Origin of the sequence: Halorubrum sp. AS12 (assembly GCF_051122765.1) — an archaeon.
GTDB lineage: Archaea > Halobacteriota > Halobacteria > Halobacteriales > Haloferacaceae > Halorubrum > Halorubrum trapanicum.
The window spans coordinates 171873-229543 of sequence record NZ_CP185386.1 but is presented as its reverse complement, the minus strand read 5'-3'; the positions used below and the strand labels follow the sequence as shown (position 1 = coordinate 229543).

50 protein-coding genes and 10 pseudogenes (2 of these 60 cut by a window edge) are annotated in these 57671 nt (G+C 55.5%); 36 read left to right on the top strand and 24 right to left on the bottom strand.

The genetic code is table 11. The features are described 5' to 3' along the window. The 4 genes from nirK to ACODNG_RS16015 all read left to right on the top strand — a co-directional run. Positions 1–929 carry the 3' portion of a copper-containing nitrite reductase gene (gene nirK, locus ACODNG_RS16030; protein ID WP_186313446.1) on the top strand. 142 nt of this gene lie to the left of the window's left edge, so 929 of the gene's 1071 nt are visible here — the last part of the coding sequence; the start codon falls outside the window, past its left edge; it ends in the stop codon at positions 927–929. 210 nt (positions 930–1139) lie between these two features. Beyond that, on the top strand, positions 1140–2978 hold the full coding sequence (locus ACODNG_RS16025) for a multicopper oxidase family protein (RefSeq protein WP_144927944.1): 1839 nt from the start codon (positions 1140–1142) through the stop codon (positions 2976–2978). Between the two features lie 186 nt (positions 2979–3164). Continuing rightward, on the top strand, positions 3165–3545 hold the full coding sequence (locus ACODNG_RS16020) for a cupin (protein ID WP_095638125.1): 381 nt from the start codon (positions 3165–3167) through the stop codon (positions 3543–3545). Next, the gene (locus ACODNG_RS16015) at positions 3542–3817 is read left to right on the top strand and encodes a cupin domain-containing protein (protein WP_434523134.1); all 276 of its coding nucleotides are present in this window, start codon (positions 3542–3544) and stop codon (positions 3815–3817) included. The genes ACODNG_RS16020 and ACODNG_RS16015 overlap by 4 nt, the downstream gene beginning before the upstream one ends. A gap of 334 nt (positions 3818–4151) precedes the next feature. Here ACODNG_RS16015 and ACODNG_RS16010 read toward each other — a convergent pair whose 3' ends face one another. Further along, entirely contained in the window at positions 4152–4304 is a 153-nt protein-coding gene (locus ACODNG_RS16010; RefSeq protein ID WP_186313447.1) for a hypothetical protein, read from the bottom strand. A 604-nt stretch (positions 4305–4908) separates the two neighbouring features. Here ACODNG_RS16010 and ACODNG_RS16005 point away from each other — a divergent pair. Both ACODNG_RS16005 and ACODNG_RS16000 read left to right on the top strand, forming a co-directional pair. Continuing rightward, entirely contained in the window at positions 4909–5049 is a 141-nt protein-coding gene (locus ACODNG_RS16005; RefSeq protein ID WP_144049586.1) for a DUF2080 family transposase-associated protein, read from the top strand. A 9-nt stretch (positions 5050–5058) separates the two neighbouring features. Next, complete coding sequence (locus tag ACODNG_RS16000; RefSeq protein ID WP_144927947.1) at positions 5059–6288, top strand: RNA-guided endonuclease InsQ/TnpB family protein; 1230 nt, start codon at positions 5059–5061, stop codon at positions 6286–6288. Positions 6289–6358: 70 nt separating this feature from the next. Here ACODNG_RS16000 and ACODNG_RS15995 read toward each other — a convergent pair whose 3' ends face one another. Together ACODNG_RS15995 and ACODNG_RS15990 are read right to left on the bottom strand one after the other, a co-directional pair. Then, positions 6359–6835: a hypothetical protein gene (locus ACODNG_RS15995; RefSeq protein WP_434523133.1), complete on the bottom strand. Its 477-nt coding sequence runs from the start codon at positions 6833–6835 to the stop codon at positions 6359–6361. Further along, on the bottom strand, positions 6835–7575 hold the full coding sequence (locus tag ACODNG_RS15990; protein WP_434523132.1) for a hypothetical protein: 741 nt from the start codon (positions 7573–7575) through the stop codon (positions 6835–6837). Before ACODNG_RS15990 ends, ACODNG_RS15995 begins: the two co-directional genes overlap by 1 nt. Positions 7576–8119: 544 nt before the next feature. Here ACODNG_RS15990 and ACODNG_RS15985 point away from each other — a divergent pair. Together ACODNG_RS15985 and ACODNG_RS15980 are read left to right on the top strand one after the other, a co-directional pair. Continuing rightward, a pseudogene (locus tag ACODNG_RS15985) lies at positions 8120–8792 on the top strand (helix-turn-helix domain-containing protein). A gap of 95 nt (positions 8793–8887) precedes the next feature. After that, positions 8888–9274 (top strand): CGCGG family putative rSAM-modified RiPP protein, encoded by a 387-nt coding sequence (locus ACODNG_RS15980; RefSeq protein WP_233139242.1) that lies wholly within the window; start codon positions 8888–8890, stop codon positions 9272–9274. 45 nt (positions 9275–9319) lie between these two features. Here the strand turns inward: ACODNG_RS15980 and ACODNG_RS15975 are convergent, their stop codons facing one another. Beyond that, positions 9320–9685, bottom strand: a complete 366-nt coding sequence (locus tag ACODNG_RS15975) for a group I truncated hemoglobin (RefSeq protein WP_186313448.1) — start codon at positions 9683–9685, stop codon at positions 9320–9322. A 165-nt stretch (positions 9686–9850) separates the two neighbouring features. Here ACODNG_RS15975 and ACODNG_RS15970 point away from each other — a divergent pair, with 165 nt between their 5' ends. Further along, positions 9851–11035, top strand: coding sequence for a tellurite resistance/C4-dicarboxylate transporter family protein (locus tag ACODNG_RS15970; protein WP_434523131.1), 1185 nt, complete (start codon positions 9851–9853; stop codon positions 11033–11035). Here the strand turns inward: ACODNG_RS15970 and ACODNG_RS15965 are convergent. From ACODNG_RS15965 to ACODNG_RS15955, 3 genes are all read right to left on the bottom strand, one after another. Continuing rightward, positions 10992–11336: a plastocyanin/azurin family copper-binding protein gene (locus ACODNG_RS15965; RefSeq protein WP_233139251.1), complete on the bottom strand. Its 345-nt coding sequence runs from the start codon at positions 11334–11336 to the stop codon at positions 10992–10994. The genes ACODNG_RS15970 and ACODNG_RS15965 overlap by 44 nt on opposite strands. Positions 11337–11442: 106 nt before the next feature. After that, positions 11443–11724 carry a helix-turn-helix transcriptional regulator gene (locus ACODNG_RS15960; protein ID WP_095638116.1) on the bottom strand — a complete coding sequence of 94 codons (282 nt, stop codon included), beginning with the start codon at positions 11722–11724 and terminating at the stop codon, positions 11443–11445. 155 nt (positions 11725–11879) lie between these two features. Then, positions 11880–12113, bottom strand: coding sequence for a hypothetical protein (locus ACODNG_RS15955; protein ID WP_095638115.1), 234 nt, complete (start codon positions 12111–12113; stop codon positions 11880–11882). Between the two features lie 209 nt (positions 12114–12322). Between ACODNG_RS15955 and ACODNG_RS15950 the strand changes: the two genes are divergently transcribed. Both ACODNG_RS15950 and ACODNG_RS15945 read left to right on the top strand, forming a co-directional pair. After that, positions 12323–13045 carry a glucose 1-dehydrogenase gene (locus tag ACODNG_RS15950; RefSeq protein ID WP_241686139.1) on the top strand — a complete coding sequence of 241 codons (723 nt, stop codon included), beginning with the start codon at positions 12323–12325 and terminating at the stop codon, positions 13043–13045. Between the two features lie 458 nt (positions 13046–13503). Next, positions 13504–14672, top strand: a pseudogene (locus ACODNG_RS15945) (MFS transporter). 39 nt (positions 14673–14711) lie between these two features. On the opposite strand, the pseudogene ACODNG_RS15940 reads toward ACODNG_RS15945, so the two are convergent. After that, positions 14712–15451 (bottom strand): annotated as a pseudogene (locus ACODNG_RS15940) (uroporphyrinogen-III synthase). A gap of 209 nt (positions 15452–15660) precedes the next feature. Here ACODNG_RS15940 and ACODNG_RS15935 point away from each other — a divergent pair. Next, positions 15661–16518, top strand: a complete 858-nt coding sequence (locus tag ACODNG_RS15935) for a deoxyhypusine synthase (protein WP_434523130.1) — start codon at positions 15661–15663, stop codon at positions 16516–16518. 739 nt (positions 16519–17257) lie between these two features. Here ACODNG_RS15935 and gdhB read toward each other — a convergent pair. The 3 genes and pseudogenes from gdhB to ACODNG_RS15920 all read right to left on the bottom strand — a co-directional run bounded on the left by gdhB (position 17258) and on the right by ACODNG_RS15920 (position 21699). Next, positions 17258–18560 (bottom strand): annotated as a pseudogene (gene gdhB, locus ACODNG_RS15930) (glutamate dehydrogenase GdhB). Positions 18561–18562: 2 nt separating this feature from the next. Continuing rightward, positions 18563–18706 carry a rubrerythrin-like domain-containing protein gene (locus ACODNG_RS15925; protein ID WP_137691468.1) on the bottom strand — a complete coding sequence of 48 codons (144 nt, stop codon included), beginning with the start codon at positions 18704–18706 and terminating at the stop codon, positions 18563–18565. 109 nt (positions 18707–18815) lie between these two features. After that, positions 18816–21699: pseudogene (locus tag ACODNG_RS15920) on the bottom strand (bacterio-opsin activator domain-containing protein). Positions 21700–21958: 259 nt separating this feature from the next. On the opposite strand from ACODNG_RS15920, the gene ACODNG_RS15915 reads away from it, so the two are divergent. Then, the gene (locus tag ACODNG_RS15915) at positions 21959–23194 is read left to right on the top strand and encodes an MFS transporter (RefSeq protein WP_095638109.1); all 1236 of its coding nucleotides are present in this window, start codon (positions 21959–21961) and stop codon (positions 23192–23194) included. Positions 23195–24079: 885 nt separating this feature from the next. Here ACODNG_RS15915 and ACODNG_RS15910 read toward each other — a convergent pair. Together ACODNG_RS15910 and ACODNG_RS15905 are read right to left on the bottom strand one after the other, a co-directional pair. Beyond that, complete coding sequence (locus ACODNG_RS15910; RefSeq protein ID WP_144927964.1) at positions 24080–24397, bottom strand: hypothetical protein; 318 nt, start codon at positions 24395–24397, stop codon at positions 24080–24082. 476 nt (positions 24398–24873) lie between these two features. Continuing rightward, positions 24874–25866 (bottom strand): hypothetical protein, encoded by a 993-nt coding sequence (locus tag ACODNG_RS15905; protein WP_434523129.1) that lies wholly within the window; start codon positions 25864–25866, stop codon positions 24874–24876. 154 nt (positions 25867–26020) lie between these two features. On the opposite strand from ACODNG_RS15905, the pseudogene ACODNG_RS15900 reads away from it, so the two are divergent. Then, positions 26021–27697: pseudogene (locus tag ACODNG_RS15900) on the top strand (transposase). A 470-nt stretch (positions 27698–28167) separates the two neighbouring features. On the opposite strand, the gene ACODNG_RS15895 reads toward ACODNG_RS15900, so the two are convergent. After that, positions 28168–29865, bottom strand: a complete 1698-nt coding sequence (locus ACODNG_RS15895; protein ID WP_434523128.1) for a transposase — start codon at positions 29863–29865, stop codon at positions 28168–28170. 330 nt (positions 29866–30195) lie between these two features. Here ACODNG_RS15895 and ACODNG_RS15890 point away from each other — a divergent pair, with 330 nt between their 5' ends. Beyond that, positions 30196–30675, top strand: a complete 480-nt coding sequence (locus ACODNG_RS15890) for a winged helix-turn-helix transcriptional regulator (RefSeq protein WP_434523127.1) — start codon at positions 30196–30198, stop codon at positions 30673–30675. 1270 nt (positions 30676–31945) lie between these two features. Here the strand turns inward: ACODNG_RS15890 and ACODNG_RS15885 are convergent. Then, the gene (locus ACODNG_RS15885) at positions 31946–33676 is read right to left on the bottom strand and encodes a transposase (RefSeq protein ID WP_434523126.1); all 1731 of its coding nucleotides are present in this window, start codon (positions 33674–33676) and stop codon (positions 31946–31948) included. Between the two features lie 297 nt (positions 33677–33973). Between ACODNG_RS15885 and ACODNG_RS15880 the strand changes: the two genes are divergently transcribed. The 4 genes and pseudogenes from ACODNG_RS15880 (at position 33974) to ACODNG_RS15865 (ending at position 35700) form a co-directional block, all read left to right on the top strand. After that, positions 33974–34510 carry a hypothetical protein gene (locus ACODNG_RS15880; RefSeq protein WP_434523125.1) on the top strand — a complete coding sequence of 179 codons (537 nt, stop codon included), beginning with the start codon at positions 33974–33976 and terminating at the stop codon, positions 34508–34510. Between the two features lie 156 nt (positions 34511–34666). Further along, positions 34667–34756: pseudogene (locus ACODNG_RS15875) on the top strand (hypothetical protein); the annotation flags it as partial. A gap of 25 nt (positions 34757–34781) precedes the next feature. Continuing rightward, positions 34782–35150 (top strand): hypothetical protein, encoded by a 369-nt coding sequence (locus tag ACODNG_RS15870; RefSeq protein WP_128906615.1) that lies wholly within the window; start codon positions 34782–34784, stop codon positions 35148–35150. A 226-nt stretch (positions 35151–35376) separates the two neighbouring features. Then, positions 35377–35700: a hypothetical protein gene (locus ACODNG_RS15865; RefSeq protein ID WP_241686281.1), complete on the top strand. Its 324-nt coding sequence runs from the start codon at positions 35377–35379 to the stop codon at positions 35698–35700. Between the two features lie 20 nt (positions 35701–35720). Here the strand turns inward: ACODNG_RS15865 and ACODNG_RS15860 are convergent, their stop codons facing one another. Continuing rightward, on the bottom strand, positions 35721–36176 hold the full coding sequence (locus ACODNG_RS15860) for a hypothetical protein (RefSeq protein WP_434523124.1): 456 nt from the start codon (positions 36174–36176) through the stop codon (positions 35721–35723). A gap of 266 nt (positions 36177–36442) precedes the next feature. Between ACODNG_RS15860 and ACODNG_RS15855 the strand changes: the two genes are divergently transcribed. The 3 genes from ACODNG_RS15855 (at position 36443) to ACODNG_RS15845 (ending at position 38667) form a co-directional block, all read left to right on the top strand. Then, positions 36443–37552 carry an ArsR/SmtB family transcription factor gene (locus ACODNG_RS15855; protein WP_128906612.1) on the top strand — a complete coding sequence of 370 codons (1110 nt, stop codon included), beginning with the start codon at positions 36443–36445 and terminating at the stop codon, positions 37550–37552. A 188-nt stretch (positions 37553–37740) separates the two neighbouring features. After that, positions 37741–38310, top strand: coding sequence for a hypothetical protein (locus ACODNG_RS15850; RefSeq protein WP_434523123.1), 570 nt, complete (start codon positions 37741–37743; stop codon positions 38308–38310). A gap of 216 nt (positions 38311–38526) precedes the next feature. Beyond that, complete coding sequence (locus tag ACODNG_RS15845; protein WP_164932829.1) at positions 38527–38667, top strand: hypothetical protein; 141 nt, start codon at positions 38527–38529, stop codon at positions 38665–38667. A 166-nt stretch (positions 38668–38833) separates the two neighbouring features. Here ACODNG_RS15845 and ACODNG_RS15840 read toward each other — a convergent pair whose 3' ends face one another. Continuing rightward, positions 38834–39271: a hypothetical protein gene (locus tag ACODNG_RS15840; protein ID WP_128906610.1), complete on the bottom strand. Its 438-nt coding sequence runs from the start codon at positions 39269–39271 to the stop codon at positions 38834–38836. Between the two features lie 140 nt (positions 39272–39411). Here ACODNG_RS15840 and ACODNG_RS15835 point away from each other — a divergent pair, with 140 nt between their 5' ends. The 5 genes from ACODNG_RS15835 to ACODNG_RS15815 all read left to right on the top strand — a co-directional run bounded on the left by ACODNG_RS15835 (position 39412) and on the right by ACODNG_RS15815 (position 41758). Beyond that, positions 39412–39819, top strand: coding sequence for a hypothetical protein (locus tag ACODNG_RS15835; protein ID WP_128906609.1), 408 nt, complete (start codon positions 39412–39414; stop codon positions 39817–39819). 176 nt (positions 39820–39995) lie between these two features. Then, the gene (locus ACODNG_RS15830; protein WP_128906608.1) at positions 39996–40337 is read left to right on the top strand and encodes a hypothetical protein; all 342 of its coding nucleotides are present in this window, start codon (positions 39996–39998) and stop codon (positions 40335–40337) included. A 9-nt stretch (positions 40338–40346) separates the two neighbouring features. Then, positions 40347–40757, top strand: coding sequence for a hypothetical protein (locus ACODNG_RS15825; protein WP_128906607.1), 411 nt, complete (start codon positions 40347–40349; stop codon positions 40755–40757). A 106-nt stretch (positions 40758–40863) separates the two neighbouring features. Further along, the gene (locus ACODNG_RS15820) at positions 40864–41067 is read left to right on the top strand and encodes a hypothetical protein (protein ID WP_128906606.1); all 204 of its coding nucleotides are present in this window, start codon (positions 40864–40866) and stop codon (positions 41065–41067) included. 208 nt (positions 41068–41275) lie between these two features. Further along, positions 41276–41758, top strand: a complete 483-nt coding sequence (locus tag ACODNG_RS15815) for a hypothetical protein (protein WP_434523122.1) — start codon at positions 41276–41278, stop codon at positions 41756–41758. 89 nt (positions 41759–41847) lie between these two features. Here ACODNG_RS15815 and ACODNG_RS15810 read toward each other — a convergent pair whose 3' ends face one another. Then, on the bottom strand, positions 41848–42825 hold the full coding sequence (locus ACODNG_RS15810) for a hypothetical protein (RefSeq protein ID WP_434523121.1): 978 nt from the start codon (positions 42823–42825) through the stop codon (positions 41848–41850). A gap of 487 nt (positions 42826–43312) precedes the next feature. On the opposite strand from ACODNG_RS15810, the gene ACODNG_RS15805 reads away from it, so the two are divergent. Beyond that, positions 43313–43687 carry a hypothetical protein gene (locus ACODNG_RS15805; protein WP_128906603.1) on the top strand — a complete coding sequence of 125 codons (375 nt, stop codon included), beginning with the start codon at positions 43313–43315 and terminating at the stop codon, positions 43685–43687. 82 nt (positions 43688–43769) lie between these two features. On the opposite strand, the gene ACODNG_RS15800 is transcribed toward ACODNG_RS15805, so the two are convergent. Then, positions 43770–44099, bottom strand: coding sequence for a hypothetical protein (locus tag ACODNG_RS15800; RefSeq protein ID WP_128906602.1), 330 nt, complete (start codon positions 44097–44099; stop codon positions 43770–43772). 297 nt (positions 44100–44396) lie between these two features. On the opposite strand from ACODNG_RS15800, the gene ACODNG_RS15795 reads away from it, so the two are divergent. From ACODNG_RS15795 to ACODNG_RS15775, 5 genes and pseudogenes are all read left to right on the top strand, one after another. Beyond that, complete coding sequence (locus ACODNG_RS15795) at positions 44397–44873, top strand: hypothetical protein (RefSeq protein ID WP_434523120.1); 477 nt, start codon at positions 44397–44399, stop codon at positions 44871–44873. A gap of 137 nt (positions 44874–45010) precedes the next feature. Beyond that, entirely contained in the window at positions 45011–45505 is a 495-nt protein-coding gene (locus tag ACODNG_RS15790; protein ID WP_434523119.1) for a hypothetical protein, read from the top strand. A gap of 1420 nt (positions 45506–46925) precedes the next feature. Next, positions 46926–47033: pseudogene (locus tag ACODNG_RS15785) on the top strand (IS5/IS1182 family transposase); the annotation flags it as partial. A gap of 51 nt (positions 47034–47084) precedes the next feature. Further along, positions 47085–47570, top strand: a complete 486-nt coding sequence (locus ACODNG_RS15780; RefSeq protein ID WP_241686280.1) for a hypothetical protein — start codon at positions 47085–47087, stop codon at positions 47568–47570. A gap of 1070 nt (positions 47571–48640) precedes the next feature. Then, positions 48641–49105, top strand: coding sequence for a hypothetical protein (locus ACODNG_RS15775; RefSeq protein WP_434523290.1), 465 nt, complete (start codon positions 48641–48643; stop codon positions 49103–49105). A gap of 47 nt (positions 49106–49152) precedes the next feature. Here the strand turns inward: ACODNG_RS15775 and ACODNG_RS15770 are convergent, their stop codons facing one another. The 4 genes from ACODNG_RS15770 to ACODNG_RS15755 all read right to left on the bottom strand — a co-directional run bounded on the left by ACODNG_RS15770 (position 49153) and on the right by ACODNG_RS15755 (position 53072). After that, the gene (locus ACODNG_RS15770; protein WP_434523289.1) at positions 49153–49974 is read right to left on the bottom strand and encodes an IS5 family transposase; all 822 of its coding nucleotides are present in this window, start codon (positions 49972–49974) and stop codon (positions 49153–49155) included. A gap of 276 nt (positions 49975–50250) precedes the next feature. Next, entirely contained in the window at positions 50251–50904 is a 654-nt protein-coding gene (locus ACODNG_RS15765) for a hypothetical protein (protein ID WP_006186940.1), read from the bottom strand. 28 nt (positions 50905–50932) lie between these two features. Continuing rightward, positions 50933–52852: a heavy metal translocating P-type ATPase gene (locus ACODNG_RS15760; RefSeq protein WP_006186939.1), complete on the bottom strand. Its 1920-nt coding sequence runs from the start codon at positions 52850–52852 to the stop codon at positions 50933–50935. Positions 52853–52856: 4 nt separating this feature from the next. Continuing rightward, positions 52857–53072, bottom strand: coding sequence for a heavy-metal-associated domain-containing protein (locus ACODNG_RS15755; protein ID WP_004048661.1), 216 nt, complete (start codon positions 53070–53072; stop codon positions 52857–52859). A 201-nt stretch (positions 53073–53273) separates the two neighbouring features. Here ACODNG_RS15755 and ACODNG_RS15750 point away from each other — a divergent pair, with 201 nt between their 5' ends. After that, complete coding sequence (locus tag ACODNG_RS15750) at positions 53274–53798, top strand: ArsR/SmtB family transcription factor (RefSeq protein WP_434523288.1); 525 nt, start codon at positions 53274–53276, stop codon at positions 53796–53798. A 29-nt stretch (positions 53799–53827) separates the two neighbouring features. Here the strand turns inward: ACODNG_RS15750 and ACODNG_RS15745 are convergent. Further along, positions 53828–55296 (bottom strand): annotated as a pseudogene (locus tag ACODNG_RS15745) (amidohydrolase family protein). A 328-nt stretch (positions 55297–55624) separates the two neighbouring features. On the opposite strand from ACODNG_RS15745, the pseudogene ACODNG_RS15740 reads away from it, so the two are divergent. Both ACODNG_RS15740 and ACODNG_RS15735 read left to right on the top strand, forming a co-directional pair. After that, a pseudogene (locus ACODNG_RS15740) lies at positions 55625–57012 on the top strand (permease). A 125-nt stretch (positions 57013–57137) separates the two neighbouring features. Next, positions 57138–57671: the 5' portion of a helix-turn-helix transcriptional regulator gene (locus ACODNG_RS15735; protein WP_004048657.1), read on the top strand. The gene runs 48 nt beyond the window's last position; 534 of the gene's 582 nt are visible here — the first part of the coding sequence; its start codon is at positions 57138–57140; the stop codon falls past the right edge of the window.

Genomic DNA, 57671 nt, shown 5'->3' with positions numbered 1-57671 from the left:
ACCGGATCGCGGCCGATCCGACCGACGTCCCGGCGCCTGTGAACTGGGACGAGCCGCGCGAACACGACGTCACTCTTCGAACAAAGGAGCTTGTCGCGGAGGTTGAGCCCGGAGTCACGTTCAAGTACATGACCTTCGAGGGACAGGTTCCCGGGCCGATGATCCGCGTCCGGCGGGGCGACACCGTCAACCTCCGGTTCGAGGTCCCGGCCGACGACAACAGCGACATCCACAACGTCGACTTCCACGCCGTGTACGGCCCTGGTGGCGGGGCCGTCGACACGACGCTGGTGCCCGGTGACGACGCGGCGGAACTGAGCTTCCGCGCCGAGTTCCCCGGCCTGTTCACCTACCACTGCGCGGTGCCGGCGATGGACCACCACGTCAGCTCCGGGATGTTCGGCGCGATCCTCGTCGAGCCAGAGGCGGGACTGCCCGCGGTGGACCGCGAGCTCTACCTCGGTCAGCACGAGCTGTACACCAAAGGCGACCTCGGCGAGAAGGGCCACCACGCCTTCGATCACGGTGCGATGCTCGCCGAAGATCCGACGTACGTCGTGTTCAACGGCGAACACCACGGCTTCACCGAGGATCGGCTCGGACCGATCGGCGCCGAGGTGGGCGAGACCGTTCGCGTGTTCTTTGTGAACGGCGGCCCGAACCAGTCCAGCTCGTGGCACCCGATCGGCAACGTCTGGTCGCGGCTGTACCGCGACGGCGACCTCGTCTCCCCGCCAGCGCGATACGTCGAGACCACGCCGGTCGCGCCCGGCACGGCGACCGTCGGAGAGATGGAACTCGCGGTCCCGGGCCCGATCAAGATCGTCGACCACGCGCTCTCACGGGCCGGACGCCGCGGCGCACTCGCGGTCGTCGACGTCGAGGGGGAGCCGAATCCGGACGTGTACGATCCCGGATCCGACGAGTAGGTTCGGATAATTCGTTGGGTTTTGTTTCCAAGAAGCTTGTCCGATGTCTTGATTCAGGACGGTCGAATGAAGAGGATATTCGTGGGCTCAGTTGTCAACAGAGGAGTTTCGGCTCTGACATCCCGTCTTTGTCGGCGAACATGTTCGGACTAATTCCCATTAAACAGGGTTTGTCCGGTCCCCTATTTACATGAACTGGCTAGCGCGTACATGGTTGGTGACGAGACTGGACGATCCCAGAGTGATGTTGCACGGCGGCGATTTCTCGCGGCCGTGGGTATCACCGGTACCGCGGCGTTCGCGGGCTGTTCCGCGAAAAGTATCGGCGCTCCGGTAGCTGCGGGCGACTCAGAAGACGCCGAAGGAGTGTCCGACGGGACCCATTCCTCACCGGATCTCGAACGGTGGGTCGACGAAATACCTCGTCCGGGTGTTATCGAACCGAGCGGAACGAAAGATGGCCAGCCTCATTACGAGGTGGAGATGGCCGAGATCGAACAGAAGCTCCACCGCGACCTTCCGCCGACGACCCTGTGGGGCTACGGCGGGCAGTTTCCCGGCCCGACGATCGAAGCCGAACAGGGCGAACCGATTTACGTTCGGTGGCAGAATCACCTCCCGGACGAACACCTGCTCCCGGAGGATCCGACGATCCACGGCGATATTATCCCGTACGACGAGCCGGGTGCCCGCGTCGTCCCGCACCTCCACGGTGGCAATGTCGAACACGAGAGCGACGGGAAACCGCAGGCGTGGTTCACCCGCAACTTCGAGCGGACGGGCCCCGACTTCGAGAAGAAGGACTACTACTACGCGAACGACCAGCCGCCCGCAACACTGTGGTACCACGATCATTCGCTCGGCATCACGCGACTGAATGTCTACGCCGGCCTCGCGGGGTTCTATCTGATCCGGAACGACCACGAACGAGAGCTCGATCTTCCGACGGGCGACAACGAAATCCCACTCGTGTTGCAGGACCGGAGTTTCAACGAGGACGGCTCGTTATACTACCCGACGGACGTCCCAGCGACAGAAGAGGATGAAAACGATTCACATCCCGACCCAAGCATCGTTCCGCAGTTCTACGGTGACACGTCGACGGTCAACGGGAAGGCGTGGCCCCGACTGTCCGTCGATCCCGAACAGTATCGGTTCCGCCTGCTCAACGGGGCCAACAGCCGATACTACAACCTCAAGCTGCTCGAATACGACGATGAATCGGGCGACACGGGTGAGGCGGGGCCGCCGTTCGTCCAGATCGGGAACGACGGCGGGCTCCTCTCGAAACCGGTCGAGACCGCTGACCGTCTCGAACTCGGATCGAGTCAGCGCGCGGATGTCGTCGTCGACTTCAGCGAGTACGCGGGCGAGACCCTGCTCCTGCATAATAACGCCCCGGCGAAGTATCGCGGGACGAGCGGAATCGGGCCGGAGGACTCCGAACCCCTCCCGGAGGTCATGCTTATCGACGTGGCAGCCGCGGAGAGCGAGCAGGAGCCAACGCAACTCCCAGACGAACTGACGCAGGTCCCCGAGATTCCGATCGAATCCGTCGACACCGAACGCTTCCTCACGCTCGCCCGACAAACGGACGAGTACGATCGGCCCCTCTACGCACTCGGGACTCGCAACGAAAAGATCGGGTACGAACTCACGGACCCGGTCACCGAGACCCCGACGCTTGGGGACACCGAGATCTGGAGTCTCGCCAACTTCACGGGGATGTCCCACCCGATACACCTCCACCTCGTTCACTTCCAGGTGTTGGGACGGCAGTCGGCTGCTGATTACGATCCCGCCGAAGACGACATCGATCTGGACGCGCTCGATGCCCCCGAGTCGTACGAACTCGGGTGGAACGACGTGGTCACCGTCGACCCAGGTAATGTGGTACACGTGATCGCACACTTCGGGGAGTTCAAGGGGCTGTTCTCCGATCAGACAGGCGATTACATGTGGCATTGTCACATGATCGAACACGAGGACCACGACATGATGCGACCGTTCAAGGTTCGATCGCCCGATGACGAGGGTGGAAGCGAGTAGTCGTCGACGGGGGGCGTTCTGACGGGAACATGTTCGTCCCAACCCGATTACCGCTCCGTGCCGCAGGTTGAGTTGCATGAATTTAGGCCAACCTAAAAACCATCGAGCGGGCAAATCGTCCATCGCCGGCGCCCGAGCGGCGGTCCGGACAAACGACCGCGGCGCCTGCCGAACGGGTGATCCGGTATGACGGCCGTTGACTTCGACGCGGAACGGACGTACGACGACGAGAAGTTCTCGACAGTCGAAGTATTTCGGAGCGAACAGATGAAAGTCGTCTGCGGCTATTTCGAACCGGGACAGTTTATCCCGGTTCACGCTCCATCAAGTGACGTGGTGATCGATGTCCGTTCCGGCACCGGGCTCATCCGCGACGGGGATGCGGAACACCGCGTCGAACCAGGAGATGTCGTGACCGTCGGAGCGGACACCGACCGCGGTGTCAAGGCCGACGACGACTCGCGGCTCGAAGCGCTGCTCGTCACCGCTCCACCGCCGACCGACGCCGAACACGAACCGGTCCGCCGAGGACTCCGAACCGACGAATTCGATCCGACCGATACATGACGACGATACACACCCTCAACGAACTGGACGGACAGCCCCACGCCAACGTCTTCCCCGACGCTGAACCGAAGACGATCAGACTCACTCTCGACGCGGGCGGCGAAGTCGCTCCTCACTCGCATCCCGACCGCAAAATCGTGTTCCATCTCATCGAGGGGGCGATCGAGTTGGAACTCGACGGCGAGACACATGAGCTGTCGGCAGGCGACGTGGCTTGCTTCGACGGGGACCAGAGATTGCTCCCCATGCCGTCGAGGATAGCACTGCACTAATCGTCTTGGCGTCTCGGTCAGACGAGTAGCCAGAGGAGAGTGGTACTGCCTCTGTACACGGAAGACTACCTCTGGTGAAACCTCGGTCTTCAGACGCACTATGGTAAGGAACTACCGGTCGCTGAAGACTGCAACCTTGGTCTCAGAGGGAAAATGCGTCGCGTCTGCCTCTAGATCGCCAAGGCAGAACGCTTGCTCCAGTATCTCAACTACATCTGATCCGTGATGCTATGGAACTTTCCCCGAGCAGAGACACCTAACTTCCGCTGAAATCTCCACTTTTCGAACTTATACTAGAGGCGCGACGAAGAACACTTTATTCCGCTGTCTGCGACTACTCCGGTGCTACAACATCTTCACACACTGGACACTCGGCCCACACGCCCTTGGTGCCGTCGTCCTTCTCATATTCAACAAGAATCCACGCCTCCGAGATGTCCTCACCACATTCCGGGCAATGACCGAGAGATGATTCGTCAGCGGTCATGGAAAGGGATGGAAGAGGCGTGTGACAGTATTCCTTCCAAACAATTGTCAATCGGCCTTGAACGTAAGCCTTTGGCGGCTACTCGGGTCGAACGCACCGAATTTCTAGGGAATACAGATCACCAGTAGGATTAACTCACAACCACCAGAACTCTGGATCCCATGAGTGTCCGCACAGTACTTACACGGCTACTACTCGGTGACAAGACTGAGGTAGTCGTGGAGAGCCGCCAGTGCGGTGAGAATCTTTCATCGGGGGCAGATGAGTGTCCCACATGTGGGTCGGATGAAATAGAGCGCCTCCAGATTTGAGTAGACTACCGCGGTTGGGATACATCGGTTAATGTCGTCAATCAGGAGAATTTGCGTGGCTGCGAGACTCTTCTCGAAACCGTTTCCACCAGTGACGTGAATGGACAAACGTGACGTACCTCCGTTTGATCCTAGTTTACCTGAATTGAGCCGCTAAGGCCCCTTCCTCAACGAGCGACCGGAGGGAGCGAGTAGGGAGGGGATACAGCGCCGCACGATTCTCAGACACGTTCGACGCTCGGACCACAGGGCCACCGCCACATTTATGTTGAAATTAAGTGTAAACACAGGCGATGGATAAACACGAAATCGAAGGCCACGAAGTCATCGACGGGACGGCCAAAGCCACCGGCAACGGCGCTCACGTCCTTGTCCCGAAACGATGGCGTGGCGCGGACGTGAAAGTCGTCAGAACTACCGACCCCGACGAGTAGCACCACCCGATGAACTACAACTACAGGTATCGACTTCGACCGTCCGACGCCCTCGAAGAACAGTTAGCGTGGACTGTCGATACCTGTAGACAGGTCTACAACCACTTCCTCCACCGCCTGAATCGGAACGACGACACCTCGTCGTACTCTGAACAGAAACTCCTGCCGAGTCTCAAGAAGTGGTGGAGCGACCTAAAAACCGTTCACTCGAAGGTGCTACAGAAGGTCGTTCAGCGGTTGTACGACAACCTCTCGACACTCCAGGGCCGGAAAGAGAACGGCTACCGCGTTGGGACGCTCAAGTGGAAAGTACCGGGTGAGTACCGCAGTTTCACCTACAGTCAATCCGGCTTCAAGCTCAAGAACACGAGCGGTCGGACCCGACTGTGGCTCTCGAAGCTCGGAGAAATCCCCATCACCTTCCACCGCGACCTCCCCGACGACGCCGAAATCAAGACCGTCACCGTCAAACGCGAACCGACCGGTAAGTGGTACGCCATCCTCGGTGTCGAAACCCCAAACAACCCACCGGAGAAGCCGGAGAATCCCGAGAAGTGCGTTGGCATCGACGTGGGGATTCTCAAGTACGCCCACGACACGGACGGAACCGCCGTCGAATCTCTCGACCTGTCCGCCGAGCGGGAGCGGTTGGAACGCGCCCAACGCAACCTCTCGCGGAAACAGCACCGGTCTGCGAATTGGGAGAAACAGCGCCGAGTTGTGGCCGAACGCTACGCCGAGTTGAAGAACAAGCGCCGCGACTTTCTTCACAAACTCTCGAACTACTATGCCCGCGAATACGACCTCGTGGCCGTAGAGGATTTGGACGCAAAGGGGTTGGTCGAGCTACCGGGCAACTCTCGGAACCGCGCAGGTGCAGCGTGGGGGACGTTCCTGCGGATGCTGGAGTACAAGTGTAAACGCGAAGGGACACACTTCGTCGCTGTGAACCCGAGAGGGACGACGAAAGAGTGCGCGTCCTGCGGCGTTTCAACCGAGAAGCCGTTGTGGATCCGGGAACACTCGTGCCCGGCGTGTGGGTTTGAAGCGGATAGGGACGCGAACGCGGCGTGGAACATTCTTTCTCGCGGTATCAGGAAGCGGTTAGGAGCGGGACGCTCCGAATCAACGCCTGTGGAGACTGCGCTCCCTGTGGATACCTCGGTATCTGCAAAGTGCGTCGTTGAAACAGGAAGCCCCACCCTCAAGGAGCGAACGGCGTCAGCCGTGAGCGAGTAGGGTGGGGTAGTTCACTAGAAGTACCCCGTTTAGATAAGACGATTTGATACGGCCGAGTTGACCGAGAAGATCATGTCGATCGTGCCCTGAACACACTCGCGATGAGGTACGCGTACCCGAACGCACCAAAGAGCGTGAGCCAACGGCCGAGAGTGATCGCTTGTGTCGAAAGAGACGCCGTCGAGGAATTGAAGACGGCGATCACAGCGGCACCGAGGATCTCAATCCCGAGTCCGCAAGCGAGCGCAGCGATCGCTACGCTCGCGGAACGGTTCGACGACCCGGGAAACGCGCCCAGCCGCGGCGGATAGAACTGAAACGATGTTCCGACGATCATCAGGCCGAGAAAGCCGAGCAGGTTGACTCGGAGGTGGGTCTCGATCAACGCCGGAGACGTTCCGCCGACTGCGAAGAGACCGCCGAAAAGGACGCCGATGACGCCGAACGTCGCGCTTGGGAGAAGGGCGTACAATCCGATTCGGCGTTTGTCGGACTGGAACCACATTCCGAAGACGACGAGCGCGAAGCCGACCATCGCGATCACCATCAGAGCGGCACCGAGTGGGAGCAATCGTTCGTCGACGAACCCGCCGGCGATGATCCCGGGGCAGTCGCGGCAACGGGTAGGACAAGGGCGGCCGACGATCGGGTCGGATGTGCGCCGAGGAACCGCGGAAGCAGTCGAAAGCCGAGCGTGACCACGAGCAACGTCGCAGCCCCGGCGGCCAAGAGATGCGTTGCGGCAGCCTGGACGCCGATCAGCGGCGGGAGTTCGCTGGCCTGTCCGGCGACGTTCTCGTAGCTACCGGCGAGGAGATACAGGAGAACGATCGGGACGAAGCGATTCGCGAATCGGTCGAGCGGCCGTCGGTCGGCGTTGTGATCCCCGGTTCCAGTCGTCCCGCGTCGGAGTGGTCCGGCGATCGTCAGTACGATTGATCCGACGAACACGGCGACGCCGACCGCCCAGAGCACACCGCCGAGAACGCCGAGGTCGACACGGAAGCGACGAACGAGAAGCGGGTCGAGCGCGAAACACGCAGTCCCCATAACGATGAAGGGAAACTGGACCATCGGGGCGTGTTCGAAGACGAGATCAGCGTCGAAGTACGCCGGCACGAGGGCGTAGGATTTGCCGAAGATGACGTGGAACACGAACCCGAACACGCCCAACGCCACCGTCGTGCGTCGCGGGAGGCCAGCAACAGTGGCAACCTGCCAACAACAGAGTGCGATCACCCCGATGAGAACGTATCGACGCGACCAGCGTGAGATTTCAGCGGCCATGGTTCACTTCTGCTATTCTCGAGGTACTTGATCTGTTCTGTCAATTGCCCGTTACTCGTCGGCAACCGATTTTGTCCGAACGTAGTATGGCCCATCCCAATTTCGGACCCACTCCGGAGCAGCAGGGTGCGATTGTAACTGATTCGCCTCGTACGATTCGTCCGGGAACACAGTTCCCTCCTCGTCAGTTCCGTCCTCCCAGGGTATTTCGAACGTTACTGGTTCCCGATTTTTGGCGGGAGTCAGTTGTTTGTCTGCCCCATCGTCTAGGTGGTACGGTCCGTCGACCCATTCTTGTGGATTGAATGTGACTGCTATATCTGATTTTGTATTTGTCATGGTAATCGATATTCCGGTGTGTTCTCATATTCTCGCAGAAAGACCGAAAAGGGATAGGATGACTCTCACTCCGTGGGATACGAAGCGGCACTCATCTCCAAATCCACGTGAGAGTCTCCGTTCGCCTCCGATCTGACGAACCGATATCCACTGAGATCGGGGTACGAAGACGAATCCATTTCCCCGGTGACAGCGAATGGTGAATATGGCACAGGCTCGACTCAACGTTGATCTCCCAGACGGACCGTGGGTCGGTGAGGTCTCTCGGGACTTCCCGGAAGCACGGATTCAGGTACTCAGTGCGACCCCCGGAGACGGTGCGGGGTTCGCGCTCGTGAAGATCACCGCTGACGATATTGATGAAATTCTGGACGCGATAACGGTCCACGACACGATCGAGGAAGTCTCGGTAATGGCGTTGAGTGACGGGGTTGCCACCGTCCAAGTCGAGGCACATGCAACCGCTGTTGATGGCGGCTGCACGGCAGGCCGGCATCCCGATCGAGATGCCCGTTGAGATCGAGAACGGAGTGGCCCGAATCGACGTCACCGGCGCCCACGAGCGCATCGCCGACTTCGGGAAGATGCTTCGAGGCGTCGGTGCGGAGTTCGATGTCGAGTACGTTCAACAGCGGCTGAACCCGGCTGAATCGCTCACCGAGCGGCAGCGAGAGCTGTTGTTCGAGGCGGTCGAACGCGGTTACTACGACGTGCCACGCACCTGTACGTTGACAGAGGTCGCCGAACACGTCGGGATCGCGAAATCCACGTGCAGCGAGACACTCCAACGCGTGGAACGAACGATCGTCCGGGAGTTCGTCGACGATCTCCCTCGAAATCCGCTCGAATTCGATCCCGGCACAGACACCGATACGTAGAGCGTCGGTCTCAACGATTCGTGACGAATGGGAGGTCGTCGGGATTGCACCCGTGACCCCCGACCTGGCTCTCCGCAAAGCGGAACGTAGCGAACATGTTCGCACAGACATGGAGGCGTGTCCGTCTCATACATATTCTCATGTCCACACGGAACCAGCAATCAGACCGCGAACGTACCACGGCTGCCTCCGAAACCAACGAGTTGGCACCCTCATTTCTCGATGAGGAGCATGATGCGTCGTGGTCCGCAAACCTCGAACAGGAACGGTACGCTGACGATCGAGAGACGCTAATCGAGCACGCCCTTGCGGCGATCAATCAGACGGAACCTGACTACCACGTCAACCTCGTCACGCATCCGAACCACGGCACTCCCGAGGAGTACCTTGAGGCGCCGATCCACGACCACTACCCGGACGCAGAGACCAGCGTCGTCGATCAGTGCGGTTGTGGCGGCTACGTGTATCGCGTCCAGCAGTGAGTTGTGAAAAAAGCTCCTCAGAAAGACCTCTCGACTTACATGCGTTTACTGGGCCACGACATCCGGCTTGAGCGCACCGACTTCATCGAGGATCGCGTCGACGTCGTCCTCGGTGACACCGTTCTCTCTGAGCGCTTCGGCGAGGTATGTCGCAACGCGACCGAAGGCTTCCCCGGTGATTCCCATTCCCTCGTGAGCAGCCTGCATATCGGCGCCGTCGTATGATACCGGGCCGCCTGCTACGGCACTTATGAATTGTACTTGGTGAGCGTACAGCGCATCACGGTCGATATCTTCGAAATACGGCTGAAGAAGTGAATCTGAGAAGACACGATCATAAAAATCGGCCACGACAGATTCGACAGCTTCATTTCCGCCGATCCTTGCGTAGATTGTTTGCGTTTTCGCCACTACTGTCACTTAATATCTCAAGAATAAGACTGCTCCGAAAGAACATGTTCGGTGAATGTCTTCCGGGATGTGGTTAGGTGTGATCTCGTAACGGTACCCATTTACCATCCGCCCGGCCAAAATCCGACAATACGGTGGGATCGACCCCCACTTTGAGCGACTGAAATGACCAATTCATCCGGAATCGACGACCGGTCTACCTCTGTTAACAGGGAGACACTCGCTGCCTCTCTCGGTAGCGCTCTCAAGATACTCGACCCGGCATACTTCGGATTCGTCATGTCGACTGGGATCGTCTCAATTTCCTTCTTCGAGCTGGGTATCACAATTATCGCGCGGCCGCTAGCGGTGTTCAACGTCGCCTGTTACGCGTTGTTGCTTGCGCTGTTCGCAGTTCGAGCTGCGGCCTTTCCCAAACGCACGCTCGCCGATCTACGGAACCGAGACCGACACTGGGGCACGCTGACCTTCATTGTTGCCACGAATACCATCGGGGTTCAGTTTCTGCTGTTCTTCGATATTGTCGCGGTGGCGGCCGCGATGTGGGGCGTGACCGTCGTCGCCACGCCACTGCTGCTGTACTACCTGTTTGTAACCGAGATCATCGGCACGGGAAAGGCGGGTGTGAGCGAGCGGATCGACGGCGCCTTCTTGCTCGTGATCGTCTGGATGCAGTCGCTCGCAGTCCTCGGCGGGTTGCTTGCTGAACCGCTGGCAGGGTACGGAAACGTAGTCGTCCTGTTGAGCATGAGCTACTTCGGCTCTGGGTATGTCCTCTACTTCGTCGTCGTTACTGTCGTCAGCTATCGACTCCTCGATGGCCCCATCCGCCCGGACGATTGGACCGGCCCGTATTGGATCACGATGGGCGCGGCGGCGATCACGACGCTCGCGGGGACGACGCTCGGCCCGGGGCTGGTGGCGTTTCAAGGCTGGGAACCGTATCCACCAGTGATAGTCGGCGTAACGTTCCTCGCGTGGGCGATCGCCTCTTGGTGGATCCCCCTGCTGCTCGCGATTGACGTCTGGAAGTTCCTCACCGATGGGGTCGACGGCCGACCGCCAATTTGGGTGATTGTGGCCCCGTGGTTGCGGCTCGGATTCGGTAGGGGGGTTCACACGTACTCGCCGACTGCGTGGGGGCGGGTGTTCCCGATGGGGATGTACACGGCGTGTACGCTGAATCTCGCCGGGATTGGAACCTTCGGACTGCTTTCCGTCGTGCCTGTGTACTGGAGTTGGTTTGCGCTGGTGGTGTGGGCGCTGACGCTTGTCGGAATGGCACGGGCACTCGGACGGGTGTTTTTCAGCATCGATCCGACGGAGGAACCGGCTCGGGAGTCCGTGTGACGGACGCTATCTCGGGTAGAAGAGAGCGGTCACCCGATGGTCTCGTAGCGTTTTCGCCGGCTGGAAATAGTAAGGCTAAGACCTCGTCATCAGGGCGGAGAGAAGATAACTCTACGTGAATGGCACCCTTCATGCCGACCACCTCATGCGGTGTACAGACGTACGTATAGGTGCCAGACCATTCGTCTTTAGTTAAGCTTGAGAGTGATACAATTCTCAAAAGTATGCTTGTCAGTATTAGAGGCGGGAGAAGATACAGATGAGACACCAGTACTGGCGAGATCGAGCGATAAGTAACCATCACAAACGCCCTTCTATTGCCGTAGCTGGTGTGGCTAGGCCGTATTTGGGCGAAAACCACGGCTACCGAGTATTACTGATAGTATTAACTAAAGACGGATGGGGTGTCAGTTTGCGTGATCGATGTACTGGTTTTCCCACTCTACTCGGGCCTCGATCTCTCGAGTTCCTCGACGAGTGGTGGTATACTCGTTAGTTCGTCGATCACGCTGACTTTTTTCGACCAGCCCCTTCTCGACAAGTGTGTCGAGATTTGGATACAGCCGCCCGTGATGGATCTCTTTTTCGTAGTAGTCTTCGAGTTCGTCTTTGATTGCGAGCCCGTGTGGGTCCTCAAGCCCGGCAATAACATACAGGAGATCGCGCTGAAAGCCAGTGAGATCGTACATCGTTCGCGTCTCGAGTTATATTCATGAAATACTATCGATTTCTGGTATATCGGAAGTAACGAACCATCTGGGGAAGATCTGTTGTGTTTGGTACAGGCGTGAACTAGCGATAAGAGAGAGAGAAGAGTCTGATAGACAACAGACGTACCAACTCGTCACGAGCGTGGTGGAATCCGAATTTCGTCACCAACCTCATACAGATACCCCTTCAGGAGTAGCTGTTTGATTATATCGCGTCCGTCGGCAGGCTTGATTCCGTGATCTTCGAGGTATGTGATAGCTATCTCACGCGTAAGCGGGTTGGTATCGCCCAGTTCTTCGAGATATGCCTCAAGATGATTGAGGACATTTTCTTCAGCTGGTGCGATGGGCCGCCGCGAATTCGCCATTGCCAGTACCTATGAAACGCAGATAGTAGGACATTGGGATCATCGCCAGACCCCCACCTCCACACCGGTTTTCCAGTGTTCTCACTAGATTTCACGACTCTGTAATTTCGGTACACGGTGGCGGATTTCACGGGTATCGGACGCTCCGGCGAAGGTTATAAACGGTGTCTTTCAGCAGCATTTCGCGGAACTTTAGTGACGGTGTCGCGTTGGTAGCGGGTGCGGGGTCGGGGATCGGCAGAGCGACTGCGGAGCGATTCGCCGACGAGGGAGCCGATGTCGTTGTCGTGGATATCGACGACGAGGCTGGCGGAGAGACAGTCAGCCGCATCGAAAACGACGGCGGGAACGCAACGTTCGTCCGCACTGATGTCAGCGACTCCACTGAGGTCAAGGCGATGATTGAGCGTGCGCTTGAAGAGTATGGCCGCCTCGATTTCGCAGTGAACAACGTCGCCACCGGAGCCGATCCCGCGCCAGTAACCGACATCTCCGAGCAGGATTGGGACCGCGTCACCAGCATCTCCCAGAAAGGCGTGTGGCTCGGGCTGAAACATGAGATACCGGCTCTTCTGGACTCCGGTGGCGGGGCTATCGTCAACACTGCCTCACACGCCGGGATACGGGGCAGTCCCGGTCGGACGCCCTACAGCGCGAGCAAACACGGCGTTGTCGGGCTCACGCGGTCGGTCACGCTCGAATTCGCCGCAGACGGTATCAGAGTTAATGCAGTCTGTCCGACAATCGTTAACACACGTGCCCTCCAGTCGATGTCTCCCGAGGAGCAGGATGAAGTCACCGCCGGCGTGCCGATGGGTCGACCGGCCGATCCCGCCGAAGTGGCGAGCGTGATCGTGTGGCTCTGCTCGGACGACGCTTCGTTCGTCACTGGGCACGCGCTTCCCGTCGATGGTGGCCAGACGCAGCGGTGAGTGACGGATCCAGCCGGTCACGAGAGTCGGTACTGTCCGTCGTGCAACTGTTTGAACTCGTCGAGGAGATCCGGCGGAGGGCTAACTGAGGGGTAGTTTTCGTCGGTTGTTGTTCTAAACCAGCAGGGTGGTCGTCGAACCACACCTACGAGCATGCCTCCGGGGAAACATCTACGAAATCACGCTGCGAGCGCCGCAACGTACGTCTCCTCAAGGAGCTCAGTCATGGTGATAATTTCTTCCCGGACGTCCGATGCCCAGTGTAGTCACACTCCGTGGTGAATTGCTTGGATGTCAAACCACGTGGCTTTCACCTACACCGTTTGTAATAATCTGCGTCTTTGGGCTTGTGAACATAATTGGCTCACCGTGAACGTCCTCCGGTTCTGATTCAGGGCGACCACTCCCCCATAGCGGATGACTTACGGGGAGCGCTCACCGAAAGAGTAATAGAGCGAATGGAATGGATACGGAAACTCCGGAACTCGCCAGCAACAGCCGTGATTTTCGCGAGTACGCTCGTCGCTGTCATGGGTGTCTCACTCATCAGCCCTGTACTCCCAGCGGTCCAGGAGGCATGGAACATTTCGGAGGCACAGGCCAGCCTCTTGCTGTCGGCGTTCACGCTCCCCGGGATCTTTCTCACTCTCCCGATTGGACTGCTAACTGACCGCATCGGTCGAAAACCGATTCTAATCCCGGCGCTTGTTGTCTTCGGACTCAGTGGGGGCGGTATCATCTTCATTTCCGACTTCACCCTGATCTTGGTCCTGCGAGCCATCCAAGGGGCGGCGAGTAGTGCGATTGCGATGCTCACGGTCACGCTCCTCGGCGACCTCTATTCCGGTGAACAACGACGAGTGCTAATTGGGACCAACGCGGCGATTCTCGCGGTGGGTGCTGCTGGCTATCCGTTACTCGGCGGTGCGCTGGCGACAGTCGCTTGGTCGGCTCCCTTCGCGTGTTTTCTCCTCGCGCTGCTCGTCGCTGTACCCGGCATAACCTTGCTCGAGGAGCCACAGCGCGACGAGAACAATACGAATTCGAGTATCCGTGCATTCCTCACCGGACCCACATCGATGACCCCCTTCGTCGTGCTCTATCTCGCTATCTTCGGTATTTTCGTCATCCTCTACGGCGCGCAACTCACCGCCGTTCCATTCCTGCTCGCCAACGAATATCACCTCTCATCAGCGAGTATCGGCCTTCTCGTGGGATTACCCGCGGTTACGATGGGAGCGACAGCAATGCAAGGTGATCGCGTGCTTCGGTCGCTCACGAGCTTCCAATCGATCGCGCTCGGATTCGTGAGTTACGGGATCGGACTCGTCGGCGTCGCCGTCGCAGACTCTATATACGTAGTTGCTGGTGCACTCCTTCTATTCGGACTTGGTCAAGGACTTGCAGAGCCGATTACGGATACGGCACTCAACGAACGAGCACCGGACGAATTCCGCGGGAGCATTATGAGTATTCGGACAAGTGTTCTCAGACTCGGCACGACGGTCGGTCCGCCGCTTAGTGTCGGGGCTCGGCAGCACTGTTCGGCTATCGTCAAACCCTGTTAGTGTCTGGTGCCGCTGCCTTCTTGATCGGAGTAACGTGGTTTACGGTGAGACGTCAGTGAACACTCAAAGTCAGCTAACAGATTGGAGACGGAATGTGTTCATTGGTGGGTATCCAGAATTCGACGTACGGTGACCTCGGCAAGCTGTGTGAACCCCACTGTATCCGGCATAACATCAACAGCGATCCCATGCTTGTCGACAGCACGTTTTGTTGTGCTCCTATCGCTCCAACAATCGTCTCCTCTAGCTCGCGTTGGAGTGCAGCGACAGCGTCACGTTCAGTCGCAATTTGAACGAAGTGCTCTATCGTCTTTGGCGAGGTGAACAGTATACCGTCCAGCTTACCGTCTACCGCAAGTGAAACCGACTGTCCCGCAGTCTCCGGTCGTTTCAGGCGATATAAGGCTGTTTCGCTGACAATTCCACCAGCTGCTTCCAGTCCTTCAACAAGTACTTCGCTGCCGTGTGCAACTCCGAGCAAGTTCAACGGTTTGGCCCTCGACTTCAGTAGATAACTCGTCGACGAGTCCTGTGGATGTGAACGTCGATGGAACGATATCGACTGAATAGCCCCGATTCGCATAATGCGGTTGCAGTCTGATCTCCGACAGCACAAACAGTGGTGCCTCGTTGTTTCCATCCCGCTGTCGCAGCTAGATCGACACCGGTCTCGCTTGTGAAGATACAGTAGTCCGCATGTTGGGGGAACCTGACCGGTCGGTGTGATTGCCAGCATTGGGTCTGGAATCGGGGATACATCGAGTGACTGGAGATACTCGACCGCCTCAACGATACGGCTGTCGTCGGGTCGGAGAACAGCCACCGTCGGCTGGGACATATTGAACAGTTAGCTGATGCTGGACTTGTGTGTATCGAGAATCGGCGACCCGTCTCGAACGATTCAAACCGGCATCCTGCTAATTGCCGGTATGGACGAGGAGTCTCACGACCACGTTGTTCCGGGAAGTGCTGAAGAGTTGACCACGCCAGACGTGCAGGGCTACGACTTCCGTGGCGAATTCGATTTTCAGGAGATGCTGGAAGCGTATGCAACGACGGGCTTTCAGGCGACGCAACTCGCAGAGGCCATCGACATCGCCGAGCAAATGCGAAGACGCCGATGCCACGATCTATCTCACATGCACGTCGAATATCATTTCGTCGGGATTGCGTGAAGTCGTCGCCTACCTCGTTCGTGAAGGGTACGTCGACGTGCTTATCACGACCGCGGGATCGCTGGCGGAGGATGTTATCAAAACGGCGAAGCCGTTCAAAATGGGAGAGTGGGATGCGGATGAAGCAGTTCTCCGGGAACAGGGAATCAACCGTCTTGGGAATCTGTTCGTCCCTTCCAACCGTTACGTTTGGTTGGAGGAGTACCTATACGACTTCTTCGAGGAGTTCTTCGCTGAGGAAAAGGTTCGGACGCCGACATCGTTTGCCCGAGAGTTAGGGGAGACACTCGACGATCAGGATTCGGTTCTGAAACAAGCAGCGGACAATGATGTTCCCGTCTACTGTCCGGCACTGACGGATTCCGAGGTTGGGAATTTTCTCTACTATTACCGACAGGGGTACGATTCGGAGGTCGGAATCGAGATTCTCGACGATTACGACTCGCTCATTGAGGACGGAATGCTCGCCGATACGACGGGTCTGATCGCAGTTGGAGGTGGCGTGCCGAAACACCACGCGATTATGACGAACTTGTTCCGCGGTGGGGCCGATTACGTCGTCTATATCTCGACCGGTATGGAAGGGGATGGGTCACTCTCTGGCGCACCCCCGAACGAGGCAGTATCGTGGGGGAAGATCAAAGATGATGACCGGACAAATTATACGCAGGTCGAAGCAGAGGCGACGCTCGTCTTCCCACTGCTCGTGGCGGGTGCTTTCAGCGAGTAGAGATGATACACCCGAACATGAACCACGCAGCCGGCTTGTTGCGTGATCAGTCACGAGACGGATGGGACTTACCAGTATCCTGTACAGTGAACCGACCGGCCATCGGTAGCAAGCCCCTGTGTCTGGATCCACTTGAGCAGTTCTTGAGAACAATATAATAAGGTGGTGGTGCGCCTGTAGGCCGAGCGTCTAACGTGTTTGATACTTGTGCGGCGCTGAATCCTTCCCTACTCGCTCGCTCCACTTGCTCGTTGAGGAAGGGGCCTTAGCGCCTCAATTCAAGTAACCAATTTCTTCCGTATTTCAAACTATTTATTGTTTTTATAGAAGATTACTTACTATCTCAGTGAAATATGCTTGGACGGCTCCGAATGTGACTCGCATGGTAGCGGCCCCAAATCCAAGAGCGATGAAACTCACCACGACAACGAGATCAGCCTTCGAATCGTTGGGACTAAGCAAGAGCGTGAGCGCCACAAGCGTCCCCGACATCGTACTGATGAAGAGCCCTGTTAGAAATGACAAACTCGTGAAAAATGGATCAGTGAAACCCATAACGGAGTACGTTGGTTCATAGATTCCGACGTAAGATAAACTGAAGCCGATGACGACGTATCCGATAAAGCAGATAGTGATGAGGATAGTCCCGGGGCTAACGAGTTGATACAGTCCAAACAGTCCCCGTTCAAACGGGGTAGTTGGCTGTCGGATCCGTCTGAGTGGGCGATAGTCCATCTCCCTACGGCCAGAGCCCCCGTACCTCGTGGGATTCAGCGATCCGTGAGAGCGCAACAATATAGGCTGCATCACGCCACGTGACATCGCGGTGCTCGTATTCGTCTGTGACTGCCTGCCAAGCGGCTTTGCATCTCCGTTTCGAGTTCGTCGTTCACCCGTTCGAGCGACCACGATCGGCGATTGATATCCTGGAGCCACTCGAAGTAGCTCACCGTGACTCCGCCAGCATTAGCGAGAATATCGGGGATAACTGCAATGTCTCGCTCTGCGAGAATCGCACTCGCCGTCGAAGTGGTGGGACCGTTTGCGCCTTCAACGACGAGGTCAGCGGCGATCGCACTCGCATTTGCTTCGGTGATCACGTTTCCGAGAGCGGCAGGGATGAGTACGTCAACATCGAGTGTGAGCAACTCATCGTTTGAGATCACGTCGTCTGCGTATTTCGTGACGGCTTCAGGCTCCTCGTCGTGTGACGGGACGGTCGCCGTCTCGATCCCGTCTGGGTCGTACATTGCGCCGTTCACGTCACTGATTGCGACGACCATTGCTCCCCACTCATCAAGCAGCCGGGCGGCGTTCGCACCGACACTCCCGTAGCCCTGGATTGCGACCGTTGTTCCCTCGAGATCGCTCCCATAATATTCGCAGGCCTGCTTGGTGATGATCGCGACACTCCGTCCAGGCGCTTCCTCACGACCTTCACTCCCCCCGATGACTGGTGGCTTCCCGGTGACGACTCCCGGTATCGTTTCACCTTCCTGCATCGAGTACGCGTCCATCAGCCACGCCATCGTCTGTGGATCAGTACCCATATCCGGCGCGGGAATATCGCGATTCGGTCCGATAACATCGCGAATTTCCTGGGCAAACCGACGAGTGAGTCGCTCTTTTTCTCCCGAACTCAACTCTTTCGGGTTGACTGCGACGCCACCCTTGGCACCCCCGAACGGGAGATCCATAACAGCGCACTTCCAGGTCATCCACATGCCGAGTCCGACACACTCGTCTCTACTCACCTCGGGGTGATACCGGAGCCCTCCTTTAAACGGGCCTCTGACACTGTCGTGTTGAGCTCGGTAGCCGGTGAACACATCGACCGTACCGTCATCGCGTTCGACTGGGACTGTTACTTCGTGGACTTTCTTCGGATATCTGAGCCGTTCGACGATACTGGGGTCGATATCCAAGTGACTGGCAGCATGATCCAACTGACGGCGGGCGGTCTCGAGTGCCGACTCAGGCTCGATTGGTTCTGCCGCCTCGTCGTCCGATCCGTTGTGGGTGCTCTCAGATTTTGATGCCATAATTATTCAAGTGACATTCGCCGGTTTCGCATCGGGCCGCCACAGTCGGGACATTGGCCTGGGCTGTCTTCTGCGATGATGATGCTGCCACACTCGAAGCACTCGTACGGGGTTTTTTCGTCTGATTCAGGGTCGACATCTATCATAGTGGGTTCACGAGTGCCAGCCGGTAATATAGGGCACTCTATGTACGTGTAATAAGTGTATAAGGGAATATTCAGCTGTTAACCACCAAACACCCTCTGAAATTTGGAGTTAGTTATTGAACTCTTCGATTCCCGAAATTGAGATATTGTGCTCCTCGAAGAGCGTTTCGAACAGTTTGCGCTGGACAGTCCGAGAGTGTTTATAAAATGCTGGAGGGGAGATTCCGAGTGTCTCCGCAACATCTTCGCCTGTGTTCTCGCGTGGTGACTCGAAGAACCCGCTGTAGTATGCCGTCTGGATCACCTCGAGTTGCCGTGAGGTCAGTTTCTCGAGGAACTTCGAGTACAAGTCGCGTTCCATGGACTGATCCAGCGTCTGCTTCGAACGGAGTTCGACGGTGGAGAACGTCTCTCGGACGAGTTGGGTGATGGTCCGGACATCGATACTGTCCGGAATATCGATGACGAGGCTTGTGGATGTCGGGTCGGCGGTTGCCTCGTGGAAGACAGCACCATGATCGGCCAGCTCGAGAGCGAGAAACGGTTGGGTAAGCCGCAACCGGAGCACACTCCCCTCACCATCCGTACTAATCTGTTGTACGTCGTCAATCCCGACCAACTGCGAGGCGGCGTCTACAACGTCAGTTACTGCTCCGTCGTCGACAGTCACAAACACGTAACTTCCCTCTGTGGATTGTTGGACTCCACCTCGATACGAGAGTGTACACGCTGCGTCTCGAGCGAGCCGTGAAAGGATAAACGCAGGATCATCGATGCCGAATTCGACCCGCGTCACCGATGTCGTGAGCAGCTGGATTCTTTCGTTCAATAGCACTGAGCGCAGACGCGATAGTTTCGCCGAGTTCAGCGAGGACAGCCTTCGTCGTGTCGTCGAACGCGTCCTGGGTCGGTGCGTAGACAGTCAACACGCCGTGCGTAAGGTCGTTGTACACGAGAGGGATGCTCAATACAGAGAGGTAGTCACGAGCCAGTGCGGCCTTCCGCCACGGCTCGTCGCGGAGACCAGCGGCGACGTTCGTCACTATCGTCACGTCGCCAGTGGCCGCGGTTTGCCCGGCTGGCTCCCCAGCTGATGCGTCGATAGCGAATGCTTGGCTATCCAGATATCCCTGTTCGCTGCCTGCCCAAGCCCGTGGTTCGACGGAGTCAGTTATCCGGTCAATCGTCCCGATCCAGGCGAATTGGAATCGGTTCTCGCCGGTCAACAGCTCACAGACAGTATGGTCGATTTCCTCCCGTGTTTCCGCTTGCACGAGAGCTTGATCCATCTCCCGGATCGTCTCGTTGATCCGATTCAGCTCGGTCAGCTGTTCGTTTTGTTCCTGTAGTGTGCGATCTTGCTTTCGAAGTCGGGACTCGCGTGTGACGCGGTCAAGGGCTGCCTCGGCGGTTGCAGCGAGAAGATCAGCCAGTTCCCGGGTTACGTCGTCGAAGACGCCGACTCGGTCCGAGCCAGCGACGAACACGCCGTGGTTACCGAGTGGAATGTAGGCTGTACTGCGGAGGTCAGTCACCCGGTTTTCGAGCCGGTCTGCCTCATGAACATCGTCAAAAAACAGCGCTTCGTCCTCGACGAAACTGTAACCCGGAAGTGTTTCGCCGTCGGCGTGTACGGTGGGGAGCGGACCGTTGAGTTCTTTCATCGTCGCCGAGTGCGCTGTGGGTCGAAGCTCGTTGGCATCAGCATCAAAGAGATAGAACGCACTTGCATCCAGATCGAGGACGACAGGTGTGTCGTCGACGACATGCTGGGCGATTTCCTGATGCGTTTCGGCGTACAGAAAATCACGGGCGGTCTCTTGGAGGGTCGCAAGCGCCTCCTCGCGTTGCTTACGTTTCGTGATATCCCGACAGCTGAAGAGAAGCGTCCCGTCTTGAATCGAGACCTCGCGAACGTTGATCAGAAGCGTGTGCTCACGACCCGCTTTGTCCGTCGCGGTCGTCTCGATGTTCTTAAGCACGCCGTCTTCTGTGAGCTCCTCACAGTCGAAGAGGTCCGTACCGAGGAGGTTGTCGATCGTCCCTTGCTCGTGAATCTCGTCGGCCGTGTAGCCGAAGATGAAGTGGACGTTGGGACAAACATAGGTGTACTCGCCGGCCTCGTTCGTGATGAGGACGGTATCGGTCATGTTGTTGAGCGTGACGCGGTGGAGCTCCTCTGATTGTCGGAGGTCGCGTTCGAGATCGACGCGCTCGGTGATGTCTACGCCCTCAACGACGATTGAAACGAGATCTCCACGCTCGTTCTCGACTGGACGCACGGAGAGATCGATGACGCGTGGATCCTCGACGTGTGGCGGCTGTGTGACGACCGCGTTGCCGAATCTCCCATCGAACGCGTTCTCCACGATTTGTTGTACGTCCGTGCTCTTCGTACCGGTCTTTGCCCACCACGGAAGCGTCCAGAACGGTTCACCGACGATCGTTTCAACATCCACATCGCTCATTTCCCGTGCTGTCTTGTTCACACGCGCAAGTGAGCCAGCAGGATCGAGCACCCACGTCGCGGTCCGCGAATCGTTGAATATGGCGTCGAACTGTCTGGCCCGGTCCCATCGCGTGGCTGTCCGCCGTGCGGATCGGACGGCACGCTCGGTTCGTTCGATGAGTTCGTCGGTCATCTCTTCTACCGGCTCCGTGAGCACGATGTAATCCGTGACACCAGCCTTGATAGCGTCGCTGGCAATAGCTTCGCTCCCAGCGGCGGTACAAAGTACGACCGGGAGCGTCGTGGTTTCGGTGCGGATCTCCTTGAGGAGTTCCAGCCCTGTTGCCCCTTCGAGCGTGTCTCCGGTGATGAGACAGTCAATGGTCCGATTTCGGACTATATCACTCGCTTCCGCCTTGGTTCCAACTGTATGTACAGTCGCGTCAGTCCGTGTCTCAAGCGTAACAGCGAATTGCGTGAGCCAGTTATTTGTTCCGACGAGTAGTACCGTCGACGAATTGAGGACTAATTGAGAAGCGACCATTATTCGATCAGTTGAATACAGGGAACGCTTCCCTCGAGCCCGGTTCGAATTCGTCCCCAATTCTGCTGCTGGCCTAGGCCAGAATGAATGTACATTGGTGGTTAACCATCTAACAGTAAGAGAATAAAAGGATTTACCATCTAACCCTTAAAGGTATGCGGAGAGATACATAACATGGATACACTATCGTCAGAATTCGTTACAGGCACCTGTCGATACCCGATTTCCGTGGTTCACCGTCCGTCCACATTCTCGAGTAATGACTACCCAACCGACCCCCCAGCATCAAGAACCCACTAATAGCGATCCACACCAGAAACATCAGTCAACGTGGGGTATCGTCGCCGGCGCGAGCCTCATCTCGACAGGGTTGGCAGCCTACGAGATTGTGCCCGCGAGCGTCTCCCCGCTTATTCGTGACTCGCTGGGTATCGGGCCAACAATCGCAGGCTTCCTCGTTGGAGTCATGTTCGGTACTGCAGTGATCGCAAGCCTTCCAGTTGGTGCGGTGCTTGACCGGACAGACTCTAGAAACGTGATGGCACTCGCCGTTCTCACACTACTTGTCGCCGGAACGTGGGGATGGATTGCTGGACGGCAAGGGAACTACCGATCAGTGATTGCGTCGCGAGCGCTTGGGGGGGTCGCCTACGTCGTCGTGTGGAACGCTGGCATCGATATCGTGAGTCGAGCAGCGACTAGCGGGAATCGAGCAACCGCTGTCGGCATTTTCACCGCAAGTGGCCCGATCGGATTCGCGCTCGGTCAAGGAACCGGGCCACTCATTGCGCATCGATTCGGGTGGCCTACAATCTTTATTGCGTTCACGGGGCTCACAGTCATGGGTCTCATCGTATTCTGGCCAGCAAGTCGAGGGATCGGGACGAGTCAGGGAGATGCCCCCTCGGTTCAGGAGTTTGGTGCAGTTCTTCGGAACCGGGAGGTCTGGTCTGTCGGATTGCTCGGGTTTCTCGGCTATTCGCTGTACTTGTTCGTGAATAGCTGGGGCGCGTCGTATCTCACGACCGAGCTTGGCCTGTCACTCGCTGTGAGTGGACTCCTGGTGGCAGTGTTCCCCGCAATCGGGGTCGTCTCTAGAATCAGTAGTGGCCTCCTGTCTGACCGCGTCTTCGGTGGTCGCCGCCAACCCATCGTTTTCGGGTCCTTCGCAGCTGCTGCTCCGCTCGTATTGGTGTTCACTCAGTTTCGGTCACTTCCATTACTCGTTGCGCTCCTGCTGCTCACCGGGTTCGCGGTTCAGCTTACGCTGGGGCTGTCTTTCACGTATGTCCGGGAAGTCGTCGATTCAAGAGTCGCTGCGACAGCCGTCGCGTTCCAGACGAGTGTCGGGTTAGCGGGGGCGTTCCTTGCCCCGATTGTAGGCGGCGTTGTTGTCGACCGAGCGGGGTTCGATACGGCATTTCTACTCGCTGGAGTCGTCGCTATCTGTGGAATCGTGGTTGCATGGCGAGCTCCAGAGCCAGGTTACTCGTAGAAAGGGTTCAGCAACTGTCTTTCACGCTGTCAAGTCGTGGTACTCGGCGCTGAACAGCTGTTGGTGCTCTTCAACTGGAAAGGATTCTGCGACAGTTCGGCTCTCGGTGATGAACGTCGGTACGTCGGTGGCGCCGTTTTGACGTGTAGGTTGAAACCCTCTGAAGTTGATAGTTTTTCATCCTCAATCGCTCAGTACAGGGGACTCATGAATCGCTCAGTACAGACGTAGCGACGAGCGATTGCGGAAGTGAGTATCGCAGATCGGTAGTAGCGATTCGGTATTTAAATAGTCGCTAGCGGCGCCGACGGTCGATTATAAATGGCAGGCGGTGCGGTGGCGCGCCTGCGAGCGGCCGGAGCGAAGCGGAGGCCGCGAGCCAGCCCGCGAGGGACGCCGCGAACGCCCGCAAGGGCGTGAGCGGCGAGGCTGGGGAGGCGTGAGGTGCTGTGCGGTGCTGTGCGGTGCTGTGCGGTGCTGTGCGGGGCGGGACTCAAAGGGGCAGTCGCGAGGCGGGCGCAGGCGACGTAAGCACCGCAACGAGGGAGCGGTAGCGACCGAGTGAGGAGCGCAGCGAGCGTGCGCCCGCCTCGCGACTGGGGATTTGAAGGCCCTCACCGCAGCAGCGTCGACCGCTTATAAACAGCCGACAGCAACACGGTGATCTGACTTATAAATCCCCACGCCATCACACTGAGCGACGTACTACACCTACTCCCGCACAAGATCAAGAAACACTATTCAGTAACCGGCTATCTCAGACGAGAACATATCTGAAGAAAAGGATTTCAACAGAGCCACATATCCGGCTCTGTTGAACCCACATTCTTCAGAGATACGATAGGCTGAAACAGCCGGTTGGTGAGAGCTGCGTGTGTTTCGTCGCTATCCGATGACGAAGAACCCGCTCCACACGAGGATAGAGGCGAGGATCGCGGCGATGAACACTACCGCCGTAATCACCTGCGAACCCCGACGGTTGTTTTGACGAGCGGCCACGATTGCCGGAATAGCAGTCACCACTACAGCAGGCACCACCGTATAAATCACTGTACTGGGAATGAATTGGTCGAGTCCGATGGTATCGAAGACGATCAGTGAGACGAATTGTACGGGCAGTATCGCGGCGACCGACACGATACACAGGAGGGAGAAACCGACATCACGCAATCCCACATTGAGGGTCTTGGAGGACATCGCCATATGAATAATCCATAGTGCTCCGACAAATACTTACACCCGAGAAAATCGGTCGGCTTTAGGTAGGTTAACTCCCTGTGTTGACCGCAACCGGGCCAGAATATATCATTTGTTGAGGATTTCAACAGAGCCACTTCTTGTGGATCAAATTCCTCCATGCGGTCAAGCACCTAGCAGATCGGTACGAGCTGCTGCTGCGCTGATGGGTGGTGTGTGCGTAAATGGAGCAACACCTATTCGACCTCCCATGATGGTGCTTCCTTGGCACGTAGGCCAATCAGAGCCACGCGTTCTGAAACGCTGTTGAATCATCGGCCTTTGACCACCCCAGTACCTATTTACGCACTCTGAGGACTTAGCAGGCTTTCATCCTATCAGAGCCAGGAGTTCTTATTGCTTGAAGAACACGTGCTACGTGACGCTGAACGGCATTACCAGCCAGTATGTCGGGCGGCGGGGAAAGCGTACTGTTAATTCCCTCAAATACCGAGATCGCGGAACGTCCAGTCATTCGAGAGATCGGCATCGAAGCCCATCTCTTCGACGAGGTCTCGGATACGCTGTTCGACTGTCTCGTCGAGTTCGAAGGCGTAATCCAACTCATCGTACCAGTCGTAGTACCGTGGCATCCCCGGCCAGTGGCTGTCTGTTTTCAGTCCGTAGACGCAGTCGAGCAGGTAGCGACGATATGGCATATCGTCACGGGTGACGCGAGGGAGCGTCCCATTGATCGAATCGTCTCGTACCAGCTGTTCGAGCAGGTCGACGGCAGCGTACTGGTCAGCGTAGAAGGCGTGTTCGACTGTTGGGCTGACGGAGAAGATGTCCTCCGTCGTACGGGCGTGGAGCTGGTCGACGACTGAGTGGTTTGGATGTCCGATTCCCCACCCATAAGCATGGACTTCCTCGCGTGCGACATCGTCGCTTTCGGGAGCGTTGACCGCGACAGTGTTCAGATATTCGAGTGCCTTGACCGGAATCGCCTCGACACCATCGGTTATCCGCGTTCGAATAAGATATCGCCCGACAGCGTTTGCTATTGTGGGCGTGACGAGCGGAAATTCGGCCTTCTCAGTGGGCTCATGCGCATCGATTACATCCGCAAGGAATGGCCAACCGTGTACTCTCGTTGCATCGTCGAGTTCGTTGCTGACGCGCTCGTAGTATGGCCAGAAGACGTCCCGAAACGTATCTCCACTGCTGTCTTCCTCGACTGCAGTCGAGAGTGCTGCTTCGAATTCGACGACTGCGTAGTGTAGGGCATCCACGTCACCGTCGGAGAAACGATCAAGCAGGTTATCGAGTTCGGCAACCTCTTTGTTCCGTTTTTGGCTTGGAGATGAGTCAGATTTAGACCTCCCCGAATCGGTCGAGGCCGAGAACGTGTCCGATTGGACATCGCCACAGTCGTGAAGTCGGAGATGAGTGAGTGTCTCGAACGACTCCCCGCAATCGTCGCACTCGTGAGCCATAGTCCGACTAGAGGCATGTGGAGGAAATGTGTTCCCCCTGGAACCGGATTGCGGAACTAATCTCTCTCCCCTAGCGAGTACCGACCTTCCCCAATCTCGATGTCTCTTATCGAGATGGACGAGGACTTCTGCGTGTCCGAGTCAGTATCTCGTAGTGGCTTCGACTCCCGAGTCTCGTCGAACGATCTTTCGACGTATCGCTCAGCGATTGTACGTTGAGTGGCCGGCGTATGATTCGACACCACTGTATGACCGAACGTCGCTCGCGGGACTGGAATCAGATGTTCGGACGATTTCGGAGACGTGGTTCTGCCACGAGTGCCACAACTCGGTCGAAAAGTTCGTCTGTTCGCTGCCGCTCGCTTACTTCAAATTCGAGACCCATGACCGCTATGCGGGATCGACGAGCTACGAGATGGACACCCTCTTTCGAGTGTTCATGTTGAAAGAACTCCACGGATGGGACCACGAGACAGCACTCGTCGAATTCCTCGAGTGCCACCCTGAATTGCGTGAGCAACTCGGACTCGAGAGCGTTCCGAATCAGTCGACGCTCTGGCGTAGCTGGCACGAGCGCTTCACGGGTGAGTTACGCGAGACGGTTGAGACGGCTGCCCGGACGGCCCTGATCAATGCCCAAAACGCGGGTGTGAGCGTTCCGCGTGACCCGGACAGGACGCTCCCTCAGCGAGGAGACAGTACCGGAGACTCCGATCCGGACGAGCAGACCGTGCTGGAACAGGCGGGAACGATCACGGATCACGTCAGTCGCGTTGTCTTCCCGGCGTTCTCGATGGATCGCGGAGAGGGCTGTGAGATCCACGAGAATGCCTACTGGGACTTACAGACCTATCTCGGCCTCCGCGAGAACTTAGCTGCCAATGAGGGGGCTCGGAGCTTCATCTACGAGTCGACGCGTAGTCGGACACCTCTGGGGCACGCCCATCGTGATCAGATTCGTGACCTCTCGATAGCGGAGATTCGTGAGATGTACCGTCAGGCCGTGAAACGGCTATTGGATGAAGTCGCGGAGACAGAGCAGTTCTTCCGAGCCGGAATCGTGGCCATCGACATCACTGAAGCTGAGCCCTTCACCGGTGATAGAACAGGTCACGAGGATGAGATCATCGGGACAAAGAGAAGACCGACGAATACGCCTATCAGTGGGCGACCGTCCAGCTCGTCGGTAATGCGGTCCCGATTGTCTTAGACGCAAGGCCGGTGCGGCGTGGCGAGAGTCGGCTGGAAATTGTCGAGGATCTGACTCGACTCGGCTGAGGACCTCGTCCACGTCGACAGCGTGCTGATGGACAGAGAATTCGACAGCCAACACGTCTTGGAGATGATTAGCCAACGCGGGCTCACGTACGTCGTCCCAAAGCGGATGCACACGAGCGAGAGAGCCCAGGCGAAACGACTCTTGAAGAGTGAGACAGATCGATACGTGAACGACCGTAAGCTCCACTTGGGCAAGAATGAGTGGCACCAGACGACGCTCGTGTACCGTCGAAACGAGAATTCTGAACACACTGACCACCGGCAGTATTCGGTGTTCATGTGCAACGGTAATGTGGGACTGCTGAGTGAGTACGGCTATCGCTGGGAGATCGAGAGCGGCTACCGGAGCATTAAGCGGTTCATGGCCGCGACAACCTCGAAGAACTTCGTACTGCGATTCTTCTACTTCGCGTTCGCCTGTCTGCTGTACTCAATCTGGCGGGCCGTCGACCTCCTCGTGGAAGTCGAGTTGACGGGTGAGTACGAGCATTCCCCGATTGTGACTGCGGACAATACGCTCACACTGTTGAAGAAGGAAACTGGAGTCGGGTAATCGCCGATATTGAGCCAGTGAGAACAGGAGTAACGAGCGGCAGCGCTGTTCTGATCTCTTCAAATACGCAGTTCTAGTTGGGATACTAACTGGAAGTGGTGTCCCGGCCCGAGTGTGAACCGTGTCAAGTTCGGTGGTTCGGCTGATATCGTGGATACCAGCGGTGCTATAGCCGCCGTAGTCTCAACTTCCCAACCTGACTGTTCGGCATTTCTACAAACGAAATGAGGGGGCAAGCGATGGTTCAGGAGACCAAACAGGTCGTACGAACGAAACCCGCGACAGAAAACCCAATTAGATTACCATTCGAGTGCTGATCGGTGAGATCTCGGGTGGAAATACCGCTGAAAAAACAGAACTGCCGCTCGTGAAAACAGGCTCACACGGAGAAATCTGGTGGTCAGTCAGGCGGGTCGAACAGGCAGAACGCGACCAACTCGATCAGCTCTCCCGCAAGAATCGGCGGAGATTCACCCAGATCGACATCCACTCGGATCCCGCAGCATGAAGTTCGCCATCCGCCACACGTTATACAACAGCGTCCCGACCACAAAGTACAGGAACCGGATGCGGAAGTCCTTCGATGCCGTCGTTGGCAGAAAGTGCTTCTTGATGGTCTTGTACTCGTTTTCAATCTCCATCCGCTGGCCGTACTGTCCAAGCAGCGCTTCTGCACGGTGATGATCGATGTGCTCGTTCACCGTGAACACCGCGTACTTGTCACCGTCCTTCTTCGACGGCGTGTAGATGGACGTGATGTCGTGTTCACGACCGCCATACTCGTGCGTCCCGTGCCCGATACGACTGTCGTACGTGTCGTGGTCTTTAATCTCCTCAATATTCTCCTTATCCACCTTCGCACGGGCTGGCTTCCCTAGCACGTACAGCAATCCACGCCGGTCGATCACGTCCCGTGTCTCCTTGCTGCTGAACCCACGGTCAAGGAACACCTTGTGAATGTCCATGTGACGGGATGCCTGCTCTAACAAGCTCTCTACGATGTCAGCACGAGACGTTCGCTCAACATCCCATCCCATCTCGTGTTCCCACTTCCGCTGATCACGGACGGGTTCCACCCCGAGGACAATCGGTGTGTTTTCTGCGATAATCGTGATGGTCGCAAACTTGTATCCACGCTCATCGCTGTCTTTGAGCCCGGAAACCAGATCCGGATGCTCGGGGTCCAACAATTTCTCTTTCCCGTCAATGGTCACTCTGATGGGTTCCCTGTCCGAGTCACGAGCTTCTTTCTCGGACATGAACGGCGAGGCATAGAAATTCCACGCAGTGATGTCTATCGCCGCGTGAACCGGTTCCGTGAACCCAGCATCATCGTACTCCTCATCGGTAAGTTCGTCTAAAATGTTCTCAACGCCTGCGTGGAACGGTTCAAGGACTTCGTCACGGATTCGTTTCCACGCCGGAACCTGCTTCCCAGTCACGAATTCATCGAACGTGAGTTGCGAGTCAGGCTTGGCGACCTTCTTCATCGTACGGTTATGCGAGGAGCCGTGCGGAACGCTTTCTCGTTCGCTAAGCCGGGCGAACCGGCGCGATGGAGTCGTTGTTCCGGCCCGAGACATATTCAGGTACCCTTGTCGCTCGAAATACGCTTCCAACGGGTACTTCGCGTTACTGGCACGATCTGCGGTGAATTCACTGAACCCAAGTTCAGTCGCACGCTCCACCGCGTCCATGATCTCCGTGTCACTGACCTGGTCGTGCTGAACCGTTTCAGGGTCAAGCGCTGGCTCATTCGTCCGGATGATGTCGTGATCGCTGCACACTGACCGAATGACTTCAGCAGCGTCTTTCAGCAGTCGGCGTTCGTCCGGGTCGAACCGTTCTCGCTTATTGTGACTGATGATCTGCTGTGAGATCGGGCGGTCAAATCCGAGACGGAGATGCACGTACGCAGCGCCTTGCAAGCGGCGGGCGAGCTCCGACTGATTCAGATCGCGTGCGTGCTTGTAGAGGAATAACCGAACCATCGGTTCCAAATCGAACTTCGCACGACCGGGATCGTCGTACCCGCTGAACCACTCAGCACCGATGTTGAGATTCGTGATGATGCGTGTGATGTGGTCGTGAATATGGCACAGATCCTCTGTCTGGGTCTCAATAGACCGAAGGGTTTCGTCTGAAGACGGTGTTTCAGACGCTGTCATCGACACCACCTCTCCGGAAGTCGTAGCTGCTGGTGACGCTGAAGGGAAGCAGGAATTGACGCGTGGCTCCCGACCGCGAGCAGACCGTGGCCGAATAGTGGGGAGCCGTTCATAGCGTACCAGTATATTACTTCGAATCGAAGTGTAAGGATCGGGGTGTTGTTTCCGGAAACCTGCCTCAACCTACGCTATGGGTGGTTAAACGCGATGTGCGTACAGGATGATTCGATTTCCGAATTGTTCCAAATCAAACTGTATTTTGAAACGAAGCTAAGTTCAGAGTAGAAGAAAGTTTGACTACGAATGCCTACAGGATATAGCGTGTGAGACATGGCAGACACGCTTAGGGAGTTCTTTGAGCTGCGTGGCGGGATCGGCCTTCTTGTCGTCTTGAAAGGTGGATCAAAACGATTCAAACATCTGAACGAGCGATTACAGATTAGTTCCTCAACGTTGTCGAAGCGGATTGGGGAAGCGAAAGACCTCGGGCTGATTACCCCAGAAATCGATGACCGGGAGACATCGGTGAAGAATCAGTATCGAGTTACAGAGCGTGGGCAATATGTAGTAGCAAAAATGGAGCGATTAGACATCGTCCACGCGTATCGAACAATGCTTGATATGCAGGCACAAGTTGAGGGTGGGAAGCAAGACCTGGTGGAGTGGATTGAGGGTGAGAAGACGAAAGAAGAGTTAGCGAGACGCAGTGACAGCGATCCGTACGTTGATCCGTTCGGTGAAGATGTGACGAGCTTCTCCGGTGAAGACTTTGATCGAGATTATGATGATGAGTTCTTCACAAAAGAATGACTATTTATAAAATTTATTTCAAGAAATTATTTCCGGAGAGCGCTAATCACTACGGCTGCATACCAAACAGTGAACTTCTTGAATTATCCAAACTTCTTAGTGAACTGATGTGAGATGATAACTATGGAAAGATTATATTTGTATCAAGGTTCGTTAGCTGTATGGGGATTATCGTTTCTCCTCAACGCCGGGACTTCATTCGCTACCGGAGACGGGGGCCTTGTTCCAATCCTCGTTGCAGTAAGTGGGAGTGCTCTGGTCCTCGGCTCGGGCTATGAATCTCTCCGAACTGATCCCGATGAGTTCACTGTCTCTGCTGGTGCACTCCTTGTTATCAGTGGCACTGCTTGTTTGATTCTGATCCTGACCGTCCTTGAGATTGTGCTTCCACTTTAATTGTCTGGCATACGCTCTGTGCTGACTGATCCTTGTATCGTATAAACTGAACGGCAAAGGGAATATACACAGTGGGGTAGAATTAGTACATAGTGATTGAAATGGCTCCATGGAAATCTACAGTAGGTGAAATGTACTGCTCCGGTTACGAGGAGTACAACTAATTAGTTCAATGTTCAAAGATTTGATTGAAGACTACAGAAAGGAATATCGAGAAGCCAATGGCGATTTTGACCATCGTATTGCGGGCTACGGATTAATCGGACTTGCTATCTTGGTCGTAAACGCAACAATTGTGACGACCGGTAAGAACGAGCTCGGCCTTACAGATTCAACAGTCTTCTTACTAATCGTTCTCGCAGGGGCCTCTCTCCCTTTTATACTGTGGTACCCGTTGCGAAAAGTCGGTCTTTAGTGAGGTCATTGCTGATTGGCTCCATTGAATCTTCTCCTTCAGAGATACCCTCATCTAGCAATCCTCTGCCTGTACTGACCGATCAAAAGAGTAGCTGAACATTCTTCGAGTTAAGAATCATATGATTAATGAAGTGAGGGAAAGGTATCGAGATCGTTCCGCATTAGTGTGCTGATTCGGAAAGACTCAATCAATTTGACCACATAATTGTTCTTCAATTGGTGGTTTGTAGAAACCCAAACTGCCAAGTTGGGAACTTCCCACATTCTTCGCGTGCTTATAAACCTACAAATGAAACTAGGAAATTCACGAGCTGATGATTCCCAATTCGGTGCGAAAATCGGCCGAGGTTGAATTAGCAACCACGAACCACCCATCTGGATGACAACTATCCCGAAAATCCGCAAAAATCGATAGAGCAGCCGCTACCGAATTGGTGGACCCAGAGTGAGAAAAACGTTACCCGAACTCACGCAGGAAGTCGCCCAACGCTCGCACGAACGTCTTTGCCGTGATCACTGGCGGTGACCGGATCGGCTCGTCGAGCGCGACCTTGATCAAATAGTCTGTGAGCCGCCACAGATTGTAGATCAGCGTCGACAGCGCGAAGTTACACAGGCGAAGTCGGTAGTCCGTCGACGACGTCTTCGGCATGAAATCCTTGATCGACTTGTACTGGTTCTCGATGTCCCACCGCCGACTATACCCGTTCACGACACTCGAGATCTCCTCGGGCTCGACGCGGTCCTGGTTCGTTACGAACACCGCGTACTTTCCGTCAGCGTCGTCGCTCGTACTCGGGGCATAGAGGAACTCAGCCTCATGATGGATCTCACCATCGATTCCAAATGGAACGTCGTGTTTGACAGCTTCGTCCGCCGTCGGGTGTTCCTGAATATCCTGGATCGCCTCTAAATCATCCTCGTACGTCGGCACTGGAGACAGATACGTGAGCCCGCGATCATGAACGTCTGCGTACACTCGGTTGACGTAGAATCCGCGGTCGAACATCACCAGATCCAGATCGACGAACTGCTCAGCGCGATCGAGCAATCGACTCACTAAATCGGCTTTCGAGTACGATGGAGAATCGTCGGGCTCCCACGCGGAATTCTCTTTCACTGGCTCAATACCGAGAACGATCGGTGCATGGTCGCCAACCAGTGTGATAGTGGCGTACTTGTACCCGCGCTTGTACTCGCCGTCTTTCTTGTACCCGCTCACCATCTTCGGGTAGTCTGGCTTCGCGATCCCCGCCTCTTTGTCCTCCCACGGCCAGACGTGGAACTGTTCGTGGGTGATGTCGATCGCCGCAACGGTCTCACGAGAATCGAAGGGATCGTCACCACGGATCGAGTTGATGATGTTTTCCGTCGCGGCGTTGAACGCCGTCATAATAGCGTCCCGAATCTGGTCGATCTCGGGCATCGAGTTATCGTCCTCGAAGTCCTCGAACGTGAGCTGGCCGTCCGAGTCTTTGGGCGTGGCTATCTTCTTGATTGCCCGTAGGAAGGTCGAGTCGTCGCAGATGAGTTCGTCGTCGGTAAGCCAGCCGTACTCGGCTTCTGAATGAGCACTACCGTTGTTCGCGCAGATGCTCGCGAACATATCCAGCATTACCTCGTCGGAGTACGTCTTGTGGGCTGCTCGGTGGGTGTCGAATTCGGGGATAACGTGTTTTCGAGCGAGCGTGAGCGTCTTCTGGGCCTTCTCCTTCTTGTACTCATTCGCGCTTTGTGACTCCTCCTCGGCGTCGGCTGGGACTGATGGGACGAGCCCTGCTGTGAGGACACCGTTGTCGAGAGCAACTTGTCGGACGCCAGCAACCGTCCGATTAAGGATCTCTTGGGTATCTTCGCTGAATTGCGCATGCGTGTACGAGAGCTGTTGTTGAGTCGGTGTATTCGAGAGATCGGTGATATCGAGGTGGAAGCTCTTGACTAAGCTCGGCTCCCGACCGAGTCGTTGCGCTAATTCGTTCTGGGAGATGCCTCGAATCCCTTTGAACAAGAGCGTGCGGAACATCTCGTCAGTTCCAAAGGTTACGCGGTTCTGATTGCGGGCATCCTCCAGTTCGTCGACGGGGATTGAGAGTTTCCGGATGACGTCCCAGAGGTGGTCTTCACGCTCACAGAGCGTCTCCGCGTGGACAATGATTGACTCAGCGACAGCCGACGGATCAGTCGACATTGAGCCACCTCCGGGACAAGCTGCTCTGTTTCTGGGCTGCGGTCGACCAGATACTGGAGTGATAGGGTGTAGAAGCGTCTGCTGTGAAGGAGCGAATATCAGTATAGAATAGAGTGAAAGTTTGATTGTGCATTAATGCCGATAGTCTGCTCTTGGCTTGTAGTGGGAGACATATGAAGAGGTATGCGTGCTATACTTGGAGAATTGATTGTGACTACAATTCGATGTGAGTCAAGAATCAGTATGAATCGAATATCGCTTGGGTTTATAGTAGTGGGCCGAGAACAGGGAGACACAATGGGCTTGGACGAACTCGAATCGTTTCTTCGCAAGAAAGGAGCGGCGGAACTCATCACGGAGATCGGGACGGGAACAGCGACGTTCAACGCACTCGTCGACGCGGTTTCGGTAAGTGGATCGACAGTGTCCTCACGGCTCTCGGAAGGTGTTGAGCGCGACGTGTTCACGGTGAGTCACAGGCCGACCGAGCATGGGACAGAGAAGCGATATAAGCTCACGATCCTCGGACGTCGCGTGTATGATTGGGCAGTACAGACGGAATTCGAGCGGAAGGCCCGAGAGCTCCGGCGGATTCGGCAGGAACGTGAGACGGCGTTCGAACAGCTGGTTGGGAAAATCAATCGGGATATGGAGATTCGCAAAATGGTAGTCGACGTAGATCCAATGGTGGATGAGGACGTAGAGCTGCCTGAGGGTACGTCTGTCGTGCAGAAAGAGCCGTCAGAGGAAGCACTCCGTGAAGCTCATTTCGAACGGATGGAAGAATCCCTCGAGCCCATTACAGACGACCAATCCGAAGAGAATAGTGAGTGAAGACAAACTCCTGAACGCTAAGTACAGACGGCCTTCCTATTGTTCGATAAAGGACGAGACTTCGCCGACAACCCCCGTTCGCTGATTCCGATGGGCGAGCGCGACAGCGTCTGACTCCTTGACTTCAACTATGCGTACAATCTCTTCTGCGCGTACTCCGACGCCGACGAATGCTCGGTCGTCTCCTTCGAGAACACCTTGACGGGCACATCGAAGCGGACGAACGCTATGCGGAGTAACACCTAACTCCCCGCCCGAAAGACCTCCGCGTATGAACCGCGAACGCACCATTCGCGCCCTCCCACGCGTTCTCGCCGCCCTCGCCCTGCTCGTCCCGTTCGCCGCTGTTCTCCCCAGCATCGAACCTCCACCCGCGACTGCCATCCTTCTCAGCCCCCTCGTTCTCGTCGCCGCCGTCCTCGCGCGCGCCGGTGTCACCCGCGACCCCGTTGACATCATCCTCGCCACCGTCACCGCGCCCTGTATCCTCGCCGTCGCCTACGCCCTCTACGAACACCTCGCCCTCACCCCCGGCGTCGTCTGGGGCCCGCTCTTCGTCGCCCTCGCCACAGCTCTCCTCGCCCTCGCCGTCCTTTCTGACGCCGCCATCGAACGACTCACTGGCACACAGACGGCTTAACCGCAGGCAACACGGTTTCTTTATTCAGAATGATGGGAGGAACGGCTGGTCGATACGCAACCGAATGTAGCACGACTCCAAGTCCTATCTGACATCCGTAATATATTTCAAAAGGTTTGGCTCTGTTGAAATCCCCTTCTTCAGAGATATTCTTGTCTGAAACAGCTGGTCGCTGAAGAGTGCGAAAAGAACAAACTGTTTCTCCTTGGAATGTAACTCTCTCAACGTGATCGATCAGGAGTTACGGAGGAACCTCTGTAGGGTAGGAATCATCGTTGTTGCTTTCTTCGGAGCAGTTTTTCTTTTCGTCTACCTCAATTCGTATTTCCTCAGCTCCCTGTTCTCGTTAGTCGCCGTCGCTGGTGTGTTCCTGCTCTTGAATCTTCAGAAGGCGTACTCAGTCATTATGATCGTCGTTGGAGTTCTCGCACTTGCGTTCGCCGTTCTCGGCTATCTGAATCTCGGTCTCGTAAATATGCCCGTTCTGTATGCCCTCCTCGCAGTACTGGGAATCGTTCGTGGCGGTCAGGCGTATCGAGCAACGGAATAACTGTATTGACTGTCGTCGGATCAGAATGTCTCTCCCGTGAAGGGTTTCAATAGAGTCAGTGCGGTTCGAGCAACGAGCAGCAAACCGAGTACGCTGCCGACCACGAGCGCAACCAGCGGGGCAAGCACCACACCGCCCGCGTCAGCGATGGTGAGGACGTACACGCTCCCGACCACCCACCAGAGCGTGTAGCCGGCGAGCCCGCCGAAGACGAGTGACGTTCCAATCCGTCGGAGGCTCGTATCGTCACCTTGCGCCCGGTTATCGGAGCCGACATACGCCGAGGCAAGTCGCACGCCGTGTCGTACTACGCGAGCAAGTACTGACACTGCGAGGAGCCCCGGAACGAGAAGTGTTCCAGGGATAAACACGGTGTCGATGAGCGTCGCGACGATCCCACCGTCGAACACGAATCCGGGCTCAATCACCCAAACGGCGGCAAGTGTCACGGTCAGCACGGCGAGTATCGGCTCCACCGTCCGTCGGCGAGCTGATGGCGAGAACAACGTCCGTGTCATCTATCCATCTCACGGAAACCGTGATAGCGACTACAGAATCTTGATTGGAGAGCATTCTCAAGAGAGCCCAGAACCTCTACCCTTTGAGTTTGACGTTTCTGTGGTAGATTCCTAGTAGTTGCCATAGAGTGTAGTCTTCATAGCTTTACAATAGGTTTGACCACTACTCAAACGGTTATTTGAGCGCCCGGGGGTTTCTTTCCATATTACCTACAAAGTCTAGTATGGATCTCGCCGGTCGGATCGTGCGTCGGTTCCGGAGTGGCCCTGACGAGCCGGTGATCGCTGGTCTCGAAGACGAAGATGCTGACCAACTGTTTGATGCACTGGGTTCTGAAATGTCACGGGCCGTGTTAGCAGCATGTTACGAGGACGGACAAACCCGATCGGAGCTGGCAGACGAGCTAGAAACGAGCATCCAAAACATCAGCTATCACGTTGACAAACTCGAATCTGCGGGGTTACTTGAGCCAGCCGAAACACGCTATGGAGCGAACGGTAGCGAGGTTCTCGTCTACGAGCCATCGAAACAGGCAGTTATTATCGCGGCGGGAGAGACCAATTTCGTTGATCGGCTCTCTGAGGCGGTAGATAAACTGTTCGCACCCGTCGCACTTGCAGGGCTTCTGTCACTAATCGTTGGTATACTCGTACGCGGTCCTGCACCAGTTGGAATGATGGGTGGTGGTGGAACAGTAACTGGGCCCACGGGAACGCAAGCAGGACTCGTAACTGCAATTGCAACGTTTATTTTGTCGATATTCGTCATACTTGTAGCAGCTCAGAGGGGTGTATTCGATAGTGGCAGCGCCGTCAGCCGGACGGGTTTGATGCGAAAGTTTCTCGGACGGAGTGTAACCGGAACCCGACGAGACGCTATTTTGATCACCGCTATCGTGTTCGGGACGTTTCTGACGCTTGATCTGATCGCAACCGGTACTGCACACCAACTGACGGTAGTCGCGTGGCTTGCGATTCAACTGATGATTCCTGGAGGGGTCGTGCTGGCTGCTGTATTAGCATACTCGAACGATGGCTTATTCGTGAGTTGGGGGGCTGCGAGCGCGCCCGTCGTTGGTATATGGGCCTACATCGTCGGCGGCGATCTCGCAAGAGGTGGTTTTGAGCCGATTTTGATCGCACTCGGACCGGTTATTGTTATGCTGGTTACTGCACCAGTCGGATCGATCGCCTTTCTCATCGGTCAAACAACCGCTAAACGTTTTCAAGAGGCGGATCACGAGTCGCTCTCAAGCCAAGCCATCGGGCTCCTGGTAGCACACCCGATCATGGCCGGTGCGATTACAGTCGTCTATTTCGCACTAGTTCGGTGACTGATTAAGAATAGAGATTTCGCTGAAACGCTATCTATCTGATATTCTTTCAACTGGAACATCCGGTAGGTAGGCATCCCTCAGCGACCAGCCGTTTCAGACAAGAATACGTCGGAAGAACAGGAGTTCAACAGAGCCACGACAATCGATACCGGTCAATTTATTCAGAATCTCACAGACGTCCTATTATGCCCTACACTCCATTCCATCTTGGACCCGTCCTCCTTCTTGGTGTCCTGCTCTATCAGTGGGTAGATCTCCCGACCCTCTTAGTGAGCAGTATCATCATCGACATTCGTGCTGCCCTCGTGGTGTTCGGGCCGCTTGAACCACCAATCCACGGAGTCCTAACCACATTTGCTGGCGGAACAGTTATCGCAATTATAGTCACTGCTGTCGTCTCCTCGCTTTCCAATTCGATCGACCGATGGCTTGATCGTGGGCGTTTGACTGATCGTATTTCTCGTGGTGGAATATTTGCTGGGAGTATTCTCGGTGTCTATTCGCACGTGGTTCTTGACTCGATACTGTATACAGACGCCCGCCCGTTCTATCCGGTCCCCTGGAACCCGTTCTTCGTCGATGGCGTAAAATTCATTCCTGTCTACGTCGGTTGCGACTCTCAGTGGCATTCTCGGAATCATCGCCTTTGCTATGAAATACCGCAGCAAATCCTAGCTCAAGAACCCGTAACTAGAATACTACTCGATATACCTAACGGCAGTTCTACTACGAACCTTATCTTCAGGGTGTCATAGAACAGTTGGCACATCCATCTTCTGACCTCCTGAACCGCTCAATGCAGGTAGCTGACCTACCGAGAATACGTTAAATTACTCACTACCTGTCAAAATAGCCGTGCGGGACATAGAATCTAAGTCTGGCAGTTCTCGTAATTGGCTTATTCAACCTGTTTTTGCTTAGAATTTATTCTTCTTTCATGGTATTTCTTAAATAGATACAGCAGAATTCCGATGGAGGATATAAACAATCCTATAGGAATAATCCAAATACTAGTTAGTAGGGACAAAAGAAGAGATAAAAATATAAGCAAGATACCAACCGCAACAATATCTTTTGGCTCCATAATTTATGTTGAATGCCCAACTCCATAAATCGTAGCTTCACTATCCGCGCTGTAGATCTCGCACGGATATCGTAACGTTCCTCGAACTGGCAGAAATATCCGTGGTTAATACGTACTCTTCAGCGCTAGCAGCTTCAGACGAGAATGTGTCTGGAGAATCGGGTTTCAACAGAACAATAAACGGAGGTGCGTGGTTACGTTGGAATTTCTGAGTCGATGAATCTCTGACCTGCGTATCCAAGGATGAAGCCAAGAACACCAAGCGGAACACCAAACGCTAGCCCCCATCCGATGCCGAGTATGAGTGTTTCACCAACTCCCGGGTTGCCGATTTGACCCTCTCCAATAATGTGGATGAAGAGCGCAGTCACGGGGGCGATACATAGCAAGAGACTCGCTACGAGGCTTCGGTTCTGATACGCCTGCCACGCAGACAACAGAACCAGTATTCCTGCGGCCCCGTAGACAATCACTCGCCCCGGAATGAGCGCATAAACCGTCTGGTAGTAGTCGAATAGATAGAAGGTGAAGATGACGATGAAGAGGCTAGCAGCTAGTACTCCCCACCGTTTAGTCAAATCGAGATCATCACCGACGAGGAACGCTCCGATTCGGTTCTGAGTCTCTACCATATCGTACCATTCGCTTACATTTCTCATCAAGCTTTCGCCGAGATTACGTCTCTCTTCTTTCATCTTGTGAGCAATACAGGAGACTCAAGAGTCGCTCAGTACAAATAACATATTTACTACGGCCGAATGTAGTCGGATATGTGAAACGCCGCCACGCCCTCCTCGCCGCGACCACCGTGTTGTCCGGGTTCTCCGGCTGTATCACCCCGTTCACGTCCAGCGGATCCCTCAGGGAGGTGAGCGTCGAACTTCGGAATGCGGACGACGGAGCGCGGACGTTCCACCTCGCGCTCGAAACCGAAGCCGGCATGCTGGAGTGGGACTCACACCGTGTCGACGCGGGCGTCGACGAGCTAGTGACGATGGCTCCGGACGAAGATGTCTCCCCGGTCGCGTTACACGGAGTCGTCGAGGATTTCGCAGGGAGCGTCGATATGTTAGGTGTTGATGACCTCGACGAGAACTACTGTCTCCAATTCCATTTCTGGTACTCGCATCCAAGCGACGAACGACCGCAGTTGGCGCAGGTCGCCGACATCGAATGCTAACCGTGAACCCATTCTGCCGATAGATTCACAAGCGCGATCTTACGGTTGATTCAGCCGCACAATCTCCCATAGATCGGTCAGTACAGAAGAATTAGCATTCACCCAGTTCGATAATAGAGTGGTCAGAATGATATGTAAAACAAATGTATAAGTGGCGCTATTATGAACTCATTTGTGTGGAACTTCAAAAAATAGCCCTTTGGTGTGCGGCCGTCACAGTGGTTTTATTCCTGATAGCTACGGGGGGTTCATTTATAGGGAGGATTGTATTAATTCCCACTGTCGGTGCTGGTTGGTTTGTGTTTAAGCCTGTCCCAGAAGATAAGAGAATAGCGGTGGTGACAATCGCTATTGTTGGGGCGCTCATTGCAGGTTATATCGCCCCGCTTGGAATTGAGGAGTTAGGTCGATACTTAGAGCTACGTGATCAGTTAGTGATTGGGTTGATTGTACTTGCCCTAACTGTTTCTCTAGGTACATCATTAGAGGCAATTAGGCGAATTACATCCGTAGAATAACGTAGAACTATGAGCTGGAATATTCCCGATTTTCTTGAAAAGAAAGGTGAAGACCGTCCAACCGTAGATCTTCTACTCCTTGCGATCGGATTAGCGGTGTTCAGTGGCCTTTCGTTTTGGGTAGCGTTCCTCACTCAACTGGCGGGACCGGCCGTTGAAAATGGAATCAACCCTCAAAGAATTGCTGGTTTACAATGGAGTGCCGTAGGAATCGTCCTTGGTGTCTTGGCAGTCTTCGTGTATCAACGGCGGCCTATCGGCTGGTACGGAACGTTTGCAGCGGCGATGGTTGGGGTGATTCAGGCTGTAAGAGTAGGTGTTGCATCTGGCGCGTTTTGGATTCCAATTATGTACCTGATCATTCCATTGGTTGTAGCTACTCTCTTACTGTTCCGCCGTGACAGATTTCTTGATCAGTAGATACGCAGCTCTCATCGACCGGCTGTTTCAGGCGAGAATATATCTGAAGAATGGGATTTCAACAGAGCCCACAATCATTAATGCGATGCTCTTTCATAAATAACGCATGGCTGAACAGAGTACAGTAGATTTCATTGAAGAGTGGCAAACAGGTGCGTTCTTAATCGTTCTCTCCGTTGTTGTCGGCGCTTTATCGGTGATTGGACTTAATTCCGTTCTGCCTTCAGCTCCTGTTGCGATACTAGCTGTGTTCCTTGTTGGGACCATAGTAGCTTTCGTCGGCTCGTCGTTCATCATATACGGTCGATAAGCGCTCTTCAGCGACCCGCTGTTTCAGATGAAAATGTGTCTGAAGAATAGGATTTCAATAGAGCCACCTATTGAGTAGTCAAATTTAGAATCACCGAAATACATATGTGGATAACGAGACGACAGTATTCTATCGCAGTCCCCAAACTCAAATCTCCTCCGGGCCGTGTATAGCCAATACGGTCCCACAACGGACCGCAACGACATCGTTGCAGGATATCCGAGCAGTAATCGGAGCGATCTCGGTGTCGGCACTATACATCACGTCAGTCTGGCTCGTTGAGTCAGGAGTTTTCGACCTCAACTGGTCACCGTACTTTGCGGCCCTTGAGTTCAACTGGGTCGTCTACTCTGCAACGCTTGGGCTGGCCTTTGCCGTGCCGGCGGCGTTTTTCGTGGGAGCGGTCGGCTGGCGGATTTTCCCGACCCAAACCACGTTTAGCGGTGCTTTGAAGGGTACCATTGGCGCTGTAGCTACGTACCTCGTTGCTTTTGTACCAATCGCGGCGGTTGTCTTCGTGCTCGAAATTGCGAGTTCAGAGCCAGCAGGGGTCGGTATTGTATTAGCGAATGCGCTTGAGCTGTCCGGCATCTTTGTCGCCGTCGGATTCATACTCACGTGGTGGCTCGCAATTCCTGTGGGCTGTCTCGTGGGAGTAGTATACACAGCCCGCCGTCAGACTGCGACTTGAACCGCGTACCATCGTAACCGACTCTGTGGCTCTGTTCAAACCCTTAGAAAGTGATAGATTCTGCCTCGGTTGTGGTCAGTACAGTTGATTCAAGAATCCTCAACAGCAACGCCGAACCCAAGAGTCGTGAGGATAATTCCGATGGGGACATAGAGAATGATGTCCGTAAGAATCAACCCAAGTTCAGCCGCAAGACGGTGTATTCCGGGTACTGAGACGAACGTCCCGAACAGGGTGATACCCACCAAACACAGTGCGCCGATACCAACAATCTGATCGTAGGCCCGCACCTTCTCGGGTCGTCCCGAGACGGCGACAACAAGACCGAGGAGCCCAATCCCAAGATGTAAGATGTCCAATGCGAAGCTCTCTCCGACCCACGGTGTGGTTGAGAGCGCACCTAGCGGAAGAAACCGTCCGGCTGAGAGGAGTACCAATATCGCTCCAACGAGACCGGTACCGACTACGTGAGGTATGACGGTCCTTCCGACAGGAGTTTGGGACGATTGACGATCACGACCTCTAGTTCCTGTTTGTAATTGATGAGCAGTGAGAACCCAACCGGTGCCATATGGGATTCCGACGAAAACTGCCCAAGCTACAGAGGGTACTTCGGATCTCAAAGACGGGAAGAACACCATTCCGAGAAGGGAAAGTACACCGAGTCCGAGAGCCACCGCCGCCGGGCGCGAGATGAGGCCAGCATTTCGGAGACCGAGCGCAAGCAATCCTGACCCGAGCGCGAGAGAGACTGACCCCGCGACGAACGGGACGGCGAGGATGAACAGGAGCGCAAACAGCGGTGGCAGCACCGCGTAGGCGAGAACAACGAGTCCCAAGAGCGATATACCGACAGCGGTCAGCAGAACGCCTGCCCTTCCTGAACTCCCGTAGGTGTCTCCGTATGAGCGGTAGATTTCGATCAGTCCGAATCCGAGCAACACTGGCACCACGACAGCAAGGCCGATATACTCCTGTGCAGCCTCGTTGAGGCCCAGAACAAGAGGGATTAACACTCCACCGAGCATCGCTAAAGTGAGACGACGGTGCCCGGATAGCGCGAACATATTGTTTGATCGAAGTGGAGTTCGGATTAAATGCCTTGTGTGACTTCAAATGAATAATGTCCGGCCGAAAAACAGTTTGGTCTTTACGCAGACGTGTTGCGAAGATAGGGAATAATGCACAGGTTCGACCCCGACTACTCACCAAACTGAGTGCTCTTGCGTCCCCCTGCTCACCAGTGAATAGCCCACTAGTCTGTCGAATTTTCATTCTTCAGACAGATTCTCGTGCGAAACAGACATTCGATGAAAACTGCCCCAAGACATATTATGATGCTCAGGGAGAAATTTGCGTATGAAACGTCGGACTGTCCTCGCTGGCGCTTCCCTCTTCGCCACGTCAACTGGGGCCGGGTGTCTCAGTAACTCCCCTAATAATACACCATCCGACGTTGATGCTGACCTATTGCATATCGTCGGCGATGCTTATCGCCCCGCACGATACGACCCACGAGAATTGGATCAACCCCGATACCGATCAGTAACCGACATGGAGACTGCTCTGGAGGTACTCCAGACTGAAGCATGGAGCAAAGACGATAGAAACCCACCGGAGAACGTCACCACCCGACACGGAGAAATCGACGGGATCGAGGATTTTATCGAGAACACGGACTTCAGCGATGATTATATCGTCATCGTAGCTGATGGATACTATTCCAGTCAGCATTGGTTCGAGGTTGCCAGTATCGACCGAGACGACGATGCTCTCATGATCAATATAACCGTTGAGTCAGAAGATCAAACCGTTGACGACGCACACGCCCATACAGGTCTAATTCGGATTCAAGATGAGACAGCCGCAGCTCCAGAAACCCTTTCAGTTTCAGTTGACGGAGTTTCCGCCGAGCAGTTCGGTGACTGAGTGACCTGTAATGAGCGGTTGTAGATGAGATGACATCAACTGAAGAGGATTTAAACAGAGCCGACACCTCCATCAATTCCATTCAAGACACCTGTGCTTCGGAGGGATACACGACAAGACCATATGTCAGCGAGAAAACGACCTGCCCGAGCGGGATTGCTCCCAATATTAAAACGCCGACTGCGACGGCCCACTTTTTCCCATCAGAGAGTGACATCTGTGAGTTCGTCAAACTGCGCATCACGAGGTACGGATACGCAAGCGTGACCACGACGAAATATCCCAACGAGGCGCGGAAGATCTCCTTTTGAAAGTACTGCGGGTCCTGTGCGATCGGTGTGAGCGCTAACAGTAGCGCCGAGAGAAGAATCGTTGTAATCGGGAGAAATAGCCACAGATCATACCGATTCATCTAATAAGAAAATGTGTGCCAGAACAATAAAAATACGGCAGACCACCAGAATAGTATTCAAATTTGGGGCTCTGTTGAAACCTCTAATAGGTGAAATATTCTGATCCCATTTCGGTCAGTACAGCACGTACGCTGGGCAATTGCTCCGCGGTAGTATTGGCGAAATATATGGGCGTTTCCACGTCAAAGAAGAGTGCTATAAATCCAAACCATTTTGATTGGGTAATACATTTTCCTATTTAACCAGCTGTTATAATCTCGCTTATGGATCAATTCCAAATTCTTCCGGGCAATTGTGTGGTACATGATGACTATATTGAGATTGAAAGTGACAAAATTACTAGAGCTAAGCGTCTCCTGAAAAATAGCTATACACTACAAATAATTCTGTCAACAACAGCTCTCTATCTGATATTGTCTATTGTTTTTAACACTAGTATATTTATCAGAGAAGTCGCGGTAAATGGCTTAGTTAGCGGTGTACTTTTGGCAGTTTTATTATTATCAGGGAAATATATCTATAATAGGTATTTTGGAGTCTCTGACGAAACTAAAATTGAGCTTGGAACAATCCAACAGATCATCTTATCCAAACCAAATAAGATCGGTCACCCACACATGATCATACAGTATCAGGAGAATGACCCTGAAAAACTCCGAGTAGTTCAATTGATGCCGACGTGGTCTAAGAGTGAAACAGATACTCTATCAGATGTTGAAGATATTTTAGTCCAAAATGGGTTGAATGTGAAATATCGTGAGGATCTTGAGTAACTTTTTTGACTTCAGCCGCGCAACCCCGGAAGTATCGACTGTAGATCGTTCAGTACAGGGAAAGTGCCAAGCAAAGGCACAAGAGTCTACTTCCGCCACCACCGAACGATAATGTGAACCGACGGTCAGTTCTCGCATTGATTGGAATGACAGCTACTACGGGGAGCACAGGGCGTCTTCAATTAAATACTCTCACCCGGAAACACAAACTCTGGTATATCGAACTTAGAAATGCATTAAATTCAGTAGCAGTAGATCTTCGTGTCTACCGTAATCAAAGTATCGTACATGAAGACAGGTATGAATTGGATGGTGTCGAGAGTTATGAAAACCCCAATAATGTCGCCCGGTACGTTGCTGATGTGCCGTATGTCCGGTTCCGGAAGCCGACTTGGGATACTGATTTAGCCCAATTCGCTTTAGAATATAAATTAGCACACCAAACGGAGTGGAACCGAGAATCATTTGACGATATTGAAACACAAAATATTGGGGCCACAATCAGTGTTGGAAGTCGAAACCATGACGCGGAGATACGTGTCCATGAGCATGAATCCGAGGCTGACGCACAGGAGATCATTGAGTATGTTGAGAATGAACGAGAAAATCATTCCAATGGTACATCAACCTAAGAACTCACGAATCCTCAGTACGCAGGTCTCATCGACCAGCTGTTTCAGGTGAAAATCTGTCGGAAGAATAGGACTTCAACACCTATGAAAGCCTGCTAGCGCAACAAACCACGTCTGTAATACTATATTTTTCGCCAAGATTGACCCGACCGTGTCCATAGAGAGAAACCGCAAGCAGTCACGGTGACAGCTCAGGAATCGGCCGGCAGGCGGTCAAAACGTGAATGATTTAGCTGTAGCTCACGACCGCTGTGACCGGCCGATGAGGGCCGCCGGCTCGGCGGCCCTCAGTAGCTCACCTCTTGTGGATTAGGTTCCTCCGTGCGGTCGAGCATCTGGAAGATCGATACGAGCTGCTGCGCTGATGGGTGGTGTGTGCGTAAATGGAGCAACACCTATTCGGGCTCGCCGCCCGGATGCCGCCAGCATCCGGGCGGCCTCCCATGATGGTGCTTCCTTGGCACGTAGGCCAATCAGAGCCACGCGTTCGAAGACGCTGTTGAATCATCGGCCTTTGACCACCCCAGTACCTCTTTACGCACGCTGGGGACTTAGCAGGCTTTCATCCCATCAGAGCCGTCTACGGTTAATCGGTGCACACACGACTATCGTCATTTTCGTCGAGAAACACCAATTCCGCCCGCGCTTGGGTCGGCGGACTTGCTAAGGCTCGACTCCACACATTAAAAATAGCTCTGTTAACGTCCGGATCTCCGAGTTCGTTCGGCACCGATTTGACAGGAAACCGGAAAACGAATGCCTCTCCATCGATTTGTCGTCGCGGACACCATCCCTTCACATGGCCCTCTGATGTGAACGCCAGTGTCGATGCACAGACAGCGAGCAACTCCTCATCGGGATTAAATCCTATGAATGATTCCGGGTATCCATTGCTAGGGAGCGCAGTCGTATTTAGTGCTTCCTCTGCCTCGTTTGGGGTCGCAAATACATCTGCTTGGAACTGTGCTCCGTCAGATCTATTCCCGTCAGAGAAAATGGGTTCCTCTGTTGTCACTCCAACGAGGCGCTGAGAGGATGAAAAACGGTCGAGACATCCCGCAGCAGCGAGAGAGACTCCCGCTGTAGCGGTCGCAAGGAATCCACGTCGGGAGGGCATATGTATGCTAATATGATTTTACATAAGTACTTTCTGGGGAGACTGAATCCTATATAGCACTCAACCAACTCCGATCAAACAGGCTCCGTTGAAATTCTTTCTTCAGACAGATTTCCGTCCTAAACAGCTGATCGCTAAAGAGACTGTATTGACCGCAACCGGAACAGAACATATCACTTGCTGAGGATTTCAACAGAGCCATTCTGTAGGGTTTCAACAGAGCCACAGCCCTCTCGTCTCTCACGCTTTACAGATCGCCACCTAACACTGGCGGAACGCGCTGTCTCTGCGGATTCTACACTAGCACTCAAGCAGCGGTACGGTGATACTCTCCGGGCACGAACATGTTTCGGACAGTTTCAAGAACTTATTCTGAAAGCGACTGTGAGAAATCTTGAATTGGCTCTCTAACGTCGGTCAGGCTACACAAGATATTTGCCATCTTAGAGGAATCTTTTTGATATGGCTACCTCCACACGAACGCCCGAAACCCGGACAGTATCAGGTATACTCATAGGACTAGTCGGTCTCGGAATTGGCCTCTTAGTCGCAAATATACCGAGTTCCCCGCTTCGGAGCGTGAATCTTGAGCTATTCACTATCTTTGCGCTCCCGCTAGTTATCTCACTGGTCGCGTATATTCGATTCGCTGAAACAGTTGTCTGGTGGGAGGTTGCCCTATTAGGCGTCTGGGGAGTGCTGAGTATCGCCCTTACAACCTTTGTCGGATTTCTGGCGACGATGGGAACGCCCGGCGGCTATCCGGGGGCCGGAGCTGAGCTCATCCGAAATATCGCTCTGTTCCTCGCGGGAACGCTTGGACTCAGCGTCCCCTATGGTCTCGCTGGGAAGTTCCGTCAGGAACACCCTCGACGAACGGTCGTGAGCGCCCTACTCGGTTCCGTTCTCCTATTCATCCTCTTTAACGTTGTCGCAGTTGCGGTATAATCACACCTACTGAGCGGCTGTTTCAGTCCAACTCAGCTGTGGAGAACCCGCCTCGATGTGGAGAGTACCTTTGGTAAGTACAGAGTATCATCTCAACGGTACCTATTTTATCAGACACTACATTAATCCCTCTGTGACAGTTGCTTCCGGTTCCCGAGATGGAGGACGTTCCGTCGGAAGAACGCTCGGAGTAGGCTTATTAGGGATTGTCGGACTGATTTTCGGAAACCTGCTACGGGGACTTGCGTATCTTCACGCAGCCGCTGGGATTCCCACAGCGATTCTCCCTGCCGCAGGTGGCACCGTGCTTTTCGGGGCTGCAATCGCGCTCCTACTACTGCCGCTGCTTCGGAGAGCGGAACTCATCCAAACTCGAATCGAAATACCAGCGTTCGTCGTGGCACTTGTATTTGCGACCGTAGCTACCACCGCATTCATACTGCTTGGCTCGGCCTCCTGACAGCCACTGACTCATGAAGGGTGTGTTCATTGCGCAAATATAGTGATCGGCTGGTTCTCCTTCTTCAACGCTGTAAATAAGCCACGTAAAAATCATCCTCTGAGGTTGTGCTGTCTTTCCTAGAGTGCTGATTAGCTCAATATCGGCGATAAGTGTTGTTTAGTTGGTGGTTTGTAGAAATCCAAACGCAGAACCTGTGACTTCCCCACAACCTCGGAGGATAGATTTGATGCGTGCCTTCGAATCAGTTCGAAATGAACTGGAAATAAATCATAGTTGACCTCTTGTACCCCGTCAATATCGACGGCACCGACAGGGCGCTCCGACGACTCATACAACGGCATAGATGTGTCCGTAGACGTTGCCGCAGATTATGACTGATGGGTCACGGTCGGTTCTCCAACGACTTCAGAGGCTGTGGAGATCGATATCGACCATTGGAAACACGATTACCTTGCTCCGGCTCTGTTGAAATCCTCTTCTTCAGACATATTCTTCGCAGGAACAGATGGTTACAAAGAGCCGTACTCATCTAGATAGTTGACCCCGCCATTGTCGTTATTATATCACGAGGAGGACATTTATATCGCTGTATTGAATACTTGCTGTTATGCGTTATCGATCCCTCCTCATTGGTGAATTTCCTTTTTCCATCTATACACTCATGGCAACAGCTCTCCTACTGGCTATCTTTTCTCTTGGGTTTAGTGCGGGCGTTGAGCTCGCGTCTGGCACGCTCCTCACGCTGTGTATGTCTACGATCGCGCTGTATGCTGGAGTCAAGTGTGGTGGATTGTTGATAGCACAGGTTTCCGTCTTCTCTGCTATCTTCTGGCGCGCTGTGTTTCCACCTCTTATCGGATACCTTCGGTGGAATGATTCTTCCCAGTACCGTACCATCAGAAGTGCAGATATTTACCTTGGGCCAGAAGGAGAACTTATGTGGGGTATTGAAGCTGGCATTCAGTATGGGGTTCTTGCCGGAGTCTTCCTTGGTAGTGCTGCCTACGGTATCGGCGCACTATACCGACATCTCCGGCGTGACGATCCATCCACCTATCCGGGGATTATATAACAACCACTTCTGTAGATAATGCCACTTAGACACCCTGTATTAACCGCTCAGAGTGATCGGTCGATGTTGTGACTGAGACAGGCGATGGTGAGTTCACGGAACTGCTTCCACCAGCGTCGTGACCGGACGAACGCACCGTACTTCCGCTTAAGCGTTGAGTTGACCGCCTCTGATTGACTCCGCTGGCCGTAGAGATCAGCGTCTAAGCGTGCGTTCCATGCTTTGTGGAGTGATGTGAATTCACGATGCTTAATCAGTGGTCGAACCTCGTGTTGCCGGGCGAGCCGTCTGATTTTCTGATCGTCATAGCCTTTGTCTCCAAGGAGAATATCGATACACTCGGGGTTGCGCTTGATCAACGACGGAGCGATCTGGCTATCATGTTTTCGAGTCGTCGTCACGTGTAGATCGAGAATTGCGTTCACCTTCGCATCGACCAGCAACGTCACCTTGAGCTGCTGAATCGTGAGTTCAGCACGTTTCGTGTAGTGTTTCGAAGCGTGACTACGGTCGAACCCTGACGCATCAACACCAACAACTCCGCTTGTCGGAAGTAACGTCGCTGAGAGAGTCAATATAATACGCCATACGGCCATATCAAGTCGATTGAACGCCTTACAGAGCGTTGATGGCGTAGGAAGTTCAGCTAATCCAAGAGCGCGACAGATGCGTGGCATCTCGATCAACTCGTCGAGCAAACCACGGTAGGTCGTGTTCTTTCGAACTTTGAGACACAGAAGAACAACGTGCTGTGGAAGTGTATAGCGGTGTTTAGAGAACTTTGAGGAGTATCGAGAGACGGCTCGACGTGCCAGATGGATCGCCTTCTCAGTAAACCGGAGAATCTGCGACTTCGGGAGGGCATTCATCTCGTCGAATTATACGGCGAACATGTAACTCTCTGAGGATTTCAACAAAGCCCTTGCTCCATATGGCAGTTGACGCGGGATGGGCGAGATTCTTGTTTGAGTATTTGGGTTGGCGGTTGTAGCTCGATACTTGGACAACTCTGAGGGGATGGTTTGCGTGGGGTACTCTCATATCGATGTCGGCGAGTTAGGTGATGGCGCTACCAAGGTACCCAAGGAGCCCAACAGTATATCGCGGTAACTCTCATTACGAGTGTGAGGGGTACACCGCCGCGTTCATACCCCTTCGACGGAGAATAGGGTGGCGTCTCTGAGAACAGCCTGCACGCGGCGGTGCCAAGCGTCAGCGAAGGCCTCCCGTTGCTGGTCGCTTGCCGATCCGTCGAGAATCCTCTGGAGGTTCCCGATTGCGGGTCCACCGCTAGGAACGTCGCTGACGTGGTAGGCCACTTCGACGGTCTCGTCCGTGTCGGTTCGCCGGAACCGGAACGTCGGGTCCGCCGTGTCCGGGTCGAACCCGTCGAAGCACAGGAGGTCGCGGCGGCCGCCATAGCCGCCGGCGAGCCCGCTGAATCCGTCATCGCCGGTCGCGCCAGTCACGTACGAGATGATACGGCTCATCACGCCGTACGCAGCATCCTCCTGCGGGCCGGCCGTCTGGACCTCGATTTCGCTCCGGACTGGATAGTCGTCGGGATACAGGGCGTCGAGCCCGAGCTGGACGATCCGGTAGGCGCCCGAGGCAGTCGGACAGGAGTGTCCTGCCTCTTTCACCGCGTCTCTATAAGCGATGACGAACGGCTCGCCCGGTTCGAGGACGTCGAGGGCCTCCGCGACGGGGTCGCGGATTTCGATCGGCTCGACGTCGTAGTCGACCTGCCAATTGGTTCTCGTCTGGGTCGTGTCAGTCGCAGTCGAATTCGATGTCATGAGTTGTGGTTGTGATCGTGTCTCGTGGTCAGTAGCGGAGCAGTCGCATCCCGTTGAGGATGACGAGGAGGACGCTGGCCTCGTGGACCAGCATTCCCGACGCGAGGGTGACGTAGCTGGTGAGCACGCCCGCGAGGAGGACGGTCACGGTCAGCACCGCGATCCCGACGTTCTCGAGGACGTTCCAGCGCGTCGCCTTGCTGAGTTTGACCGCGTACGGGATGCGTTCGAGGTCGTCGGCCATCAACGCCATGTCAGCCGTTTCGATAGCGGTGTCCGTTCCCGCAGCACCCATCGCGATGCCGACATCGGCAGTGGCCAGCGATGGCGCGTCGTTGATGCCGTCGCCGACCATCGCGACGACGTGGCCGTCGGCCTGGTAGCCCTCGATGACGGACTGCTTGTCCTCGGGGAGGAGTTCGGCACGGTACTCGTCGATACCGACCTCCTCGGCAACGGCAGCGGCCGTCCGATCGTTGTCGCCGGTGAGCATCACCGTCTCGATGCCAGCGTCTTGGAGCGCCGCGACGACCCCAGGAGCGGCCTCCCGGAGCTCGTCCCGCATCGCAATCGCGCCGATGATGTCCCCGTCCCGAACGACGTGGACGACTGTCTCGCCGCGCCCCTCACGCTCGCGGACGTAGTCGGCGACCCGATCGGGGACATCGACGTCGCGGTCGTCCAGCAGCGCGCGGTTGCCGACGACGACTTCCTGGCCATCGGCATGGGCGATGACGCCCTTGCCGGCGACCACGTCGAAGTCGTCGGGATCGGGGACCGACCTGCGCCCCACGTCCGTATCGTCCGCTTGGGCGACCGTCGCTCCACCGTCCGTCGCAGCCGTCTGGCGTTCGCGGGCCATGTCGACGATGGCGTCCGCGAGGTGGTGTTCGCTCTTCTTCTCGGCGGTCGCTGCGAGCGAGAGGACGTCGGCGGCGGCGACGCCGAACCCCTCGATGTCGGAGACGGTGGTCTCGCCCTTCGTGAGCGTCCCCGTCTTGTCGAAGGCGACGAGATCGATCTTGCCGGCGCGTTCGAGGTGTTCGCCGCCCTTCATCAGCACGCCCGACCGGGCGGCGTTACCGATGGCCGAGACGATGCTGACCGGTGGCCCGATGACCAGCGCGCCCGGACAGCCGATGACCAGCAGCGTCAGCGACAGGATCGCGTTCTGCGTGACCGCGTACGCGCCGATAGCCAGGGCAATGACGGCCGGCGTGTAGTACTTCGCGAACCGGTCGATGAGACTCTCCGTGGGCGACTGAGCCTCCTGGGCCTCCTCGACGCGACGGATGATCCGTTCGAGAGTCGTATCCGATCCCGCTCCCGTCGTCCGGATTTCTAGCGCGCCCTCCTGGTTGACCGTCCCGGCGTACACCTCGTCGCTGTCGGCCTTGTGGACGGGCGCGCTCTCGCCGGTGACCGGCGCCTGGTTGACTGCGCTCTCGCCGTCGACGACGGTTCCGTCGACCGGGATCTTCCCGCCCGGCTTTACGACGACGACTTCGCCCTCTTCGACATCGCGGGCGGAGACCTCTTGGAGTGTCCCGTCGCGACGGACGGTCGCCGTGTCGGGCGTCATCTCCAGTAGCTCCTGAAGTGCCGTCCGGGTCTTCCGCATCGTCCGGCCTTCGAGGTAGCTGCCAAGGCTGAACAGGAAGACGACGGCGGCGGCTTCCCAGTACTCCCCGATGACGATAGCACCGATGGCGGCCAGCGTCACCAGCGTCTTGATGCCGAGCGTCCGGTTGGTGACCTCGTGGTAAGCGGTCTTGGCGATGTCGTAGCCACCCACGACCGTCGCGAGGACGAGGATGGCGGCGCTTGCCATCTCGAAACTCGTGAGGTAGCCGAGACTCCAGCCACCGCCGTACAGCAGGCCGCTCGTCGCCGTGACGATGGCCTTCCGGTGGTTCCGGTAGTACTGCGTGATCGATTGTTTGTTCATAGTGTTAGGCGGGCTGGGGAGTGTACCCCTGGTTTTCGATGGTCTCTGCGAAGGCGTCGGGGTCAGTGACGCTGTCGTCGTACTCGATCTCGACGCGGCCGGTCGCGTAGTGGACTTCGACGTGCTGGACGCCGTCGACGTTCGACAGGGCGCGTTCGACGGTACTCGCGCAGGTCGGGCAGTCGAAGTCGAGGACGCGGAATTGGGTTGTGTCGCTCATTACAGTTTGAGATAGTGCCCGTACCTCAATAAGTATTTTTTATATGATATGTTTGAATTCGGATACGAGTCGTTGGAACAGTCAAACGGGTCGTCTAGGGCTTTCGCTATCGCGGGTCCATCCTGTACTGGATACCTCGACAGACACCTACCCGACTCCTGCCCCGCTACCTTTTCCCGCGTGCTCGCGCTCAGTTCTCGTATGAGTGATTCCGATACCGACCACCGTCTCGACGACATCGCGGTGCGAGACACTCGGATTTCGGACGCCATCGACGAGCCGATGCGGGCGATGGTCCTCGACATTCTGTCCGAGGAAGCCCTAACTGCGACCGAGGTCCACGAACGCCTCGACGATCGCGGCATCGACCGGACGGAGAACACGGTCCGCCATCACATCAACGAGCTCCGGGATGCGGGCCTCGTCGACGTCGTTCGCTTCGAGGAGGGGCGTGGTGGGACGACGAAGTACTACCACGCGAACACGATCGTCCTCTCGTACTCACTACCAGATTCGGCCGACGCCGCCGTCGAGGAGATGATCGACGCTGCCCAGCCCCAGATCACGGACGCGCTCACTACGCTCACCGACGAGTACGACGACGCTATTGAGGAGATCGTCGAGGATATCCAGCCCTGCGAGCACTGCCAGACCCAGAAGTACGAGACGTACGTTCTTCTGACCGTCCTGCGACGTGCGTTCGTTCGCGCCCACAGAAATTCCTGAGGGGGAACCACCCCTACGCTGGCAGGGTCTTAGAAGGAGAACCGATCACGCGCGGATTCGCATCGCGAGGCGAGTCAGGAGTCGCGCAGGGCCACGCTTTGGGAGGTCCCGTACAGTCTCGATGCTGGTCGGCGGTTCACTACCACCAATGTCTAACTCCCAGCCTGTCTCGTCCATGAAGCGTTCGACAGCCTGATTTACTCGCTGTCGCACGTCGTCCGAGTCCATTGTCTCGGGCACACCATTCCGGAGGACGACGTCGCCGTCAACGATCACTGTCTCGACGTCGGCCGGCACCGCGTTGTTCACGACCTGTGCAGGAATATTGGTCCGTGGCGTGAACTTCGGTTTGTCGACGTCGAGGAGGATAATATCCGCGCGCTTTCCCGCTTCAATACTGCCGATCTCGTCGCCCATCCCCAGCGCGCGTGCGCCTTCAATAGTGAGCATTCGTATCAGTTCCATCGAGTCGAACTGCCCGGCTGAACGCTTGAGATTTGCCGCCAGCCGAGCTTGCCGCGCTTCACCGAACATGCTGTACGAGTCGTGCCAGTAGTGGTCGTCAATCCCTACTCCGACGTCGACGCCGGCGGCTCGAAGCTCGGGAACGGGCGTCCACTGCGTCTCCCCGTCCGGATTCCAGTAACAGAAGACGGACGGGCAGTGCGCAACAGCCGCGTCCGCCTCGGCGGTTCGCTGGATGTCCTCTTCGTCGGCGAGGCGGAAGTGAGCAGCGACCAGTCGGTCGTCCAGGAGTCCAACGTCGTCGAGCAATCCCACCGAGTCCTCGCCACCGTTCGCTCGTGCCATCGTGTTACTCTCCTCGAGTTCGAGCAAGTGCGTGTGGACGAGCAGGTCCGGGTACTCTGCGGCGAGGGACGCGGTCCGTTCCCACAGCTGCCTGGTACACGACCAGTCGTCGTGCGGGCAGATCGTCGCCCTGATTCGGCCCTCGTACGTGTCGTGGTACGTTTCGACGAACTCGCGAGCACGGGAGAACTGCTGATCGACTGGTTGGTCCCAGAAGAGGTCCGAGATCGCCGGGCCGAAAAATCCGCGGAGCCCTGCTTCCCCGAACGCCTCTGCACCTGCGGCAGGCCGTGCGTCCATCGAGTTCACGGTCGTGACACCGCCCAAGAGGAAATTGAGCGCTGCGAGCTCGACGCCTGCCTCGACGAGGTACTCGAATTCGCCGTTCCCTAATCTGTTAAACAAGGCCGTCCCACTCCCAAGCATCTCCGTCAGCTCGAGTTCGCTAAACGCACCGATGAGCGGTGTCATCTCCAAGTGCGTGTGGGCGTTCACCAACCCCGGCATCACCAGTTTCCCGTTCCCGTCGATAACGGTGGACGCTTCTAATTCTCCGTCTCCTGCAGCGTGATGGTCGGACTTCTTCGATACAGCCATCGGTGATCCATACTGTGCCGCGCTCGTACAGGCGGTTCCGCTCGTCGGCTGTGAGAACGAGTCCATCATGGATTGCCAGATCGACAGCCATCGTAAATTAGGAAGTGGATGTGACAGTTACCGTACTGGACAACCGAGCAGGCCGGCGAAGGCTGTTCTTCCAGGTGGTGTTCCCCTCATTTGGGATATCATCGGTCTCTACTGGTCCCATTAGCCTCTAATACGTCGGCGTGATTTAATCAGATTCCCCTTTTGAATCTGAAGTCGGATTCCGTGGAGCTTGTGGAGGTTTGCAATGTTTTCCCCTCTTCACGATAGATCATCTATGGCCGACGGTTACGATGCCATAGTACTGATACCCTCATAGGCAGTATATTCTAATCAAAACCGCAATAGATGATCCCTACAATGATACACCTATGCAGGCGACGATAATCGACGGAGTTCTTGAATCCCTTCGTATCGGTGTCGGATTTCTCTGGACGGCGGCGTGGGCGATCATCATGGGCCTCACGATTACGAGTCTGGTCCAGGTCTACGTCTCGAAGGAGCGGATGGCACAGGTGCTGGGTGAGGGCGATCTAACTGGACTTACCAAGGCGACTGTGTTCGGAGCAGCAAGCAGTGGCTGTAGTTTCGGCGCCGTCGCCATCGGGAAGGGCCTGTTCAAGAAGGGGCGCACGCGGTGAACTTCCTCGCGTTCATGTTCGCGTCGACGAACCTCATCGTCGAACTAGGGCTGATGATTCTCATCCTGCTTGGCTGGGAGTTCCTCGTCGCGGAACTGCTCGGCGGCCTGATTCTCATCGCCGTCATGGCCGCCATCGTCCACCTTACGCTTCCCGAAAACCTGTTTAACGAAGTCCGCGAGAAGCTCAACGAGCGCGACCGCCAGGCGGGCGTCACGGAAGATCCCACCTGCGGGATGGAGGGGAAAGACGAGTACACGCTCACGACCGACGGCGGTGAGACGCTCAAATTCTGCTCGGAGGGCTGTATGGAGACCTATCGCCAGGAGACGTCGAGTAGCGGCGGGTGGCGTGACGAGTTGCTGTCGTGGGGTGGCTGGTACAAGGTCGGGAATCAGTACCGCAAGGAGTGGTCGATGATCTGGAAAGACATCGTCGCCGGCTTCCTTATTTCTGGGTTCGTCATCGTCTTCGTCCCGCAGTGGGTGTGGAACACGCTGTTCATTCAGGGCGACGGCCTGCTCGTGACTGCCGAGAACGCCGTCATGGGCGTCATCATCGCCGTCCTCAGTTTCGTCGGCAGTATGGGCAACGTCCCGTTCGCCGTCGCGCTGTGGGGCGGTGGCGTCAGCTTCGCCGGGATCATCGCGTTCGTCTACGCCGACCTCATCACCGTGCCCGTGCTGAACGTCTACCGGAAGTACTACGGCTGGAAGATCATGCTGTACATCCTTGGCGTCTTCTTCGTGACGATGGCGTTCACTGGCTTCCTCATGGAGTTGCTGTTCGACGCCCTCGGCATCGTACCAGATCTGGCCGGTGGCGAGACGGCGACCGAACAGACGTACTTCGAGCTCAACTACACGTTCTACCTCAATATTATCGCCTTCGCGCTCTCCGGGTTCCTCCTGTATGTCTACCGACGTGGAATCGGCGCACCAGGTCAGTATCGTGATCCGGTGTGTGGCATGCGGACCGACGATGAGGGGCCGAGTGCGTCCAATGATGGGATGACGTACTATTTTTGCTCGAAGACCTGTAAGCGGGCATTCGAGGAAGAGCCCACGGAATTTGCTGATCAAAGCCCGCAGATAACAAACCACGATCACGATCACTGATAGATGTACTGTGGTTCATCCGCTGTGAAGCACTTCATCATCGCACCTTCAATCCGCAATTGTCACACCTGTCGCGCCAAAATTGATTGTATGAGCAGTCAGATATCGAAACAAGGGGATGTCATATGAACCAACGTCCAGCGGATACCGTCGTTGGTGTGCTCCTTGGGTTCGTCCTCTTGGCTGGCGGACTACTCAGTTGGCGGGCCTATCAACAGCGTCGCGCTATCGAGCAGTCGATGGGGCCGATGATGGACTCGTCTATGGGGGCGATTCACGGTCCAGATCCTCTCTGGTACGTGGTTGGAACCCTTCTGGTCGCAGGCAGTATCGGTGGCATCTATTACGTGGTTCGAGGGAATCTCATCGATTCGACAACCGACTCAGCGGATCACATCGACCCCGATCAGGTATCGGAGGCAACGCCTACATCGATAGACGATGACGCCTCGCCGGCGACGCCTATCAATCCTGAATCGGATCCGCAAGCGCGCGTTCTCGATCTCTTACCGGATGATGAACGACGCGTCCTTGAACCCGTCCTGAACTCGCCTGGAATCACGCAGATCGAACTTCGGGATCGATCTGAGTTCTCAAAGAGTAAAGTGAGCCAGACCGTGAGTTCACTCGAGGAGCGCGGGCTGCTGTATCGGGAACGA

What these genes read in the sequence shown, in the direction of transcription:
- ACODNG_RS15890 (WP_434523127.1), top strand. Translation starts at nt 30,196, where the DNA reads ATGGCAGACACGCTTAGGGAGTTCTTTGAGCTGCGTGGCGGGATCGGC.
- ACODNG_RS15770 (WP_434523289.1), bottom strand. Translation starts at nt 49,974, where the DNA reads ATGAATGCCCTCCCGAAGTCGCAGATTCTCCGGTTTACTGAGAAGGCG.
- ACODNG_RS15990 (WP_434523132.1), bottom strand. Translation starts at nt 7,575, where the DNA reads ATGGCCGCTGAAATCTCACGCTGGTCGCGTCGATACGTTCTCATCGGG.
- ACODNG_RS15870 (WP_128906615.1), top strand. Translation starts at nt 34,782, where the DNA reads ATGAACCGCGAACGCACCATTCGCGCCCTCCCACGCGTTCTCGCCGCC.
- ACODNG_RS15750 (WP_434523288.1), top strand. Translation starts at nt 53,274, where the DNA reads ATGAGTGATTCCGATACCGACCACCGTCTCGACGACATCGCGGTGCGA.
- ACODNG_RS16020 (WP_095638125.1), top strand. Translation starts at nt 3,165, where the DNA reads ATGACGGCCGTTGACTTCGACGCGGAACGGACGTACGACGACGAGAAG.
- ACODNG_RS15805 (WP_128906603.1), top strand. Translation starts at nt 43,313, where the DNA reads ATGGAGACTGCTCTGGAGGTACTCCAGACTGAAGCATGGAGCAAAGAC.
- ACODNG_RS16000 (WP_144927947.1), top strand. Translation starts at nt 5,059, where the DNA reads ATGAACTACAACTACAGGTATCGACTTCGACCGTCCGACGCCCTCGAA.
- ACODNG_RS16025 (WP_144927944.1), top strand. Translation starts at nt 1,140, where the DNA reads ATGGTTGGTGACGAGACTGGACGATCCCAGAGTGATGTTGCACGGCGG.
- ACODNG_RS15965 (WP_233139251.1), bottom strand. Translation starts at nt 11,336, where the DNA reads ATGGTTACTTATCGCTCGATCTCGCCAGTACTGGTGTCTCATCTGTAT.
- ACODNG_RS15800 (WP_128906602.1), bottom strand. Translation starts at nt 44,099, where the DNA reads ATGAATCGGTATGATCTGTGGCTATTTCTCCCGATTACAACGATTCTT.
- ACODNG_RS15925 (WP_137691468.1), bottom strand. Translation starts at nt 18,706, where the DNA reads ATGATAGATGTCGACCCTGAATCAGACGAAAAAACCCCGTACGAGTGC.
- ACODNG_RS15980 (WP_233139242.1), top strand. Translation starts at nt 8,888, where the DNA reads ATGTTCGCACAGACATGGAGGCGTGTCCGTCTCATACATATTCTCATG.
- ACODNG_RS15915 (WP_095638109.1), top strand. Translation starts at nt 21,959, where the DNA reads ATGACTACCCAACCGACCCCCCAGCATCAAGAACCCACTAATAGCGAT.
- ACODNG_RS15895 (WP_434523128.1), bottom strand. Translation starts at nt 29,865, where the DNA reads ATGACAGCGTCTGAAACACCGTCTTCAGACGAAACCCTTCGGTCTATT.
- ACODNG_RS15905 (WP_434523129.1), bottom strand. Translation starts at nt 25,866, where the DNA reads ATGGCTCACGAGTGCGACGATTGCGGGGAGTCGTTCGAGACACTCACT.
- ACODNG_RS15775 (WP_434523290.1), top strand. Translation starts at nt 48,641, where the DNA reads ATGCGTTATCGATCCCTCCTCATTGGTGAATTTCCTTTTTCCATCTAT.
- ACODNG_RS15855 (WP_128906612.1), top strand. Translation starts at nt 36,443, where the DNA reads ATGGATCTCGCCGGTCGGATCGTGCGTCGGTTCCGGAGTGGCCCTGAC.
- ACODNG_RS15885 (WP_434523126.1), bottom strand. Translation starts at nt 33,676, where the DNA reads ATGTCGACTGATCCGTCGGCTGTCGCTGAGTCAATCATTGTCCACGCG.
- ACODNG_RS15755 (WP_004048661.1), bottom strand. Translation starts at nt 53,072, where the DNA reads ATGAGCGACACAACCCAATTCCGCGTCCTCGACTTCGACTGCCCGACC.
- ACODNG_RS15810 (WP_434523121.1), bottom strand. Translation starts at nt 42,825, where the DNA reads ATGTTCGCGCTATCCGGGCACCGTCGTCTCACTTTAGCGATGCTCGGT.
- ACODNG_RS16005 (WP_144049586.1), top strand. Translation starts at nt 4,909, where the DNA reads ATGGATAAACACGAAATCGAAGGCCACGAAGTCATCGACGGGACGGCC.
- ACODNG_RS15765 (WP_006186940.1), bottom strand. Translation starts at nt 50,904, where the DNA reads ATGACATCGAATTCGACTGCGACTGACACGACCCAGACGAGAACCAAT.
- ACODNG_RS16015 (WP_434523134.1), top strand. Translation starts at nt 3,542, where the DNA reads ATGACGACGATACACACCCTCAACGAACTGGACGGACAGCCCCACGCC.
- ACODNG_RS15845 (WP_164932829.1), top strand. Translation starts at nt 38,527, where the DNA reads ATGGAGGATATAAACAATCCTATAGGAATAATCCAAATACTAGTTAGT.
- ACODNG_RS15760 (WP_006186939.1), bottom strand. Translation starts at nt 52,852, where the DNA reads ATGAACAAACAATCGATCACGCAGTACTACCGGAACCACCGGAAGGCC.
- ACODNG_RS15880 (WP_434523125.1), top strand. Translation starts at nt 33,974, where the DNA reads ATGGGCTTGGACGAACTCGAATCGTTTCTTCGCAAGAAAGGAGCGGCG.
- ACODNG_RS15995 (WP_434523133.1), bottom strand. Translation starts at nt 6,835, where the DNA reads ATGGTGATCGCGATGGTCGGCTTCGCGCTCGTCGTCTTCGGAATGTGG.
- ACODNG_RS15820 (WP_128906606.1), top strand. Translation starts at nt 40,864, where the DNA reads ATGGCTGAACAGAGTACAGTAGATTTCATTGAAGAGTGGCAAACAGGT.
- ACODNG_RS15840 (WP_128906610.1), bottom strand. Translation starts at nt 39,271, where the DNA reads ATGGTAGAGACTCAGAACCGAATCGGAGCGTTCCTCGTCGGTGATGAT.
- ACODNG_RS15780 (WP_241686280.1), top strand. Translation starts at nt 47,085, where the DNA reads ATGGCTACCTCCACACGAACGCCCGAAACCCGGACAGTATCAGGTATA.
- ACODNG_RS15850 (WP_434523123.1), top strand. Translation starts at nt 37,741, where the DNA reads ATGCCCTACACTCCATTCCATCTTGGACCCGTCCTCCTTCTTGGTGTC.
- ACODNG_RS15910 (WP_144927964.1), bottom strand. Translation starts at nt 24,397, where the DNA reads ATGGCGATGTCCTCCAAGACCCTCAATGTGGGATTGCGTGATGTCGGT.
- ACODNG_RS15935 (WP_434523130.1), top strand. Translation starts at nt 15,661, where the DNA reads ATGCAACGACGGGCTTTCAGGCGACGCAACTCGCAGAGGCCATCGACA.
- ACODNG_RS15955 (WP_095638115.1), bottom strand. Translation starts at nt 12,113, where the DNA reads ATGGCGAATTCGCGGCGGCCCATCGCACCAGCTGAAGAAAATGTCCTC.
- ACODNG_RS15960 (WP_095638116.1), bottom strand. Translation starts at nt 11,724, where the DNA reads ATGTACGATCTCACTGGCTTTCAGCGCGATCTCCTGTATGTTATTGCC.
- ACODNG_RS15825 (WP_128906607.1), top strand. Translation starts at nt 40,347, where the DNA reads ATGAGCTGGAATATTCCCGATTTTCTTGAAAAGAAAGGTGAAGACCGT.
- ACODNG_RS16010 (WP_186313447.1), bottom strand. Translation starts at nt 4,304, where the DNA reads ATGACCGCTGACGAATCATCTCTCGGTCATTGCCCGGAATGTGGTGAG.
- ACODNG_RS15970 (WP_434523131.1), top strand. Translation starts at nt 9,851, where the DNA reads ATGACCAATTCATCCGGAATCGACGACCGGTCTACCTCTGTTAACAGG.